Consider the following 56,809-nt stretch of genomic DNA (forward strand, 5'->3'; position numbering starts at 1 on the left):
CGCAAGTGGAGAGGGGTGGCACAGACCAGGGGGTAGCGACTGTTTATCAAAAACACAGGGCTCTGCGAAGTCGCAAGACGACGTATAGGGTCTGACGCCTGCCCGGTGCTGGAAGGTTAAGAGGAGAGGTGCAAGCTTTGAATCGAAGCCCCAGTAAACGGCGGCCGTAACTATAACGGTCCTAAGGTAGCGAAATTCCTTGTCGGGTAAGTTCCGACCTGCACGAATGGCGTAACGACTTCCCCGCTGTCTCCAACATAGACTCAGTGAAATTGAATTCCCCGTGAAGATGCGGGGTTCCTGCGGTCAGACGGAAAGACCCCGTGCACCTTTACTATAGCTTTACACTGGCATTCGTGTCGGCATGTGTAGGATAGGTGGTAGGCTTTGAAGCTTGGACGCCAGTTCGAGTGGAGCCATCCTTGAAATACCACCCTTATCGTCATGGATGTCTAACCGCGGTCCGTTATCCGGATCCGGGACAGTGTATGGTGGGTAGTTTGACTGGGGCGGTCGCCTCCGAAAGAGTAACGGAGGCGCGCGATGGTGGGCTCAGACCGGTCGGAAATCGGTCGTCGAGTGCAATGGCATAAGCCCGCCTGACTGCGAGACTGACAAGTCGAGCAGAGACGAAAGTCGGTCATAGTGATCCGGTGGTCCCGCGTGGAAGGGCCATCGCTCAACGGATAAAAGGTACGCCGGGGATAACAGGCTGATGACCCCCAAGAGTCCATATCGACGGGGTTGTTTGGCACCTCGATGTCGGCTCATCGCATCCTGGGGCTGGAGCAGGTCCCAAGGGTTTGGCTGTTCGCCAATTAAAGCGGTACGTGAGCTGGGTTCAGAACGTCGTGAGACAGTTCGGTCCCTATCTGCCGTGGGTGTAGGAATATTGACAGGATCTGTCCCTAGTACGAGAGGACCGGGATGGACATATCTCTGGTGGACCTGTTGTCGTGCCAACGGCATAGCAGGGTAGCTATATATGGAATGGATAACCGCTGAAGGCATCTAAGCGGGAAACCAACCTGAAAACGAGTATTCCCTATCAGAGCCGTGGAAGACGACCACGTTGATAGGACGGGTGTGGAAGCAGGGTAACCTGCGAAGCTTACCGTTACTAATAGCTCGATTGGCTTAATCGTTCTCATTGACCATGCTCATCGACTTCGTCGATGAGCCATATGTTTAGCGCTCACGCATGAGCGGCTCGTATACGAGCCTATGCTCCGCGAGGGCGCCGAACGATCGGCGACGCGCTTTGCGCTTGCGGACTTCGTCCGAAGGTGCCAAGCAAAACGTCGACGAATGACGTGTTCACAAAAAAAACGGGCAACGCCCGCCAGCTTCTCACATATGCAAAGCATCAATACGGTTCCGTATTAACGCTTTGGCACCCTTCTGAGCGCAAGCGAAGAAGATGGGTTTGCCAAAGAAAAGGGAACAATGTTGATGCGAAGCATCAACATTGCCCTTAGCTGACCTGGTGGTCATGGCGGGGCGGCCGCACCCGTTCCCATTCCGAACACGGCCGTGAAACGCCCCTGCGCCAATGGTACTTCGTCTTAAGACGCGGGAGAGTAGGTCGCTGCCAGGTCTGCTAATGGCAATGTTGTTAAAAAATCCAAAATCAAAACACTCTTCTCTCACTATCTTCGGCCCTGCCGACAACAAAAAAGGGTCGCATAAAGCGACCCTTCTTACGTTGATAATTACACTTATATATAACGCGGGGTGGAGCAGCCCGGTAGCTCGTCAGGCTCATAACCTGAAGGCCGCAGGTTCAAATCCTGCCCCCGCAACCAAAAATCCCCGAGATCCCAACAAAACCCCATCACGGGGCTTTTTGCGTTTATTGGCTTCAGTAGACGCGACTCTTCCCATGAGGTCTTCGAGGATTGCCCGCTCGTTGAGAAATTCGGGCTTCCTTTTGCCAGATGCAAACGTCAGGATCGCGGCAAGATCGCCGCGCAGCACGATCACCAGTTCCGCACCATCGGGCACGAGATCGATGCGGCTGACAAGCGTGCGGAGTTTGTCGGCCGCCAATGCCCGTGTCTCCTCGTTGCCAAGCTGGTCGTGGAGAGCAGCGATCTCCTCATGATAATACTTCGCCAGATTGGGATGGAGCAGGGGAGGTGGTTCTTCCGTATCATCGAGGAAGCCGGCCAGCTCTTTCTTGCGAGCTTCGAGTTTGGTGCTGCGTTCCTTGACGACATCCACCGGCATAGCGTCCTTGAGATAGAGATCAAGGATCTTCTCAAGCTCCCGGTCGATCCGTTTTGTCTCAGTTTCCGCGGCGTCGATGGAAACGCGAGCCTCCATCCGCGCCTTGTTCACTTCGCGCGTGAACTCCGCGCAAAACTCCTTGTAGAGCTCCGGTTCCATCAGATGCTTGTCGAGCCCGTTCAGTACGGATTGTTCAAGCGTGTCGCGGCGGATGTTCAACCGGTTGTCGCAAGTCCCCTTTGTCCGGGCGTTGGTGCAGCCGAGCATGTCCTTCGAAATCATCGAATAACCGCCACCGCAGCAGCCGCATTTGACGAGGCCGGTGAACAGGTGTTTTGGCCGGCGGCGTTCGTTCAGGATACGATTGTCGCCGGGCTGGGTTCCGGGCTCCAGCGCCAGTTGCTCCTGCCGCTTTCTCACCGCATCCCAGAGGTTCTGATCGACGATGCGCAGATCCGGCACGTCCTGAACGACCCAATCGGTTTCCGGATTGGGACGGGATACGCGTTTACCGGTGTCCGGATCCTTCAAATAGCGAAGGCGGTTCCAGACCAGTTTCCCGATATACAGCTCATTGTTGAGAATTCCGGTCCCGCGTTTGGGATTACCATGAATGGTGGAGGGTCCCCATTCGCTGCCTTGCGGCCCTGGCACCCCTTCGCCGTTCAGCACCATGGCGATCGTGCGCGAGGACTTGCCAGCCAGATATTCCGTAAAAATCCGCCGGACGATATTGGCTTCCGGCTCGTTGATGGTGCGCTCGCCGCGGTTCGTTTCGCTTGATGGTTCGACGTGCCGCACGACGTCGTAGCCGTAGCAGAGCCCGCCCCCGGATTTGCCCTTCCTCTACCCGGCCGCGCAGGCCACGCCGGGTCTTGTCGGCGAGATCTTTCAGGTAGAGCGCGCCCATCGTGCCCTTGAGGCCGATATGGAGTTCGCTGACTTCTCCTTCCGAAAGCGTAACGATGCTGACGCCGGCAAAGCGCATACGCTTGTAAAGTCCGGCAATATCTTCCTGGTCGCGCGAAAGGCGATCGAGTGATTCCGTCAGGATGACGTCGAAGCGCCGCTTCAGTCCGTCGGCGATCAGTTCCTGGATACCCGGACGGATCAGAGAGGCACCGGAGATGGCGCGATCGGTATAACTGTCCACGATTGTCCAGCCTTCACGCTCGGCACGCGTGCGGCAAATGCGAAGCTGGTCTTCAATGGAGGCATCGCGCTGATTGTCAGATGAATAGCGTGCGTAGAGCGCAACCTTCATGAGATGGCCTCCCTATTTGAGGAGGCGTTCGCGGGTGGCACGCTCCTGCTCGGCTTCGACGAATTTACGGGCAGCCTGTCGCGCAAGCAAGCGGACAAGTTCCCGGAGTGTTGATTTCCACTGAGAACTGACCCGTTATTTCCACCGAGATTTGACCCTCCTTTTAGATATGTTTCGGGTCTGGTGTAGTGGTCAAGCTCCTGTTTTTCTCCTTCGTGTTTTTCGGTTCATGAGCTGAGCTATTCTTGAAGCGGAAGCTGTCGTTTCCGGTTTCGAGGATGTGGCAGTGGTGGGTCAGGCGGTCGAGCAGCGCCGTGGTCATCTTGGCATCGCCAAAGACACAGGCCCATTCGCTGAAGCTCAGGTTGGTGGTGATGACGACACTGGTACGTTCGTAGAGCCTGCTCAGGAGATGGAATAGCAACGCGCCACCTGACGCACTGAACGGCAGGTAGCCCAGCTCGTCGAGGATGACGAGATCGGAATGGACAAGCCGATTGGCGATCTGCCCTGAGCGACCTTGCGTCTTCTCCTGTTCAAGCGCGTTGACCAATTCGACTGTCGAGAAGAACCGGACGCGCTTATGATGATGCTCGATCGCCTGGATACCCAAGGCGGTCGCAATGTGGGTTTTGCCTGTGCCAGGGCCGCCGACCAGGACAATGTTATTGGCATCATCGAGGAAGTCGCAGCGATGGAGCTGGCGCACGAGCGCCTCGTTGATCTCGCTGCTCGAGAAGTCGAAGCCGTTGAGATCGCGATAGGCCGGGAAGCGGGCAATCTTGAGCTGATAGGCGGTTGATCTGACCTCCCGCTCTGCCGTTTCCGCTTTGAGCAGTTGCGACAGAATAGGAATGGTAGCCTCAAAAGCTGGTGATCCCTGTTCGGTGAGCTCACCGATTGCCTGAGCCATGCCGTGCATCTTGAGTTGGCGCAGCATGATAACGATCGCGCCGCTGGCTGGGTTATGACGCATGGCGGACCTCCGCAGTCTTCCTCAGGGTATCGTAGCGTTCGACATTGGCCTTGGGCTCGTTGGCAAGTGTAAGAGCTTGCGGCGCGTCGATCGTCGGTGGTGTCGAGGATTTGCCATCGACGAGGCGATGCAACAGGTTCAGCACATGGGTTTTGGTCGGAACACCGGACGTCAAAGCCATATCGACTGCCGATAGCACTGCCTGTTCGTCGTGCTGAAGAACGAGCGCCAGGATATCGACCATCTCTCGATCGCCGCCCGGCTTTTTGAGCAGGTGCTGCTGCAGCGTTCTGAAGGCTTCGGGAAGATCGACGAACGGCGCACCATTGCGAAGAGCGCCGGGTTTGCGCTGCACGACCGAAAGATAGTGCCGCCAATCGTAAACCGTCTGCCCAGGCCCGTCATACGAACGGCTGATGATGCGAGGGTGCTCGCATATGATCAGACCCTCCGCTGCAACAACGATACGGTCTGGATAAACTCGAATGCTGACGGGTCGATTGGCGAAGGATGCCGGAACGCTGTAGCGATTGCGATCGAAGTGAACCAGGCAAGTCGGGGACACCCGTTTGGTATGCTCGACAAAACCATCGAAGACACGCGTCGTTGGCATCAGAGCTTTTGTTTCCTCGGCCAGGAGGTCAGCGATCGTGCCACGCATCTTTCCGTGCGGGGTCTGCTGCCAAACCTCCTTGCATCGAAGCTCCAGCCAGTCGTTCAGGGCTTCCAACGATGGAAAGCGTGGTGTCGGTTGAAAGAACCGATGGCGCGAATCCTGAACATTCTTCTCGACCTGGCCACCCGGCCCTGCGCTTGGGCTCCGGGCGTTCGTCGGGAAAACAGTTCACTGGACTGTTTTCTTTTCCTCCTCACCCCAACCAGACGCCGGATTGCAGAACTCCGGCTCATAGAGGTAGTGGCTGGCCATTGCCATGAAGCGGATGTTGACGTCGCGCTCCTTGCCGCGTCCAATCTTATCGATTGCCGTGCGCATGTTGTCGTAGATGCCGCGCCGTGGCACCCCGCCGAAGACACGGAACGCGTGGTTATGGGCATCGAACAGCATCTCGTGCGTCTGCAAAAGATACGCCCGGACGATGAACGCCCTGGAATAGCTAAGCTTTGTATGGGCCACCTGCAGTTTGGTGCGCTCATTGCCGATGATTGCCCAGTCTTCCGACCAGTCGAACTGGAAGGCCTCACCCGGATCAAAGGCCAGCGGAACGAACGTCCCACGCCCCGTGGTCTGCAGCTCTCTTTGCAGATCAGCTTTCCATTCCCGAGCAAAAGCAGCAACCCGACCATACGATCCATCGTAGCCAAGGCTCATCAGATCGGCATGTAATTGCTTCAGGTTGCGCCGCTGCTTCCGGTTCTTCTTGGCTTCCGTCCGCAGCCACGCTGACAGCCGGTCGGCAAAAGGATCAAGCTTGCTCGGCCGCTCCGGCACCTTGAACACTGGTTCCACGCCATCAAGACGGAGATACTTGCGGATGGTGTTCCGGGATAGGCCGGTCCGGCGGCAAATCTCCCGGATCGATATGTGGTCTCGAAAATGCCAGCGTCGGATCACGCTCAGTAACGCCATGTCGATCACTCCGTAGCCCCCGCTGAAAACACGCAGGGCAAGGTTCAAACATGGGTCAATTCTCGATGGAAATATCCTGTGCTACCGGGTCAGTTCTCACTGGAAATCAACAGCCGCCGATGACAGCGGCTGCAAAATCATCGGACATGGGCCTTCAGGCCGAACTGCGCTTGCGGCCCGAGCCGCGGCGGGTCACGCGACTGTCTCGCAAGGTGCTGATCGGTCTCGGCGGCGTGGCCAGCATCGCCATCGCGGCGGCACTGTTCTGGGCGCTTGATACCAACCGCCGCGGCAACCAGTCCGCGACGGAACTCTATAATACCGACAACACGACGCCAGCCGATGGTCTGGCCGGCTTGCCGAGAGATTACACCAATATTCCGAAACTGGGTCCGGCGCTGCCGGGGGACCTCGGTCGGCCGATCCTTCGGGCACAGGAGGCGGGCGCCGGTCGTAACACCGAACATTCAGACACCGCGCGTCGATCCAGAGGAACAACGACGCCTTGCAGAGATCGAGGCCGCCCGTGTGGCAAAGATGTTCACTGACAGTCGTGGTGAGCGAACGATGGGAGGCCAGACAATCGCATCGGCAATTGCACCCGCTTCTGCCGTCGATCCCGGCACCGGCATGCCGATTCCGTCCGAAACGCCGCCGCTGGACGGCGGGTCCGCGCAGAACATGCAGGACCGCAAGCTCGCCTTCCTCAACGACGAGACTGACCGAACCGTCAGTGCCGACCGCTTGCAGGAGAAGGTGTCCCCCTATGTGGTGCAGGCGGGTACCATCATTCCAGCGGCCCTGATTACTGGCATCAAATCCGATCTGCCCGGCCAGATCACCGCGCAGGTGACGGAACACGTCTATGACAGCCCGACCGGCTCGTATCTCCTCATTCCGCAAGGCGCCCGTCTGATCGGTCAATACGACAGTCAGGTTGCCTTCGGGCAGAGCCGTGTGCTGCTGATCTGGAACCGCCTTATCATGCCGGACGGTTCGTCCATCGTATTGGAGCGCCTGCAGGGCGCCGACACTCAAGGGTTCTCCGGGCTCGAGGACGAAGTGGATTATCACTGGGGACAGCTGTTCAAGGCCGCCGCGCTCTCGACGCTGCTCGGTATAGGTACGGAACTCTCGGTCGACGAGGAAAGCGACATTGCCAGCGCCATCCGCGAAAGCGCTCAGGACAGCGCTTCCGATATCGGCCAGCAGATCGTCGGTCGCCAGCTCAACATTCAGCCGACGCTGACGATCCGGCCAGGTTTCCCTGTCCGGATTATCGTCAACCGCGATCTGGTGATGAAACCGTATGGAGCGGGGAAGGAACCGACATGACGAAACTCAGGCTCTCCGCCATTCCCGACGATCGCCCTGTCAAGATTACTGTCGAACTGCCCGCACCGGTGTTCAGGAACTTGCAGGCCTATGCTGCGATCCTTGCGCGCACCGCTGGCGAAGCTACTCCACCCGATCCAACCAAACTCGTTGCTCCGATGCTTCAGAGATTTATGGCGACGGATAAGGGGTTTACCAAGGCGAAGCGTACCAGTTCGTCCACAAGTCTGTAGAAAAGTGATTTGGTGGCCATCACACGACTTAAGATCGCTGGAGGCATATGATCTCACTAGCGACATGGCGACCTATGCGCTTCAAGCGCACGTGCCAATTGGCGAAGCTTGGATACGGCTCGCTGTGCCGGATGCCAGACTAGGCCGCACACTCATAAACCGGGTTTGCAAATCGGCCTGATTTTGATTCACTGAGGCCTTGATTTGGAGGCCTCTCATGACCCGTCGCCGGTTTGATCTCACCGATTTCGAATGGACTGTCATCCAGCCCTTGTTGCCCAACAAGCCGCGTGGGGTGCCACGTGTTGACGACCGGCGGGTGATCAACGGCATCTTGTGGCGGTTTCGGACAGGTTCACCCTGGGCAGACGTTCCTGATCGATATGGTCCATATACAACCTGCTACAACCGGTTCGTGCGATGGCGAAAGGCGGGTGTCTGGGATCATGTTCTGGGCGAGATTTCCAAGGCTTTCGACGGCGATATCGTTATGATCGACAGCTCCTGTGTCCGTGTTCATCAACATGCGGCCACGGGAAAAAGGGGGATCAACACGATGGCTGCATGGGACGTTCCCGTGGCGGCTTGACCACCAAAATCCACGCCGTTGTCGATGCCGATGGCCGACCGATCCGTCTCGCACTCACAGCCGGTCAAACCCATGATGGTCGCATGGCAGAACCATTGTTACAGACAATCTCCAAGGGTGCGATCCTGCTGGCGGACAAGGCCTACGATACCAACGCGATCAGAGCATTTGCAAAGCAAAGGCAGGCATGGGCCAATATTCCTGCCAAGAGCAATCGGAAGGGAAGCTTCCCTTTCAGCCAATGGGTTTACCGACAGCGCAATCTCGTTGAGCGTTTCTTCAGCAAACTCAAACAGTTCAGAGGCATCGCAACCCGTTACGACAAAGACCCATTGAACTTTCTCGCCGCTGTCAAATTGGCAGCAGCAAGAATTTGGATCAGATCGTTATGAGTCTACGGCCTAGTCGCAGGAATCGTTGGTTGCGAGCCCCCGCAACCAAAAATCCCCGAGATCCCAACAAAACCCCATCACGGGGCTTTTTGCGTTGGGCAGCTGGTGATCGGCATAGCGCTCAAGCCACTTTTCTTCCCACCAGGGAGCATAAGCGGAAAAGTTCAGTTCAAAATGGCCTAATTTATTGGGGCACGTCAATACGGAAAGGGATTATCAACTTCTAACCCGTTTTCGATGAAAATCGACAATCAATGTGATGGTACGTCACAGATCGGAATAGGACGGGGCGGAGGTGCGGGATGATCCTGCTTGTACTGAGCGATAATCGGCTCGAGCTTTTCCTTGGGCCAGAATGTCGGGGAGCCAATTTCCTTCAGGCAGGCATTATTCCAATAGGTCTTATTCCCTGACGAGATTCGGCCTGCCGCCAAGTCCCGGGAAACTGCGTTAATGTCTCGCGACTCAGGATAGATGTAGAGGGTGGTGGGGTTATCCTTGACCAGCGACAGGACTTGAGGCGCGTCGTCGGGCGACCAACTTGTGCAGCCGTCACTGCGACCAGCGGGGTATGTGACAAGATTACCGCGCGGGACATAGCCGTCTCGATTGGCATAGGTGCTGTCAGGCTTTTTCAGCATGCAAATCCCGGAGACCAATGCCGCCGCGTGCCCGCCAATAGCCCGCTGGCGGGCATTGGCGGTCTCACCGGTTCCATCGAACTGTACGAAAGAACGCGTCAGGAAAGATTCCTGGTTGGCGGATGTGCGGTAGTAGCCTTTGAAGGACGTCTTGATTTCGCTCGTCATGTAAGCGCCGCCCGCCGTCAGGTTTGAATCCAGGGCGTTACCAAAGTTCTTGGCGCATTCTCGTCCGTTTGAGAAATTGGCGACGCCACCAAGGTTGCGCCCGCCACCGTGTCCCGCTGATATGACCCGAAAGGATCGGTCTGCTTCACAGATGACATAGAAACGGCCTCCGGAGGCGCCGTCGGTACGGTCGTTCGGCCGTGTGGCATCCATTGCGAAGTAACAGGCGTTGCTGACCTTCCCTTCCGCCATTCTCGCGAGGTAGAGCGCGCGCGCCCTGTCCAGGACGACAGGGGCGATCTGGCCGGTTCCTTCCCCCACATGGTCTTTCAGCCAGTCCGGAAGGCGAGATGGTCCTTCTGCGGCTGTTGCCATGGAGGCTACCGATGATAAAGCGAAGACGGAGAGAAGCCTGATGAATTTGAAAAAATTGGGAGCGACTGTCATGCACATCTTCCTGGAACATCGGTTGCTTTGCGAACCTTACCGTGGCTGAAACCCACTGGCAGGATGCTGTAGCACTCTAAATTTGCTGCATAATCCTCTCCTTAAATCGGGTCAGATTTAAGGAATGACGCAGTCAAGGATGTTCAGGTATTGGTGATTGGCAACATGCCTTGCAGATAGCCGGGTTTTGGAAAAACCCGGCTATTAACCTTTGGGGACAATCTCGATTACAGCGTAACGACAATCTTTTCCTTGGCAGCTTTGACTGCGGCATCAGCCAGTTTCAGCGCAATCAAGCCATCTTCGATGGATGGCGATGGTGCCTTTCCACTTTCAATAAAGTCGAGGAAAGCCGAAATTTCAGCGGCATAAGCCGCCGTATAGCGGGTCATGAAGAAATCATGCAGCGGCGGACGGGTGTAGCCGTCCTTGGTGGCGATCTCGATGGAAACCGGGCGCTGGTTTTCAGCCGCCACCGAGCCTTCCGAGCCATGCACTTCAATGCGCTGGTCATAGCCATAAGTGGCGCGGCGCGAGTTGGAAATGATCGCCTGACGGCCAGACGCCGTGGTCAGCACAAGGCTGGCGCTATCAAAATCACCCAACTCGCCAATCTTCGGGTCCACCAGCACGGCAGCGGATGCCATCACCGAGGTGATTTCTTCGCCCAGCAAGAAGCGGGCAATGTCGAAATCATGGATGGTCATATCGCGGAAAATACCGCCAGAAACCTTGATATATTCTGGCGGCGGCGCGCCGGGGTCGCGGCTGGTGATGGTGACCATCTCAACCTTGCCGATCCTGCCATCATCAATCGCTTTGCGAACGGCCTGAAAATGGGGATCGAAACGACGGTTAAAGCCCAGCATCACCTTGCCGCCGTTGGCACGCACCACTTCGGCGCAGGCTTCCGCCCGCTTCACATCCAGATCGATCGGCTTTTCGCAGAACACGGCCTTGCCAGCGGCAGTGAACCGTTCGATCAGATCGGAATGGGTGTTGGTGGGGGTGCAGATCAACACCGCATCAATCGAGGCATCCGCCTCGATCTCTTCAATGGTCTTGACCTCGGCACCATAGGCATCGGCAATCGCCTTGGCAGCCTCAGGGAAAGCGTCTGCAACCGCCACCAATTGGGCGCGCTTGTCTTCGCCAATGGCCTTGGCGTGCACCTTGCCGATACGGCCTGCGCCCAGAAGGGCCAGTTTCTTCACCATGATGTTCTCCTCCCTGGCCTGGCACCATTCGGGCCAAGCACATGACACGTTAAACGCTCTCAAACCCACCGCAGTTTTTGACAGGTGTCAGCTGTTGCGGCAATCCTCGTTTGGAATATATGTTCTATTTTGCTAGATTGGGATAGTGTTCCTGTCAAGGCGGTTTAGAGCACTGCCGCCAAAGACGTTGATGCAAAATTTGAGGCAATAAACCAACCATGTCTGATACCACAGTTGCAGAGACCTCCGCGCCCGATAGCATTAAAGCCTTTGAAGAACGGCTGGTGCAGGTGTCTGACACTTTGCCGAAAAGGCTCAAGCAATGCGCGGACTATGTAGCCGCCAATAAGGATCGTATTGCCGTCTCGACTGTGGCCGAAATGGCGGAAGGGGCAGGCGTACAGCCCTCTGCCTTTATGCGATTTTGCCAAATATTTGGTTTTTCTGGATTTTCCGAGATGCAAAAGCTGTTTCGGGATTCTTTTGTTGGCGGTTGGCCGGATTATTCCACCCGTTTGCACCACTTGCGCGACACAGAATCGGGCAGCCCAACGGCGCTTTTGGCGGAATTTGTCGAGGCGGGGCGCGTGTCGCTGGAAGGATTGCTGCAAACGGTCGATCCGCACCTGCTGGAACAGGCCGTGGCGTGCCTCAGCACGGCTGGAATGATCCATATTGTCGGCTTGCGCCGCTCCTTTCCGGTGGCGAGCTATATTGCCTATGCCTTTGAAAAAATGGCAGTTCCAGCCATGCTGCACAGTGGCGTTGGCAAGCTGGAAAGCCAGCATGCCATCCGGGGTGGTGATGTGGTGCTGGCCATTACCTTTGCGCCCTACTCGACCGAGACGCTGGATCTGGTTGAGCAAGTCTCAGCGCGGGGTATTTCCGTGGTGGCCATTACCGATACGGTGGTCAATCCGCTTCGCAAACTGGGGGCAATAACCCTCTCAGTCGCCGAGGTGGATTTTGGGGCATTCCGCTCACTCTCTGCCACGCTCTGTCTGGCCATTGCGCTGTCGGTTGCGGTGGGAACGGCCCGGCAGCAGGATTGAACATTTGTGTTGATGGGTTCAAAAATAGAATATATAGTCCATTTTTAAGCGATAATAGAATGACCTTCCGGGAGTGAGGTCATTGACGGCAGGAGAAACAAGCCCTGTCGCGTCCAAGGAGGAAAGCGTGCCAAAACTTGACCTGATCACCATCGGCCGTTCGTCCGTTGATCTTTACGGCGCGCAAGTGGGTGGCCGTTTGGAAGATATGGCCTCCTTTAACAAATATATCGGCGGCTCCCCTACCAATATTGCAGCTGGTACGGCCCGGTTGGGTTTGAAATCGGCGCTGATCACCCGCGTGGGCGATGAGCATATGGGCCGCTTCATCCGCGAACAGTTGGTGCGCGAAGGCGTGGACGTGCGGGGCGTCAAGACGGACCCCAAACGGCTAACAGCGCTGGTTTTGCTGGGCATTCGTGATGAGCACCAGTTTCCCTTGATTTTCTACCGGGAAAACTGCGCCGACATGGCGCTGTGCGAGGATGATATAGATCCGGCTTTTGTGGCAGAATCCGGGTGTGTTTGCGTCACGGGTACGCATCTATCCCACCCCAATACCGAAGCGGCGGTGCTGAAAGCGCTGCGGTTGGCGCGGGAAAATGGTGCAAAAACTGCGCTGGATATTGATTACCGTCCCAATCTCTGGGGCTTGGCGGGCCATGGCGATGGCGAAAGCCGCTTTATCGAATCGCAAGCCGTCACCACCAAACTCCAATCGACCCTGCATTGGTTTGATCTGATTGTTGGCACGGAAGAAGAATTCCACATTGCGGGCGGTTCTACCAACACGGTGGAAGCGCTGCGGGCCGTGCGCAAGGTTTCCAAGGCCACGTTGGTGTGCAAGCGCGGTGCCTTGGGCGCTGTGGTATTTGATGGCGATATTCCAGACAGTCTTGATGATGGCCAGACGGGAGAAGGTTTCCCCATCGAGGTCTTCAACGTGCTGGGGGCTGGCGATGGTTTTATGTCTGGCCTGCTGAAAGGCTGGTTGACGGGCAAGGATTGGCCCACGGCGTTGAAATATGCCAACGCCTGCGGTGCCTTTGCCGTGTCGCGCCACGGCTGCACGCCCGCCTATCCCAGCCTTGAAGAGCTGGATTATTTCTTCAAAACCGGCATTCGCAACAAGGCTTTGCGCAAGGATGCGGCGCTGGAGCAGGTGCATTGGTCTACCAACCGCGATGGAGAATGGCCGCAGATGCGGGTATTTGCCTTCGATCACCGTATGCAGCTGGAAGCCATGTGTGATGAGGCCGGTGTTTCCTATGAGCGGATCGGGGCTTTCAAGCAACTGTGCCTAAAAGCCGCGCAGCAGGTGGCCAATGGTCAGCCCGGTTATGGCATTTTGTGTGATAGCCGTCTGGGCCGTGATGCGCTCTATCAGGCCTCCGGGTCTGGTCTTTGGGTTGGCCGTCCGGTCGAATGGCCCGGCTCTCGCCCGCTGACTTTGGAGCCGGAACTGGGTGAGGATTTCGGTGGCCTCACCGAATGGCCGGTGGAGAATGTCGTCAAGGTGCTGTGCTTCTATCATCCCGATGATGATGCAGCCTTGAAGGAAACCCAAGAAAATACGGTAAAACGTCTTTTTACGGCTGCACGCCGTAACAGGCTTGAAATGCTGTTGGAGATTATCCCATCCAAGGTTGGCCCCACCGATGATGATACAGCGGCCACCATCATCCAGCGCTTCTATGACATCGGCGTCTATCCCGATTGGTGGAAGCTGGAGCCGATGAAAACTGCCGGGGCTTGGGCCAAAGCCGTTGACGCCATTTCCCGCAACGATCCCTATACGCGAGGGATTGTTGTGCTGGGTCTGGATGCACCAGCGGCAGAGCTGGAGGAGAGCTTTAAAACGGCAGCCAGCTTTGATCTTGTGAAAGGTTTTGCCGTTGGGCGCACCATTTTTGGCGATGCGGCCCGCAAGTGGTTAGCTGGCACATTATCGGATGACGATGCGATTGCGGACATGGTGGGTAAATACACATCGCTGTGTCAGGTATGGGATCGGGCGCGTTCACACGCTTGAGCCTTTGAAGTTTCAGGGAGAGAGACACATGAAAACGGTGCGTTTGACAGCCGCTCAGGCTCTGGTGCGCTACCTTGCCAATCAGATGACGCCGGAAGGCGTGCCGTTTATTGCTGGCGTCTGGGCCATTTTCGGTCATGGCAATGTTGCGGGTCTGGGCGAGGCCTTGCAGGGAGCAAAAGATAGCATCACCACATGGCGCGGGCAGAATGAGCAATCCATGGCGCACGCGGCCATTGCCTATGCCAAACAGCTTGGCCGCCGCCGTGCTATGGCTGTCACCTCCTCCATTGGTCCCGGTGCGCTGAATATGGTCACGGCTGCGGCCTTGGCGCATGTCAACCGTCTTCCTGTTCTACTTTTACCCGGTGATGTGTTTGCCAATCGCGGACCCGATCCGGTGTTGCAGCAGGTGGAAGATTTCAATGATGGCGTGATGTCGGCCAATGATTGCTTTCGCCCCGTCAGCCGCTATTTCGACCGCATTTCCCGGCCTGAACATTTGTTGACAGCCCTGCCCCGCGCCTTTCGCACCATGACCGATCCCGCCGATTGCGGCCCGGTAACGCTGGCCTTTTGTCAGGACACGCAGGCCGAGGCCTATGATTATCCTGAGAGCTTTTTTGCACCCAAAATATGGCACATCCGCCGTCCGCAGCCCGATGCGTTTGAGCTGGAAACAGCGATTGCCGCTATCAAATCCGCCAAAAGCCCAGTGATTGTTGCAGGCGGCGGCGTGCATTTTTCCGGCGCCACGCAAACCTTGCTGGATTTTGCCCAAAACCACCAGATTCCGGTGGTGGAAACCCAGGCCGGAAAATCGGCCCTGCCATGGGATGATGCGCTGAATTTCGGACCCGTCGGCGTGACGGGTGCGGCCAGTGCCAACACGGTTTGCGAGGGTGCGGATCTCGTGATCGGAGTTGGCACACGGTTTCAGGATTTTACCACCGGGTCGTGGGCGCTGTTCAAGAACCCGAACCGCAAGATTCTGGCGCTGAATGTGCAGCCTTACGATAGCGCCAAGCATGATGCCTTGCCTTTGGTGGCGGATGCGAAAATCGGTCTGGAATTGATCTCGTCCGCTTTGGGCGATCATCGTTTTGCGGCACCGGATGCAAGCCTGAAGGCCGAATGGTTTGCCAAAGCCGATGCCGTCACCGCCGCACCAAAGGATGGCAACAGCCTGCCCACCGACATGCAGGTGATTGGTGCCGTGCAGCGCACTTCCCGCGACAATACCGTGGTGATGTGCGCCGCTGGCACCATGCCGGGCGAGTTGCACCAGCTCTGGAAATCCAAACTGCCACTGTCCTACCACATGGAATATGGCTTCTCCTGCATGGGCTATGAGATTGCAGGCGGCATGGGCATCAAGATGGCCGAGCCGGAGCGTGACGTGATCGTCATGGTTGGCGATGGCTCTTACATGATGATGAATTCCGAGCTGGTCACGGCCTGCGCTCTGGGTGTGAAAATCACCGTGGTGATCACCGATAACCGGGGCTACGGCTGCATCAACCGCCTGCAAATGGGCACGGGCGGGGCCGAGTTTAACAATCTTTACGCCCACACCTCGCATATCCACGCGCCACAGATCGATTTTGCCGCTCATGCTGCATCCATGGGAGCAGATAGCCGCAAGGTGACAACCATCGCCGAGCTGGAAGCCGCGCTGAATAGCGCCCGCGATGCCACAAGACCCACCGTGATTGTCATCGACACCGATCCTTACCCAACGCCGGAAGCTGGCGGGTACTGGTGGGATGTGGCGGTGCCAGAAGTTTCAGACCGCAAGGAAGTGCAACAGGCTCGCGCCCGCTACGAGGCAGCGCTCAAGGAAAGACATTAAGATGATTCTCTACGGAACCAACCCGATTGCATGGTCCAATGACGATGACCGCACGCTGGGTGCCCATATCAGCCTCGACCAATGCCTTGATGAGACCGCCAAAATCGGCTTCGACGGCATTGAAAAGGGCCATAAATTCCCGCAGGAACCAACGGCCCTGAAGGCTGTGTTGGAGCCACGCGGCCTTCGCTATGTCTCCGGCTGGCATTCGCTGAACCTGCTGACCAATTCGATTGAGGACGAAAAGGCAGCAATGCAGCCTGCCCTCGATCTGTTGAAGGCCATGGGCAGCAAGGTGATCATCGTCTGCGAAACATCGAATGCTATTCATGGCGATGATGGCAAGCCGGTGAATGATCGCCCGAAACTGGCAGATGCTGAGTGGGCAGGTTTTGGCGCAGGCGTAGAAGCTTTGGCCGAATTTGCGGCAGCGCAGGGCATTGCTCTGGTTTACCACCACCACATGGGCACGATTGTCGAGAGCGAAGAGGAAATCGACAAGCTGATGGCCAACACGGGTCCGCATGCCAAGCTGTTGCTGGATACCGGCCATTGCCTGTTTGGCGGCGGCAACCCGGAGCGCGTGGCAACCAGTTATATGAGCCGCGTGGGTCATATCCACGCCAAGAACATCCGCCCCGTGATTGCCAAGCAGGTGCGCGATGAAAAGCTCTCCTTCCTTGAAGGTGTTCGCCGTGGCGTGTTCACGGTGCCGGGCGATAGTGAGGGCGGTGTCAATTTTCCGCCGGTGCTGAAAATTGCAGGCGAACATGGCTATGAAGGCTGGTTGGTGATTGAGGCCGAGCAGGACCCGGATGTGCGTAATCCCTATGATTACCAGAGCCTTGGGCTTGCTTCGCTGAAGGCGATGGCCAAGGCTGCGGGGTTGGATAAGGCGGCTTAATCGGTCGGAGCGAGGGGGTTAAGCAAGCACCGACCTATGCTATATCCCTCCCACCACAGCCTCCAACGGTAGAGGGCCAGCCCCGACCCGAACACACAAGGTAAGCCCATGCAATTTCTCGATCCCCACCACCCGTTTTTTAAGCCGCTCTGGGTGCGCATTCTGGTCGTGCTGGTGCCGCTGGTCTGGGCGGGGGTCGAGCTTTATAATGGGTCTCAAACCTGGGCGATGATTTCGCTGGCGCTTGGGTTTTACGCCGGTCTGCAACTGTTCTGGGTGTTTTACAAAACGCCGGGAAAGGGAGATGAAAAATGACCAACCTATTGCGCAAGCCCGTGGCCGCCATTGGCAAAGTGCATGACATCACCCCGGAAAGCGCCAATTGGGGCTATGTCGGCTTTGGCCTTTATAAGCTGAAAGCAGGCGAAAAGGCCGCTGAACAGACGGGCGAGACGGAAGTGATTCTGGTGCTGGTCGAGGGCAAAGCCGAGATTTCGGCTGCGGGCAAAAGCTTCGGCGAGCTTGGCGACCGCATGAATGTATTTGAGAAAAAGCCGCCCCATTGCGTCTATATTCCGGCAGGCAGCGAGTGGAGCGCCATCGCCACCACGGATGTAACGCTGGCCGTCTGCACCGCGCCCGCAAAACCGGGCCGCGAGGCACAGGTGATTGGCCCGGCAGGCGTGGCCCTCACGGAGCGCGGCAAGGATGCCAACACTCGGTATATCTTCCCCATTGCCATGGAAGAGCGCGATGTGGCCGATAGCCTGCTGGTAACAGAAGTGTTTACCCCGCAGGGCAACTGGTCATCCTATCCGCCCCATCGGCATGACGAGGATAATTTTCCGGATATGACCTATCTGGAAGAGACCTATTATCATCGTTTGAATCCGGCTCAGGGCTTCGGCTTTCAGCGCGTCTTTACCGAAGATGGCTCATTGGACGAAACAATGGCCGTGTCCGATGGCGATGTGGTGTTGGTGCCAAAGGGCCACCATCCCTGCGGCGCGCCTTATGGCTATGAGATGTATTATCTCAATGTCATGGCCGGACCGATGCGCAAATGGCGCTTCCAGAACCACCCCGACCATGACTGGATTTTCAAACGCGACAATCCGCCAAAAGCTTAATGGTCCCTTCCCCAAAACCTCCACCAGGGGCGGGGAGGTTTGAAAGATGTTTCCCTGTATCCGGTGCCCGCAATATGGTGTTGATAGGCACCGGTTGGAAAACGCTTGTTTGCCTCGATCATAGGGAACGGCGAGTTTCTGGAGAGAAGAATATTGTCTATTAAAAAGGATAATAGTGCTGCATCATACGCGCCATTGTCTTTTTGACAGACAGCCTCGTCAACATAAGCATTTTTGACACTCAACGTGTTTGATCTTTCAGAAAAATCCACGCGATATACCGCCGCCCCCGTCCAACTCCGATGGAGAAATAGTGAGTGAGCGGCGAAGAAAATAACCCACTTATCCTCCATGGAATTTGGAATGAAACCCTTCTTGATCGTTTCATATTCCGCCAGTGAAAATCGTGCGGTATAGGGAATCGGCTTCAATTTGCCAAACGGTTGAATGTCCCATTGGTCAAAAGGCTCCAGCATTTGCCACCTCAGATTACAGGGATTGCCCGATCCTGGCTGTCCCCTTCTGGCCATTGTCGCGGATCCAATTGAGGCTTTTATCGCCGGTTTTATAGAGTTCGAAACACATCGGCGTGCCTTTGTACCAGGTGGTAAAGCGCTGGCAGAGGCGATCGCCATTGATCCACCATTTGCCGGTATCATTGGGCTTCACGAAGCGGCCGAGACCCAGAGCTTCTCCCGAACCGTCAACAACCCCGCTTGTGCGATAGTTCAGCGGAAACTCCCCGCCCATCGGCGTGGCGAGATAGATGCGCTTGCCTATGATGTCGCTTTTGATGTCGGTGGAGGTATATCGGCTTTCATTGGCGGCCTGCGCGGTGCCGGTAGCACACGCAACCAGGGCGATACTGATCAATAAACGTCGAAACGACATGATTCCAAGTCCTCCTGTGATCCATTGTTCTGAGTAGAATCGTAGAGGGGTTACGCAGCCCGTCAGCATTCGGATGACTGGCAGCACAATAAATGTCGCAAAAAGGTGGAAAATGCGTCGCTTTACATCAATGACATCGCTTCGCCCAAGCTATAGCGCACTCGTTATCGGCGCATCCGGCGGTATCGGTTCAGCCCTTTGCGCGATATTGGGGTCGGATAGTGCCTGTCGGGAGGTGGTGACGCTATCGCGCCGAGAGAACGGCTTCGACCTGATGGAGGAGGCGAGCATCGCCGCCTGTGCGGAGCGCCTGGCTGGTCAGGACCAAAGCTTCGATCTGATCATTTGTGCAACGGGCGCCTTGACCATTAACGGCGTTGGGCCAGAAAAAGCCATCAAAGCCGTAACTTCTGAAGCGATGGCGGCCCAATTTGCGCTGAATGCCATTGGCCCAGCGCTGGTGCTCAAATATTTCACGCCGCTTCTGGTGAAAAACAGCCGGTCGCTGATGGGTTTTCTGTCGGCACGGGTCGGTTCGATTGGCGATAATCGCCTTGGTGGCTGGATTTCCTATCGGGCATCCAAGGCAGCTCTCAACCAGATCGTTCATACCAGCGCTATCGAAATCGCCCGATCACGACCGCAATCCGTCATTGTCAGCCTGCATCCCGGCAGTGTAGATACCGGACTTTCTGCCAATTTCGCCGCGGGTCATGAGCGGTTTGCCCCGGATCACAGCGCTGGCCTGTTGCTATCCGTGCTCGACATACTCTCGCCCGCCCAGACCGGGGGCTTTTTCGCCTATGACGGTTCCGTGATCGAGTGGTAGCAACCAATCCGGAAGCCCGTTTGGCGCGTAGTTCAAGTATTGATAGCAATGAACCGGAGATTTGATCATGTCGGGACTGAAATCTGCACTTGCGGGTCTGGGCGTCGGACTATTTGCATCTATAAGCCCAGCAGTGGCGGCTGATTTTAGCTTCGAGGACTATTTCGTCGGCAAGACCGTGGCCGAGGGACACTTCGCCGCCATCAATGGTGTCAGTCGCAAATTCACCGTCGATCTCACTGGCAAATGGGATGGTCATATTCTGACACTGCGGGAGGATTTTCGCTTCGAGGATGGCACGCGTGACCGCAAAACCTGGCGGTTCGTCAAGACAGGGCCGACGACCTATACCGGAACCCGAGAGGATGTGGTGGGCAATGCGCTTGTGCGGCTGAGCGGCGATACCGCTCGTTTCAACTATCTCGTCTATCTCTCGCCCGAGACCCAGTCCAACAAGGTCCGGTTCTACGACAAGATGGTGTTGAAGCCGGATGGTACGGTGCTCAATACCGCCTGGGTGACGAAATTCGGCTTTCCGGTCGCCAAGACCACCGTGTCCTTCCAAAAGGCCGCACAGGCCACCAAGATAAAGGCGCAAAAGCGCGAAAGGATTGCACCGTGATGGTCATGTCATCCTCGTCGCGCGCCAGAGTCGCCTGGATCACCGGCGCCAGTTCCGGCATCGGTCGCGCGCTTGCGCTGAAATTGGCGCGTCAAGGCTATATCGTCGGCGTCAGCGCCCGGCGGGCTGAGGACCTGCTGGCGCTTGCGGCTGAAAATCCAGATCGAATTCATGCTTTTCCGCTGGATATTACCGACGGAAACGCTGTGAAACAGGTGGTGGGCGACATCGAAGCCAGGCTTGGCCCGATCGATATGGCGGTGTTTTCCGCAGGCTCCTATATCCGCGAAAATGCAGTGCGTTTCGAGGCCGAGCAATTGCGCCGGATGGTCGATCTTAATCTTGTCGGTACCGGCCATTGCCTGGAAGCGGTGATTGCCGTGATGGTCGCTCGCGGTAAAGGCCGGATCGGCCTTGTCGGTTCGGTCTCCGGCTATAGCGGACTGCCGGGCGGCGGCATTTACGGGGCAACCAAATCAGCGATGATCACCCTGGCCGAGGCCATGCGTCCGGGTCTTGCCGAAAAGGGCGTGGCGATCAGCATTATCAATCCGGGTTTTGTCAAAACGCCGCTGACCGACAAGAATGACTTTCCCATGCCCTTCCTGGTGACGGCTGAGCAGGCTGCCGATCACATTGAAAAAGGAATGGAGGCCGGAAAATTTGAAATCGCCTTTCCCTGGCAAATGGTCCTGTCGCTCAAGCTGTTGAGGCTTTTGCCCTATCCGCTCTATTTCGCATTGACGCGCAAGATGCTGCGGAAAACCTGAAATATTTCCGAATGTGATAACGTAAAAGGGGGCCTTCGCCCCCTTTTTGATTGATGATCGAACGTTTATTTTTCAAGCTCGAACTGCACCACATCAAGCCGTCCGGTTCGAAAGCCTGCGGCGCAGTAATGAAGGTAATAGCGCCACATGCGGAAGAAGCGCTCGTCAAACCCCAGCGGCGCGATTTTCGACCAATGGGCGGTAAAGCTCTTGTCCCAGGTGAGCAGAGTGCGCTCATAATCCAGACCAAAGCGGAAAGTATCGCAGGTTTTCAATCCCGATTTTTGCGCCGATGCTTCGAACCGCTCGACCGAGGGCAACATGCCTCCTGGAAAAATATAGGTCTGGATGAAATCCGCTTCGCGCTGATATTGCTCGAAACGGCTCTCATCCAGGGTGATGACCTGAACCACGGCCTTGCCGCCGTCTACCAGCAGATCGCGCACCCGGTTGAAATAGACCGGCCAGTTTTCCTCACCGACCGCCTCGAACATTTCGATGGAAACGATCTTGGTGAACCGGCCCTGCACATCCCGGTAATCTTCCAGCCGGATATCGCAGCGCTCGGCATATCCCGCTGCCTGCATCCGCTGGCGCGCATAGGCGGCCTGTTCGGTGGAAAGTGTCAGGCCCGTTACCCGGCACCCGCTGGCGCGGATGGCATGTTCGGCAAAGCCGCCCCAGCCGCAGCCGATTTCCAACACGTGATCGTCCGGTCCCAGCGCCAATTGGTCAACAATACGCTGGTATTTGGCGGCCTGTGCCTCGCCAAGCGATTGGCTAGGATGGGTGTAGAGCGCCGATGAATAGGTCATCGTCTCATCCAGCCAATGGCGATAAAAGGAGTTGCCGAGATCGTAATGGAAGGCGATGTTGCGCCGGCTCCCGGCCTTGGAATTGCGCCTGAGCTTATGGCGCAGCAGAGCCAGCTTGCCAAGCAGCGCGGAAGGTGACATCAGCCCGTGCCAATTGCCCTCATTGACAATGGCAAGTTCCAGAAATCCGGCAATATCGGGGCTGTCCCAGTCGCCATCCATATAGGATCTCGAAAAGCCGAGCGTTCCCGCCGACATCACCCGCCAGACCGGACGGGCGTTGTTTAGCTTCAGGACGGCAGAGGGTCCGGCTTCACGGCCGGTGACGTGGTGTTCCTTGCCGTCAGGAAACAGCAGCGTCAGATGGCCATGGGTCAGGCGGCCCGCCCAGCCGCACAGCACCCTTTGCCACAGCGGCGCGGAGGTGAGGGATAGTGTCGCGGTTTGCTGGTCGGCATGGGTCATGACGGGCTCCTTGCGTTTGCAGCCTCAGGCGGAATGATGGAACTGGCGACCGGGTTCTGCGCCTTGCGATGCCGATGCAATGGCACGCCTTTCGCCCAAAGTTTAAGGGCTTCCCAATGGATGGCACCCATGACTTTCAGTGTCATCAGCGGATAGCGGACCAGAACCTTGAACAAGCCCCGGTCATCAAGGGGGCGGCGCTTTCCGCAAAACGACGCATAGAGCAATGGCCCCTGTTCGTCGGCTTCGTTGATGGCGACTGTCACCGTTTCGCCCGGTGGCACGATTTTGAACCGGTAGAGGCATTCCATCGGCATGAAGGGCGAGACATACATCTGCTTGGCGCAGGCGTGGCGGATCGAGCCATCCTCTTCCACGCTAGCCGGAATGACATAGGTGTGCCGCTCGTGAAAGGTATTTTCAACCTCGTAAAGCAGGGCCAGCAGGTCGCCGGACGGCCCATAGCAATAATAAAGCGTCAAGGGATTGAAAACATAGCCGAACATGCGCGGATAGCAGAGCATGCTCACTTTCATGCCCTCGGTGTTAAGACCGGCCTGCTCGACATGGTTGGCAACCCACGTCTTCAAACCTCCCGGAATACCCAGGCCATGATCGCGGTCGTCAATTCTCAAGATGGCGCGGCGGTTATATCCCAGAAGCCAAAGCGACTTGTCTATATCAGGCAGTTCATCGAGATCGACCAGCAGGCAGAAGACCTTATATCGTAGACTATGCTTTTTAGGCCGGTGGCGTTGATGCACAACCGCACCGGTGAAAATTGCCGATGACCAGCTCATTGTGCAGCCGCCAGCACCGATTCGACAAAAATCCGGCCTGATTGGTTTTCCACCGACCACGGACGGGCAATTCCAGACAATTGTTCGGCAACAGCCAGGCCGGACTGAAGGCCGTCCTCGTGGAAGCCACTGCCGAAATGCGCACCGCAGAACCAGGTCCTGTTGCGCCCCTGCAATTGCCAGAGCTGGCGCTGGGCGGCGATTGCCTTGGCATCGAAAAGCGGATGGGTGTAGTTGAAGACCTGATGCACCTTGGACTCGTCGATGTCGCGCGAAGGATTGAGCGTTACGAACAGCGGAAGCGAGGCGTCGAGGCCCTGTAACCGGTTCATCCAATAGGTTACGCACAGCGGCCCTTCGCCAGACTTGCGCTCTTCGCCGATGTAATTCCAGCTTGCCCAGACCTGTTTGCGTTTAGGCATCAATCTGGTGTCGGAATGCAGCACGGCAACATTCTTAGTGTAATCGAAGCAGCCTAGCAGCGCCCGTTCCAACCCTTGCGCATCGTCCAGCAGCGCCAGTGCTTCATCCGCATGGGTGGCGACAACAACCTGATCGAAACGATCCTGATAGCCGCTTTGCGTGACGATCTTTACGCCCAGTGCGCTGCGGATAATGGCCTTGACCGGATCGTTGGCCCGGAAATCGGCATTGGTCGCCTGCTTGATGCGCAGGACATATTCACGGCTGCCCCCCGTGACCGTGCGCCATTGCGGCCTATTCTTCAACGTGACCAGACCGTGATTGATGAAGAACCGGACAAAGGCATTCAGCGGATAGGCCCGCATGTCGGCAGCCGTTGTTGACCAGATCGCAGCGCCCATAGGTAGCAGGTGATCCTCGATAAAGGCATTACTATAGGCTTCCAGATCGAGATAATCGCCAAGCGTTGCCGCTGTAAGGTCTTGGCGCTCGAGCAGCAAAGGGGCTTCCCGGTAAAAGCGCATGATATCGGCCACCATGCGCCAGAAGCGAGGGCGAACCACGTTGCTGCGCTGGCCAAGCAGACCCGCCAGCCCACAGCCGGAATATTCGAAACGGCCCGCATCCAGCGAGGCTGCGAAGGACATGTCGGAGGCCTGGTTTGGCACACCGAGATGATCGAACAGCGCAACGAGATTTGGATAATTGCGGTCGTTATAGACGATGAACCCGGTATCGACGGCCACCGGACCGTTTGGTCCCGCGACATTGACGGTGTTGGCATGGCCACCGAAGCGGTTTTCAGCTTCGAACACCGTGACATCGAAACCCTTGGACAATAGCCATGCGCAGGACAGACCGGAAATCCCCGATCCCACAACCGCAATGCGCTTTGTGCCTGTGGTCAATCCGCTGTCTAATCCGATCTTCATAAGAGCGGTCGCCTCCCGGTTGTTCGTTTACAGTATTTACGAACGCTAGCGGAGGCTGGATTGCCATGAGCGGATTTTTTTTCAGGCAGTGATCCAGCTTTCGCGACAAGGCGTAGAAAGCGCCATGACAATAATCATTTCCCAAGCGGCTCTGGAATGCCACAATAGAAGAGTGACGGCCCCGCGCCTTTTCAGACGCAGCCGGTTGGGTGGGAGATCCGTGCCTTCTGGCGCAAACGGGATGATTATGAAGGCTGAAACCGAAGACATGTCTTCCATGCTCGCAGCAGTTGCTCGCGAACGGGATGTGGAAGCATTCGAAACATTGTTCCGCCATTACGGTCCGCGCGTAAAGGCTTATATGGCTCGTCAGGCGCGTGACCAGCAGGCGGCAGAGGAATTGATGCAGGAAACCATGATGGTGGTCTGGAACAAGGCCGCATTATTCGATCCGGACCGGGGCAATGTCTCCGCCTGGATTTTTACCATCGCCAGAAATCTCCGGGTTTCGGCCTATCGCAAGCAGAACCGGCCGGAATTCGATCCGAACGATCCGGCCTTCGTGCCTGACGAGGTGATGCCAGCCGATCAGGATCTGGAAAACCGCCAGGATGCGGAAAGGCTGCACAAGGCCATGGGACAATTGCCGCAGGAGCAGTTGGAGCTGTTGCAACGGTCCTTCTTTCACGAAATTCCTCACAGCGCGCTTGCCAAGGAATTCAATCTGCCGCTCGGCACTGTGAAGTCGAGAATCCGCATGGCCTTTGCCAAGCTTCGTGCCGCCCTTGAAGACCGCTCAGAGGAGGATCGCTGATGACTGTTCACCATCATGTCAGCGATGAATTGCTGCTCGATTACGCCAATGGCAGCCTTGCCGAAGGCTGGGGAATCGCCATTGCCACCCATCTCGCCTTATGTCCCGATTGTCGCCGACGCCTCGCGGCCATGGAGGTGACTGCCGGGGCATTGTTGGAGGCGGAAAACCCTGTCGATGCCGATCTCAGCGTCGACCGCTCCTGGCAGGACATGCGAGCAAGGCTTGCTGCCTCCGGCGAACGGACCAGGGAAAGCACTGTCAGCCGGGTTGAACCGGCGCCGGACACCACCTCCCGGCAGTACGATGCGATCCTGCCGGAACCGCTTCGCTCCTATCTGGGGCAGGATATCGATGGTTTGAAATGGAAGTCGCTTGGGCGCGGTGCCTATCACATTCCGATCAAGACCCGCGATGGAGAAACCAGCGTGCGGTTGCTGCGCATTCCGGCCGGAAAGCCGGTGCCGGAACATAGCCATGGTGGGCGCGAGCTGACGCTGGTGCTGAAAGGCAGCTTCCATGATGGACAGGGCCGGTTTGCACGCGGCGACCTGGAGGAAGCCGACGAGCAGTTGGAACATCAGCCCATTGCCGAAGACGGCGAAGATTGCATTTGCCTTGCCGTCACGGACGCTCCTCTGCGCTTCAAGAGCCGCCTTGTCCGGCTGTTTCAGCCGATCCTCGGTATATAGCCGACACTTTAAAGGAGATGAAATCACATGCGCAGCTATGCGATTGCCTATTGTGCCACGGCTGCGGTGTTTTTCACCTTGGATTTCCTATGGCTCAGCAAGATTGCGCTGAGTTTTTACAAGTCCCGCATCGGCGATATGATGCGGGATCAGCCCAATTTCACCGCTGCGGGTCTGTTCTATCTGGTTTATATCGTCGGCATTGTTTATTTTGCGGTCAGTCCAGCCCTACAGAACGGCAGCCTGTTAACGGCTGTGGTTAGCGGCGCGCTTCTGGGGCTGATCGCCTATGGCACCTATGACATGACCAATCTGGCCACCTTGAAATCCTGGTCACTGACGCTCAGTCTGGTCGACATGGCCTGGGGCACGGTGCTGACGGCCACCGCCGCCGGGATTGGCTATCTGATTACCAGCCGGTTTGCATAAACGTTTCACGTGAGACGTCAGGCGCATTGCACCGCTTTCGTTTTGGATTATGATGAAAGAAAAACGAAAACGGGGAGGGGTGCATGTTTCTGTCTGCCCGGCAATCCGACATTCTCGACATCGCCAAGGCGGAAGGCCGGGTGCAGGTGGATGATCTGGCGGTTCGCTTTTCGGTGACGCCGCAAACCATCCGCAAGGATCTCAACGATCTCTGCGAGACGCGCCGACTGACGCGGGTCCACGGAGGCGCAATTTTTCCGAGTGGTGCCGAAAACGTTCGCTATGAAGCGCGCCGCTCGATGGCCGCGCCGGAAAAGCAGGCGATTGGCAGGGCTGCCGCCGAATTGATCCCCAGCAATGCATCTCTGTTCATCAATATCGGTACGACGACCGAGGCGGTGGGCGAAGCATTGCTTGATCACAAGGACCTGATGGTCATTACCAATAATATCAATGTTGCCAATCGCCTGCGGGTTTTTCCAGGCATTGAGGTGGTAATCGCTGGCGGCGTTGTGCGTGGCTCCGATGGCGGGATCGTCGGGGAAGCGGCGGTGGATTTCATCCGGCAGTTCAAGGTGGATTATGCGGTGATCGGCGCTTCGGCCATCGATCCGGATGGCGCATTGCTGGACTACGATTACCGGGAGGTCAAGGTGGCGCAGGCGATTATCGCCAATGCCCGGCACGTGATTCTTGTGGCCGATTCCTCCAAATTCGAGCGCGCCGCCCCGGTGCGCATTGGCCATCTCAGCCAGGTTCACACATTCATCACTGACGTCTGCGATATCGAGGGTCTTGCCGCTATTTGCCGTGAGCATGACGTGCGGTTGATCGAAGCATTCCGGGGCCCATAGCCGCCTGATTAATAGGGACTGCTAAACTTTCGTTTGACATTCGTTTTAAGTTCGTTTTAGCTATATCAAGTTTCGCATGCGCACTATAATGCTGCATTGCGAAAGGGAGAGAAACGTGTCCGGCGATCCTGTCTTCGACATATTTGTTATTGGTGGTGGTATTAACGGCTGCGGCATCGCCCGTGACGCCGTCGGGCGCGGCTATACCGTTGCGCTGGCGGAAATGAACGATTTCGCCTCTGGCACGTCTTCGGGCGCCACCAAGCTCATTCACGGTGGATTGCGCTACCTTGAACATTATGAATTTCGGCTGGTGCGCGAAGCGCTGATGGAGCGCGAAGTGCTCTGGGCGATGGCGCCGCATATCATTTGGCCGATGCGTTTCGTGCTGCCGTTCCACAAGGGCGGCATTCGTCCCGCCTGGCTGATCCGGCTTGGCCTGTTTCTCTACGATCATCTGGGTGGTCGCAAATTGCTGCCCGCCACCAAAACATTGAATATGCGCAAGGACAAGGCGGGCAAGCCGCTGAAGCCATTGTTTACTCGCGCCTTTGAATATTCCGACGGCTGGGTTGATGATGCCCGTTTCGTCGTGCTGAATGCCCGCGACGCTGCGGATCGTGGTGCCACAATCCTCAGCCGCAACCGCGTTATCGGCGCGCACCGGGATGGCGATCTCTGGATCATCGAGGTCGAGGATCGCTCCAGTCGCGCCCGCAGCACCTACAAGGCACGGATGCTGGTCAATGCGGGCGGGCCGTGGGTCGATAGCGTGCTATCCAATGCGGTCGGCAGAAACAATGTTCATAATGTGCGGCTGGTGCAGGGCAGCCATATCGTGGTAAGGAAGAAGTTCGATGATCCCCGTGCCTATTTCTTCCAGAATCCGGACAATCGCATCATCTTCGCCATTCCCTATGAGACGGATTTCACCCTGATCGGCACGACTGATCAGGATTATCAGGGCGATCCGAAGGATGTGAAGATTTCGCAAGGCGAGATCTCCTATCTCTGCGATGCTGCCAGCGAATATTTTGCCGAGCCGGTCCGGCCTGAGGACATTGTCTGGTCCTATTCCGCCGTGCGGCCACTCTATGATGACGGTGCCTCCAAAGCGCAGGAGGCCACCCGCGATTACGTGCTGAAACTGGAAACGCCGGAAAAATCCGCGCCGCTGCTCAACGTGTTCGGCGGCAAGCTCACCACCTATCGGCGTCTGGGTGAACATGCATTGGAAAAGATCGGTGAGGCGATCGGCGTCAAGGGCAAGCCCTGGACCGCGACCAGCCATTTGCCGGGCGGTGATTTTCCGGCAACCGGCTATCTGGCGGAAGTGGAGAGGCTGCAAAAGGCCTTTCCGTTCCTGGAGGATCGGTGCGCGCGCCGGCTTGTACGGTGCTATGGAACCTTTGCCACGACGATCATAAATGGAGCCAAAAGCCTGGAGGGGCTGGGGCGCTATTTCGGGGGAACCCTGTATCAGGTTGAAGTCGATTGGCTGATTGCCCGTGAATGGGCGGCAACGGCGGAGGATATTCTCTGGCGCCGCACCAAACAGGGCCTGTTCCTGAGTGCCGAACAGGCAAAGGTGCTGAAAGACTATATCGAGGAGGCGCGGGCGGCCTGACAGGCCAATCGCGCAAGAGGGAGTGCCGGATAAGAACCTGGACCGTGTTGGTCAAAGGGTTTGAGCGCGGCAAATACAAGAATGATAGCGGATGGATGTGTCGGTTCCGACGCAGACCGTTGTCATTGTCGGCGGGCGGAGGAGGCCTGACGCACAATGCTGGAATTGCGAAACCTGTCCAAGGTGGTGGCGGGGGATGTTCACATCCATCCCGTCAACCTGACCCTGCAACGCGGGTCGCTGAACGTTCTGCTTGGGCCGACCCTGTCGGGCAAGACATCATTGATGCGGCTGATGGCCGGGCTGGACAAGCCGACATCCGGCTCCCTGCTGTTCGATGGCAAAGACGTCACGGGTTTGCGGGTACAGGACCGGTCGGTTGCCATGGTCTACCAGCAATTCATCAATTATCCGGCCCTCAGCGTCTATGAAAACATCGCTTCGCCGCTCAGGGTGCGCAAAGTCGATAGGGCCACCATCGATCGGGAGGTGAAAAAAGCTGCCGAGCTTTTGAAGCTGACGCCCTATCTGGAGCGCACGCCGCTCAATCTTTCCGGTGGCCAGCAGCAGCGCACGGCGCTGGCCCGCGCCATCGTCAAGCAGGCCAGCCTGGTGCTGTTGGATGAACCGCTGGCCAATCTGGACTATAAATTGCGCGAGGAATTGCGCGAGGAACTGCCGAAGATCTTTGCCGAACTGGGGGCGATTTTCGTCTATGCGACGACGGAGCCGTCGGAAGCCCTGCTTCTGGGTGGGTACACCGCCACGCTTTCGGAAGGCCGCGTCACGCAATACGGCCCGACCATCGACGTCTATCGCCGCCCGGCAGACCTGAAAACCGCCAGAACCTTTGCCGATCCGCCGTTGAACACCGTTCAGGCCATCCGGCGCGAGGACCATTTCATGATCGGCGGCATTCCGGTTCTGACGGTGCCGCAGCACCTTTCGCATGTGCCGGAGGAGCCGTTGACGCTGGGCTTTCACCCGCATCACCTGTCGTTGGCGACCGATGGTGCACGTGCTCTCACGGCCCGCTCAATGATCTCGGAAATTTCCGGCTCGGAAAGCTATATTCATCTCGATTATGCCGGGGAGCGCTGGGTGATGCTGGAGCATGGCATTCACGATATCGAACCGGGCCGCGATGTGCAGGTCCATCTCGATACCCGCCACCTGATGGCCTTCGATGCCAGTGGCCGGGCGCTTGCCGGACATCTGGCCGGACAGGGGGAGTAAAAGATGGCCCGAATTTCCCTCGATCATATCCGCCACGCCTATGGCCCGAAGGGGCTCGCCAATCCGCTCTATGCACTGAAGGAAGTGCATCACGAGTTTGATGATGGCGGCGCCTATGCCCTGCTCGGTCCCTCCGGCTGCGGCAAGACCACCCTGCTCAACATCATGTCCGGCCTGTTGCAGCCTTCGGATGGGCGCATCCTGTTTGGCGATAAGGATGTGACGCAACTGTCCACCGAGGCGCGCAACATTGCCCAGGTGTTCCAGTTTCCCGTCGTCTACGACACCATGACCGTTTACGACAACCTGGCCTTTCCGCTCAGAAATCGGCGTGTACCGGAGGCGGAAGTCGATGTGCGGGTGCGCACCATTCTGAAAATGATCGATCTCGAAGCCTGGGCCAAGCGCAAGGCGCAGGGTCTGACCGCCGACCAGAAGCAGAAGATCTCGCTTGGTCGTGGATTGGTGCGCTCCGATGTCAATGCCATCCTGTTCGATGAGCCGCTGACGGTGATCGATCCGCATATGAAATGGATGCTGCGCGCCCAACTCAAGCAATTGCATCGGGAATTCGCCTATACCATGGTCTATGTCACCCATGACCAGACCGAGGCGCTGACCTTCGCCGACAAGGTGGTGGTGATGTATGACGGACAGATTGTCCAGATCGGTACGCCAGCCGAATTGTTCGACCGCCCGAAACATACATTCGTCGGCTATTTCATCGGCTCGCCGGGCATGAATGTGCTGGCCGCTGGCATCGATGGTGATACCGCGATGATCGGCGGAGAGCGGGTTTCCCTCCCGGGCCGTCCGGTCATCCCGGGCGAAGCCCTTACCGAGCTTGGCATTCGCCCGGAATTCATTCGCCTTGGCCGCGAGGGCATGCCGGTGCAGATTTCCAAAGTCGAGGATATCGGCCGCCAGAAAATCGTGCGCGCCCGTTTTGCCGATCAGCCGATTTCTATCGTGCTGCGGGAAGATGCCGATATTCCCACTGAGCCGAAGGTGAGCTTCGATCCGGCCGCCATCAATATCTACGCAAATTCCTGGCGGGTTGATTTCGCCGGTGCCGGATTGGGAGGGTTAAGGCCATGAACAAGACCTGGAATAACAAGGCCTGGTTTCTGGTGCTGCCGGTGCTGCTGCTGGTCGCCTTTTCCGCTGTCATTCCGCTGATGACCGTGGTGAATTATTCGGTGCAGGACACGTTCGGCAATAACGACTTCTTCTGGGCTGGTTCGGACTGGTTTACCCAGACCCTGCAATCGGAACGGTTCTGGGATGCGCTATGGCGCAACCTGATCTTCTCGATGATCATTCTCGCCATCGAAGTGCCGCTTGGTATCCTGATCGCGCTGAACATGCCGAAGACCGGGCTTGGCGTGCCTGTCTGCCTGGTGCTGATGGCCCTGCCGCTGCTGATCCCGTGGAACGTGGTCGGCACCATCTGGCAGGTGTTCGGGCGCAGCGATATCGGCCTTCTCGGCTATACTCTCAATGCCATCGGTCTCGATTATAATTACGTGGCCAATCCATTCGATGCCTGGGCGACAATCGTCGTCATGGATGTTTGGCATTGGACCAGTCTTGTCGTGCTGCTGTGCTATGCCGGTCTGGTGTCGATCCCCGACGCCTATTACCAGGCGGCCCGGATTGATGGCGCCTCGCGCTGGTCGGTGTTTCGCTACATCCAGCTGCCGAAGATGAAGCAGGTGCTGCTGATTGCCGTGCTGCTGCGCTTCATGGACAGTTTCATGATCTATACCGAGCCTTTCGTCGTCACCGGTGGCGGTCCGGGCAATTCCACCACTTTCCTGTCGATTGATCTGGTGAAAATGGCGCTCGGCCAGTTCGACCTCGGGCCTGCGGCGGCGATGTCGATCATCTACTTCCTGATCATCCTGCTGCTGTCCTGGGTCTTCTACACTGTCATGACCCATAGCGATGCCCAGAGCGCTACCGCACCGAAGGGGGACTAAGTCATGAATAACAGCCGTTCCCTTCGCTCAGTGCTGATCATCAGCCTTTATATCCTGTTTCTGTTGTTGCCGATCTACTGGCTCGTCAACATGAGCTTCAAGACCAACCAGGAAATCCTCAGCTCGCTGACGCTCTATCCGCATGAGCCGACGCTGAAGAATTACATCACCATCTTCACCGACCAGTCCTGGTATTCGGGCTATATCAACTCGATCATCTATGTGGTGCAGAACATGGTGATTTCGGTCGCCTGCGCGCTTCCGGCTGCCTATGCCTTCTCGCGCTACCGGTTTCTCGGCGACAAGCATCTGTTTTTCTGGCTGCTGACCAATCGCATGGCGCCACCCGCCGTCTTTGCGCTGCCGTTCTTCCAGCTCTATTCGGCCTTCGACATGATCGACACGCATATTGCGGTGGCGCTTGCCCATTGCCTATTCAACGTGCCGCTGGCGGTGTGGATTCTGGAAGGTTTCATGTCCGGTATCCCCAAGGAAATCGATGAAACGGCTTATATCGACGGCTATTCATTCCCGCGCTTCTTCGTGAAGATCTTCATACCGCTGATTGCCTCCGGCATCGGGGTCGCGGCTTTCTTCTGCTTCATGTTCTCGTGGGTAGAATTGTTGATCGCCCGCACGCTGACCACTGTCGATGCCAAGCCGATTGCCGCTGTCATGACCCGCACGGTGTCAGCCTCCGGCGTCGATTGGGGTCTGCTGGCTGCCGCCGGTGTGCTGACGCTGATCCCCGGTGCCGTGGTGATCTATTTCGTTCGCAACTATATCGCCAAGGGCTTTGCCCTCGGCCGCGTCTGAGGAGGAGGACTTGATGAACCTGTCATGGATGGCCTGGACCACGCCCACGGCCTTGTTTTTCATCACCATTCTGGCGTTGCTGATCGCCCTGTCGGTCTGGGAATATGTTTCGCCCGGCGGCAATCCGCGCGTCGGCATCCTGCGGTTCGAGACGACACGCGGCGACAGGCTTTTCGTGTCGCTGCTCGGCTCCGCCTTCATTCATCTCGCATGGTTGGGGCTATCCAGTCTCAGCCTGTGGTGGGCTCTCGGTCTTTCGGTCATCTACGCTATCGGCGTGTTCCGGACGGTTTGAAGCTTTAAGACTACGCATGCAATCGCAAACTCTGGGAGGACATGATGCGAAAGCACTTAATGACGACAACGGCGGCGATGCTGCTGGCTATGACTGGTGCTGCCTATGCCGGGATGGATGAGGCCAAGCAATTTCTCGATCAGGAGATCAAGGGGGAATCCTCGCTGTCGCGGGCGGATCAGGAAAAGCAGATGCAATGGTATGTGGATGCGGCCAAGCCCTTTGCGGGCATGGAAATCCATGTCGTCTCCGAATCGCTGACCACCCATGCCTACGAATCCAAGGTGCTGGCACCATGGTTCAGCAAGATCACCGGCATCAAGCTCATTCACGACGTCATTCAGGAGGGTGATGTCGTCGAAAAAATCCAGACCCAGATGCAGACCGGCCAGAACCTTTATGACGGCTGGGTCAATGATTCCGACTTCATCGGCACCCATTGGCGCTATGGCCAGGTTCGCAACCTGACGGACTGGATGACGGGCGAGGGCAAGGATGTCACCGATCCGATGCTGGACTTGAAGGATTACATCGGCCTGTCCTTCACGACAGCCCCGGATGGTAAGCTCTACCAGCTTCCCGACCAGCAATTCGCCAACCTCTATTGGTTCCGCTACGATTGGTTCAACGACCCGAATATCAAGGAGGAGTTCAAGAAGGAATACGGCTACGAACTGGGTGTGCCGGTCAATTGGTCGGCCTATGAGGACATCGCCAAATTCTTCACCGGACGCGAGATTGGCGGCAAGAAAGTCTATGGCAGCATGGACTATGGCAAGAAGGACCCCTCGCTCGGTTGGCGCTTTACCGATGCCTGGCTGTCGATGGCCGGCAATGGCGACAAGGGCCTGCCGAATGGCAAGCCCGTCGATGAATGGGGCATCCGCGTCAATGACAAGGACCAGCCGACCGGTTCCTGCGTCGATCGCGGTGGCGACACCAACGGGGCGGCCTCAGTCTATGCCGTTACCAAGTATTTGGAATGGTTGAAGAAATATACCCCGCCGGAAGCGCAGGGCATGACCTTCTCCGAATCCGGCCCGGTTCCCGCCCAGGGTAATATCGCCCAGCAGATCTTCTGGTATACGGCCTTTACCGCCGATATGGCCAAGCCCGGCCTGCCCGTTGTCAATGACGATGGTACGCCGAAATGGCGCGTCGCACCATCGCCGCATGGTTCCTACTGGCATGAAGGTCAAAAGCTCGGCTATCAGGATGTCGGCTCCTGGACGCTGATGAAGTCCACGCCAACGGATCGCGCCAAGGCTGCCTGGCTCTATGCCCAGTTCGTCACCTCCAAAACCGTGGATGTGAAGAAAAGCCAGACCGGCCTGACTTTCATCCGCCAATCCTCGATCATGGACAAGACGTTTACGGATCGCGCTCCAAAGCTCGGCGGCTTGGTGGAATTCTACCGTTCACCGGCCCGCGTGCAGTGGACGCCGACCGGAACCAATGTGCCTGATTATCCGAAGCTGGCGCAATTGTGGTGGCAGAATATTGGCGATGCGGCAGCCGGTGCCAAGACCCCGCAGGAAGCCATGGATGCCTTGTGCAAAGCCCAGGAGGGCATTCTCTCCCGTCTGGAACGCGCCAAGGTCCAGGGCGAATTCGGCCCCAAGCTGAACGAGCCGAAGGACGCCGCCTATTGGGAAAAATATGCCAAGGATCATGGCAGCCTGGCACCGCAGCCCAAGCTGGCCAACGAAAAGGAAAAGCCGATCACCATCAATTACGATGAACTGGTGAAAAGCTGGCAGAAGTAAAAAACATCAATAATCGATGCCGCGCATAATGACGCGCGGCATCGGAAACCTTCTTCACAGCAGCAAAATACGGTACAAAAAACGCCCGGCAATGTTGCCGGGCGTTTTATCTAAATCATGCTTTTTCCCTGCCGCGTTTACGACAGCGGGCGATCAATTGGTTGGCAGCGCCACCGGATTGTCGGACTGGTTGTGCAGATATACCAGCAGGTTGGCGCGGTCCTGTTCCTTGGGAATACCGGCAAAACCCATGGCGGTGCCTGCCACGAATTTCTTTGGCGCGGTCAGGAAATGGTTGAGGTTTTCAAAGGTCCAGTGCTCGGAGCTGCCCTTGGAGAAATCCTTCATACCGGCCGAATAGGCAAAACCTTCATGACTGGCGATGGGCCGGTCGACAACGCCCCAAAGGTTCGGTCCGACCTTGTTGGCTCCGCCCTTGTCGACGCTATGACAGGCTGTGCATTTCTTGAAAATCGCTTCGCCCGCCTTGACGTCTGCCGATGCCAGCAGTTCGGCGATCGGCTTGTCGGCTGCGGCCGGTGCCGCACCTTCGCCGCCGCCAGCGGCAGGCGCTTCGGCCGCCACAATGGCATAGCCTTCCTTTTCGGGGTTCGGCGCGTGGAAAATCCCCTCCGACGCAATGGACACTGACATCAGTACGAAGATCGTACCAAGCAATGCGCCTGCTCCCATATTCATGTAGGAATTCATTGGTTATCGCTCCCCATGCAGTCCGCGCAGTAGAAATCGGACAAGCCTCCATCTATGAAAAGGCTAAGACTTTTGCTTGACAGTTGCAACCCGATTATGCTCCGCCGCCCTGAGACGTTTTGCCACTTACCCCCATTGCTTTCAAAGGCGAATACCGATGTCTGACCATACACGCTTCAAAACACTGGTTCTCATCCCCGCCCGCATGGCCTCCACAAGGCTTCCCGGCAAGCCCCTGGCTGACATTGCCGGTCTGCCGATGATCGTTCAGGTGGCAAAGCGTGCAGCGGAAGCCAATGTCGGACGTATCGTCGTGGCGGTGGATCATCCTGACGTGTTCGCCACGGTGACGGCAGCCGGTTTTGAAGCCGTGATGACCGGCGAGCAGCATCAATCCGGCTCGGATCGTATCCATGAAGCGCTGATGACGGTCGATCCGAAGGGCGAGGCCGAGATCATCATCAACGTTCAGGGCGACCTGCCTACCATTGACCCGGAGACAATTCGTGCCGCCCTTCGGCCCCTGGAAGATCCCGCAGTCGATATCGCCACGCTGACGGTGGAGATCGAGGATGAGGCAGAAAAGACCAATCCCAACGTGGTGAAGGTCGTCGGCTCGCCGCTGTCGGACAATCGCCTGCGGGCGCTCTATTTTACCCGCGCCACCGCGCCCCATGGCAAGGGGCCGCTTTATCATCATATCGGCCTCTACGCCTATCGCCGTGCCGCGCTGGAACGGTTCGTGGCGCTGTCTCCCTCGGTGCTGGAAAAGCGCGAATCGCTGGAACAGCTGCGGGCGCTGGAAGCGGGCATGCGCATCGATGTCGAAATCGTCGATACCGTGCCGCTTGGCGTTGATACCCCGGCGGATCTCGAAAAAGCCCGCGCCATTCTGGCTGCAAAATAAGGATAAGCTCGTGGTCACGCTCACCAACAAGATCTCTTTTCAGGGCGATTATGGCGCCAATTCCGACATGGCCTGCCGTGACATGTTCCCGGATATGGAGCCTTTGCCATGCCCGACATTCGAAGACGCCTTCATGGCGCTCGAAAATGGCGAGGCGGATCTGGCGATGATCCCGATTGAAAACACGCTGGCTGGGCGGGTCGCCGATATTCACTATCTGCTGCCGCTGTCACGCCTGAAAATCATCGGTGAATATTTCATGCCGATCCGTTTTCAGCTTATGGTGCTGCCGGGCGTCAAGGCCGAGGAGATCCGCACGGTTCACAGCCACATCCATGCGCTCGGCCAATGCCGCAAGATCATCCGCAGCCATGGCTGGAAGGCGGTGGTGGCGGGCGATACGGCAGGGGCGGCCAAGCAGGTTGCGGAACTGGGCAACCGCTCCATGGCGGCCTTGGCACCGCGCCTCGCCGCCTCGCTCTACGGTCTGGATATTCTCGCCGAAAATGTCGAGGATTCAGAAAACAACATCACCCGCTTCGTCGTGCTGTCGCGCGATGAGGTGGCGTTGAAGCGGACGGCTGCGGACGAGCGCTTCATCACCACATTCGTTTTCAATGTCCGCAATATTCCGGCGGCGCTTTACAAGGCCATGGGCGGCTTTGCCACCAATGGGGTCAATATGACCAAGCTGGAAAGCTACCAGATCGGCGGAAAATTCATCGCCACCCAGTTCTACGCCGATATCGAAGGGCACCCGGAGGATGCGCCGGTCAAGCGGGCGCTGGAGGAATTACGCTTCTTCTCCGAGAAGGTTCATATTCTCGGCGTCTACAAGGCTCACGCCATGCGCGGCAAGTTTTAATCAGAGATTAGAGCAATGGCGGCGGGGTGCCGCCATTGCTTTGCGTACTCAATATTTCAACGAATAGCCGATCTTGTAGAGCGGCTTTTTCGAATCATGCGGTGTGCTTGGCGCCTGTGCCTCGACGGCCTGCATGGAAGACGGCAGTTCAAACGGCAGCTTGCCCCGTGCCTTCTGCTTGCCCTCGATGACATTAAATAGCGCTTCGTCACTGGCACCGAAATTGCCGATCAACGCCTTTGTCTGGTCCTTCAGATTGGTGAGAATACTCGGGCGTGACAGAAACACCGTGGCAATGATCGGTGTCTTTGCGGCAATGGCGGTCACTGCGTCGTAATCGGGCTTGCCGGGCTTGAAGGACAGATCGCCTTCCTCGTGCCGCGCCCCGAAGAAGTAATTGGGATGCAGGCGCTCAAACGGTGCCATCAGACGGACCAGGGCAAAATCCGCCTCTTCCGGTTTTGTCACCACCTGATAGCCGCGCTTCTGGGCAATGGCGGCATCGACATTGAGAAGATAGACCTTCCTGCCAGGCTTGACGGGCAGGATTTTCCCCTTGTTTTGCAGAACAACCATGGCGCGGGCCTGGGCCTTTTCGCCCTCGGCGACAAAATCCGCATTGCCAACGATGGCCTTGGCTTTTTCCGGGTCGGCATAGGGGTTTTCAAACAGGCCTTGCTCGAATTTCTGGATCAGCAACCGCTTGGCAGACTGATCGATCCTGATTTCGCTGACTTTCTTGTCTTCGACTGCTTTCACCAGGATATCGGAATTGGCGACGCCGCCGAATTGGTCGATGCCGGCATTCACCGCCTTGGCAAAACGATCCTCCCGGCTGAGATCTTCAACGCCCCAGGGCATGCCGAATGTGTCGGGCCGGATGATCGGGGTGTCGCCTGGCTTTTCGCCATTCAGGCATTCATCCTTGCAGTCATTGGTAATCAGCCAGTCGCTGACCACGACGCCGTCGAATTTGTAGCGCTTGCGCAGCAGATCCGTCAGCAATTGCTTGCTATAGCCTGCGGCCACGGGCTCCAGGGGTTTTCCATCAAGCTTGACGCCATCGACAATCGAATAGGTCGGCATGATGCCCGCCACCTTGGCGGCAAAGGCACCCTTGAAGGGGGTGACGTGCTTTTCGAAGTCCTTAGCCTTGAACACCACATGGCGACCATAGGAGTTATGGCCGTCAAAGCCTTGCGGTGCTGCGCCATAGCCCACCCAATGCTTGGCGACGGCGCTGACGCTACCGGGTTTCAGACCCGTGGTGCCGTTCTGGAAGCCTGCGACATAGGCTTCCGCCATGCGCCTGGAAATCTGCGGATCTTCTCCGAATGTGCCGGTCGAGCGTGGCCAGCGTGGTTCCGTGGCAAGATCGATTTGCGGTGACAAGGCCTGCTGGATGCCAACGGCGAGATATTCCTGCCGTGCAATATCGCCGAACCGGCGTGTCAGCTTGGCATCGTCCAAGGCACCAAAACCCAGGCTTTCCGGCCATTTGGAGAAGCCGCCGCTCTGGGCCGACGCGCCCAGCACATATTGGAAATGGTTGCGCGGGTCGGTGCTGATCGTCAGCGGAATGCCAAGCCGACTTGCCTCGGCAATCTCCTGGAGCTTGTTGTTTTCTGTGGCCAGCTGTTCGGGTGGTAGGGATAGCCGGGTAATATAGGTGGCAACCTTGGCATCGTTGATCAGCGGCTTGATTCGCTCCAGATCATAACCGCTGCCACGTCCCTGACCGCCCTCCGATCCGGACGCCAAAGCCGGTGCCGTTCCATGCATCATCAACCCGGCCTTTTCGATCAGGGTCATCTGGCTGACGAGGTCACTTGCCCGTTCTGCCGGAGAGCGTCGCCAATCCTCATAAACATCGAGGCGGCCGTTGCGGTTAAGGTCCTTGAAGGTCTTTCCGTCGACCGTGAGGATCGCCGCGGAACGGGCGACGACGACAGGCTGGTTTTGAGCGATGGCAACAGACGCCATCAGAATGGCGCAGGACGCCAAGCTAAACATTTTCATCGATGATTTCCTGAATTGATGAATTTTGCCGAAAAACGGGCCAAAAACAGATTTCTGAAAGGCCGAGCGCGGAAGGCCTATCGAGGCACAGCCCGCCGTTTCATCGTGGCGTTGGGTTTTGAAAGCAAAGATATATCCTCCCTCGAAATAGGCTATCGCGTGCGATGTTTTGCTTCATCGTCCGTTGACCCCTCCCCATCGGACAATGACATCACATTCGCTTACCATAGACTCACGCGTTTTTCGCGTAAATGGTGTTAAAGTCCTTTCCGGACGCAGACTTTACCATCTTAATCAGCCTTGCCCCAATCGAGCCAGTCGCTCATCAACCGATGGGCAATGGTGCCGGGCGCGGGGGCTTTTACCGTTTCGGTCTCAAGATCGATCATCGCCTGCACCTCGGCCCGGCTGAACCAGCGGCAATCGGCCAGCTCGTTCTCGTCGCGGGAAATCTCCAAGCTCAGCGCCTGCGCATAGCAGCCGATCATCAACTGATGCGGCATCGGCCAGGGCTGGGAGGCATGGTAGCGCACACGCCCGATGGTGATGGCGGCCTCTTCATAGGTCTCGCGACGCACAGCGTTTTCAATGGTTTCCGCCGGTTCGACAAAGCCTGCGAGGCAGGAATACATGCCTTCGGGAAAATGCGCTCCACGCCCCAGCAGGCAGCGGTCGTTTTCCTCATCCACGGTCATCATGATCACCACCGGATCAGTGCGTGGAAAGGCCATGCGCCCACAGGCCGGACATTCGCGCTTGTAGCCGCCAAGCCGCGGCTCCATCGGCTTGCCGCAGCTGCCGCAGAAGCGGTTCTCAGCGTTCCAGTGCAACAGGCTGAAGCCCTGCGCCGCTTCGCCGACCAGTTCGGCATCAAGATTGGAATCACGAAACAGCTCGCGCGCCGTTAAAGCCTTGTAGCCACTTGCAAGCTGCTCCTCGCTGATTGTCACGGGGACGGCAATGCGCGGCTCGCCGCTGGGGCGGCGACCCAAAAGCACGGCATTGTCGAGGTCCGGTTGCAGGGCGGTCAACTCGTAAGGTGCAAATAGCGGGTCGAGCACCAGCCCTTCGTGCTTGAACACCAGCCGGTTGCCAGCAAAAGCCAGCACATGCATGCCCTCGGCCTTGAAGGCTTCCGAGAGGCTCTCTTCCGAGCGATGCTCGGCGTAGCGTTCCAGTCCATTACCGGCAAAAGCGGTGAGGGCGCTTGCCTCGGGATGGGGTGTATCAGTATCAAACAGGGAAATTGAGGTCATGTCAGCGCGTCCAGAATTGTCGTTGTCATCGCCGCAAGGGCTGCGTCCGAATAGGGTTCTGCCACCCCATGGCCCCAGATCGGCCCCGGCCAGTTCGGGTCGTTTTCAAAGCGGGCGACGACATGAACATGGAGCTGTCGAACCACATTGCCAATGGCGGCGATGTTGATCTTGGTGGCGCCGGTTGCGGCTTTTAAGGCGGCACCGACGTGCACCTGTTCGTGCAGCAACTGGATCTGGTCGTCCTTCGAAAGTTCGAAAATCTCAGCGACATCATTGCGGCGCGGCACCAGGATCAGCCAGGGCCAGCGGCTATCCCTGGACAGGCGCAGATCGCTTAACGGCAGCTGCAAGATCGACTTGCTGTCGCGCGCCAGCCGTTCATCAAGACGAAAAGGCTCCAAGATCGGTCTCCTGATGGTTTCCTTAAGGTCATTTTGTTTTTACGCATGCCTGACCGTAAAGCCGATATCCACTTTTACCGGAAAGGCGAACAGTTTTTTTGGTCCTCGGCTTGCAATTGCCGCAGGAATTGCCGATATGTCGCTCGGGAGGTTGGTGGTGGACGAGCCACTCGCCAACCGGGTCAGGTCCGGAAGGAAGCAGCCCTAACGAGCGCGGCACGGGTCATCGTGCCAGCCTCCCACCCTTCATGTTTATGGCCAGTCCTTTTCAAGCGTGGCCGTATCCCGCCCGAAACGGGGAGACTGGCAGCGCGATGTCCTATATGGAACCCACAGCACAAGCTGCTCCCGCGTCCGGCCAAGCCTCCGGTGCTTACCGCGTTCTGGCGCGCAAATATCGCCCCAAGGATTTTACGGACCTGATGGTCGGCCAGGAGCCGATGGTCCGCACGCTCACCAATGCCTTTGAGACGGGCCGGATTGCCCAGGCCTATATGCTGACCGGCGTGCGCGGGGTCGGCAAGACCACGACCGCCCGCATTCTCGCCCGTGCGCTGAACTACAAGACTACTGAGATCGACCGCCCGACCATCGACCTGAAAATCCCCGGCGAGCATTGCCAGGCGATCATGGAAGGCCGCCATGTCGATGTGATCGAGATGGATGCCGCCTCCCATACCGGTATCGACGATATCAGGGAAATCATCGAGCAGGTGCGATACCGCCCGGTATCGGCACGCTACAAGGTCTATATTATCGACGAAGTGCATATGCTCTCCACCGCCGCCTTCAACGGCTTGTTGAAGACGCTGGAAGAGCCGCCGGAACACGTCAAATTCATCTTCGCCACCACTGAAATCCGCAAGGTGCCGATCACGGTGCTGTCACGCTGCCAGCGCTTTGATCTGCGCCGCATCAGTGCTGGCGATCTGGTCGGGCTGTTTTCCACCATTCTCTCCAAGGAAAATATCGAGGCGGAAGACGAGGCGCTGGCGATGATCGCCCGCGCCGCCGAAGGCTCGGCCCGCGACGGACTTTCCCTTCTCGATCAGGCCATTGCCCATGGGGCAGGGCGGGTCGAAGCAGATGCCGTGCGTTCCATGCTGGGTCTGGCCGACCGCGCCCGGGTGGTCGATCTGTTTGGCCATATCGTGCTCGGCGATGTTGCCGCAGCCCTTTCGGAATTCAACAGCCAGTATGAAGCCGGTGCCAGCCCCAGCGTGGTGCTGACCGATCTTGCCGATTTCACCCATCTGGTGACGCGGCTTAAATATGTACCCAATGGTGCGAATGACCCATCGCTGAGTGAAGTCGAGCGGGTGCGGGGGGCGGACTACGCCGAGAGCGTTGCCGTCACCACGCTGTCGCGCATCTGGCAAATGTTGCTCAAGGGCATTCCCGAGGTGGAAAACGCTTCCCGTCAGGCCGGTGCCGCCGAAATGGTGTTGATCCGGCTGGCCCATGCCGCCCATCTGCCGTCGCCGGAAGAAGCGGCCCGCCGCCTGCTGGACATGGCGCAGGATGGCGGTGGTGCGCCGCAGGGGACCAGTCCCAGAGGCGGTAATGGAGGCGGTGCATCTGCCAGCTATGGCGGGCAGGCGGTGGCGCGGGCATCAAGCGATCCGGCACCGCGTGCATTAGGCCAGACCCAGCCGACCGCGCATTTGCAGGTGGTTCCCAAGGCATCGCCTTCGCCTGAGATTGCCGCCCGCCCGGAGACAAAGCCTGACGTCCAGCCGGATGTGCCGGAACCCAAGGTTCCCGAGCCCAAGGTTCCCGTCAGGTCGTTGGATGATATCGTCAATCTCTGTACCGCAAACCGCGATCCGAAGCTGAAGGCGCTAACCCGCGCCTATGTGCGGCTGGTCAAGCTGGAAAATGGCCGGCTGGAAATCAACTTGCCGCCGGAGGCGCCGAAATCGCTGGTTGGCGATCTGCAAAAACGGCTGGAGGAATGGACCGATATCCGCTGGATGGTGATCCTTAGCCGCGAGCCGGGGGAAAAGACCCTGGCCGAGCAGGAAAAGAGCGATCACGAAGCGCGGATGACCGATGCCGCCGCCGATCCGGATGTCATGGCGATCCTGTCGCGCTTTCCCGGCGCGAAAATCACCGACGTGCGCATCCGCACCGTCGCCGAGGAAGAAGACGAGGCCCTGCCGCCGCCAGCGGCGGCTGAATCGGCCGAGGGTGATATCCTTCCCGGAGACGACATCGAGTTTTAAATTTTAGCCGGCTTATCATCTGTTGCGGAGGCGTGAAATCGCCGCGCGTCTGACAGGTGAAGCCAAGAACAACGGACTATATAAAGGAGGCAGGTCATATGCGCGACATCATGGGTATGATGGGCAAGGTCAAGGAAATGCAGGCCAAGATGGAGAAGATGCAGGAAGAGATTGCATCGCTTCAGGTCGAAGGCAAATCCGGCGGCGGGTTGGTGACTGTGATCATGACCGGCAAGGGTGAGTTGAAGGGCCTGAAAATCGATCCGTCGCTCTTTAAGGAAGACGACGTGGAAATCCTCGAAGACCTGATCGTTGCCGCCCACAAGGATGCCAAGGACAAGGCCGAGGCGATTGCCGCCGAAAAGACCAAGGACATGACCGCCGGTCTGCCGATCCCGCCCGGCTTCAAGCTGCCGTTTTAAGCCGGTACAAACGCTGTTTAGAGAAAAGAGGCGGGGTCATTCCTCGCCTTTTTCCGTCTTGCCATGAACGCGGTCTGTATGGCCGAGGTCCTTGCCGGGTTCGATTATATCGCGGACCCGCTGTTTCAGTTCCTTCGGCCCAGGAAAACCGCCATCGCGCTTGCGCTCCCAAATCAGGTCGCCATTGACGCGGATCTCGAAATTGCCGCCGGTGCCGGGAATCAGACCCACTTCGCCCAAGCTGTCGCCAAAAGTGTGCAAGAGTTCCTGCGCCATCCAGGCAGCGCGCAGCAGCCAATTGCATTGGGTGCAGTAGAGAATGGTGATTTTCGGCTTGTCGGTCATGGCTGCTTTCCTTGTTACGTCCTCCATCTCAGCTTTTTACGGTCCGTTGATTTTATTCGAGGACGCAGTTAACGCTAAGCTGGCTATTCAGATTTCGTTGTGTGGAAGGCATAGAAAATGCCCGTATTGATGGTGGATGTGGATGGTGTCCTGGTTCACGGCAGGCCGCAGGATAGATTACCATTTGGTACCTTTTTGCAGCGTGATCTTGGTGTTCCTTTCGATGAACTGAAACATCAATTTTTTGAAGCTCACTGGGCAGGGATTGTTACTGGCAAACAACCAATGCGTCCGATTCTTGAAAGGGTGCTTTCAAAAATTGCCCCCACGGTCAGTGTCGATGCTTTGATCCGCTACTGGTTTGAACATGATGCTCATATAGATCATGTGTTGGTGGCAGATTTGCATAGGCAAAGACAGCGAGGAGTGAAGATATATCTGGCAACCAATCAAGAGCATGAGCGTGCCAAATATCTCATGGAAAGCTTGGATTTACAGGCTTTTACAGATGGTGTTTTTTATTCCGCATCCCTGGGATGCAGAAAACCATCTCCTGAATTTTACCGCCAGATTACCGAGCGGTTAGGCGAAATGCCTGAGAATATCGTGTTTATCGATGACATGGTTGAAAACATCGAGTCAGCTCGTGCTTTCGGTTGGCGTGCCTACCAATGGACATCAGGCACTGGCCTAAACGCCATTCTATCTGATGCCTGGCATGGCGAAAGCTAACTTGTGAAGAGCCGCTTATAGAAGATCGTCGTATCGCAAAAGCGGCCGTCGGGAAACAGCGCGTAGTCCGGTACGACGCCTGTGCGTGTCCAGCCCAGCCTCTCGTAGATTGCTTCCGCCGGTTCACCAGTCGCTGTATCTAGCACCAGTAAGCTCTTGCCCGCCTTGGCGGCATGTTGTTCCGCCGCCTCCATCAGTTGACGCGAGAGACCAAGTCCACGGGCGCTGCGATGCACCAGCAATTTCTTGATGTCGGCGCGGTGCGGCTGGTTGGGCGGCTGTTTGAGGCCGATCTGTACCGTGCCGACCAGACGGCCCTGATGTTCTGCCATCAGCAGCAGACTATCCCCTGCCTCGATCGCATTGGCGACGCCCTCCCAAAAAGGCCTGGCCGTTTCAGGGTCGAAGGGCAGCATGAAACCCACCGATGCACCGCCATTGACGCAATCGCAGAGAATTTCACAGAGATCGGGTATCGCTTCACGGGCGTCAGAGGCGTTCAGCAGCCGAATTGCAGTCATGGTCATTTCCTTCGAATCAGCGGCCAAGATCGATGATCACGCCGTAGCGGGCAGGGCGGTCCGTGGGGTTATGGAAGGCGTGGACCTCGCCGATAGCCATGAAAAGACAATCACCCGGCTCCAGACGATGCACGGTATCGCCCACGGTCAGCTCGATAGTGCCTTCGAACAGCCAGACATGTTGCCATTGCCTGCTGCTGGGATGGGGGCTGGCGGGCTGCGCTGAAAATTGGACAAGCGCGCCCGGCGGCAGCTCTACTTCCACCACATCGACCCGCGCACCGGTGCCGGGTGCTGAAACGGCGCGGCGGATATAGCCGGTTTCGGGGTCCCGCCACACCGGCTGGTCGGCGCGGCGCATTAAGGGTGAGCCCTGATTGGGTTCGGCAAAAAACATCGAAAGCGATTGACCCAGCGCCGAGCATAGCCGTGCCAGCAGGGTGGCGGTCGGGCTTGCTTCAGCGCGCTCGATACGGGAAATCATGGCCCGGCTGACGCCGGAGAGATCCGCCAACTGGTCGAGTGTCAGGCCGCGTTCGGTGCGGATCGCTTTCAGCCTTGCGGCAATGGCGAGCGTGAGGCTATCGGGTGTATTTTCCATGATACAAGAAATATAGTGTCTTATAGTGGAGTCAATGGCCTTTCTCGCGCCGCTCTCGTCAGCAAAATCACCTTTTATCAACAAGCCTCTTGCATGTCGCCCAACTCCCGGCCTTTTTCGCGTGCCAAGAGAGCGTATGATTCGCACGACAGGACGAGTCGAGCACAACCCCAAGGAGACAGACGTGATTGAGATCAGAAAACCGCAAATCGAGGAAATGCGGCCGAAGATTACCGTCATCGGGGTTGGTGGTGGGGGCGGCAATGCCGTCAACAACATGATCAACGAAGGCCTGCAAGGCGTCGATTTCATTGCCGCCAATACCGATGCCCAGGCGCTGACCATGTCGAGAGCCCCGCGCCTCATTCAGCTTGGTGCTGAAATGACCGAGGGTCTCGGCGCGGGTTCGGTGCCGGAAACCGGACGGATGGCTGCCGAAGAATCCCTGCATGAAGTGATGGATCACCTGGCTGGCACCCATATGTGCTTCGTCACCGCCGGCATGGGCGGCGGCACGGGCACGGGTGCAGCGCCAGTGATTGCGCGTGCGGCTCGTGAGGCCGGCATTCTGACGGTCGGCGTTGTCACCAAGCCTTTCAGCTTTGAAGGCCGCCGCCGTATGCAGGCTGCCGAAGAAGGCATCGAGCGGTTGCGCGAAGCTGCCGATACCGTGATCGTCATCCCCAACCAGAACCTGTTTCGCATTGCCGATGCCAAGACCACCTTTGCCGACGCCTTCGTGATCGCCGACAAGGTGCTGTTTTCGGGCGTGTCCTGCATTACCGATCTGATCGTCAAGGAAGGCCTGATCAATCTGGACTTCGCCGACGTGAAATCCGTCATGAAGGGCATGGGCCGGGCGATGATGGGCACCGGCGAGGCGACCGGCGACAGCCGCGCCATGAAGGCGGCAGAAGCGGCGATTGCCAATCCGTTGCTGGACGAAGTGTCGATGCGCGGCGCACGCGGCGTGCTGATCTCGATTTCCGGCGGCATGGACATGACGCTGTTCGAAGTCGACGAAGCCGCCACCCGTATCCGCGACGAGGTCTATGACGAGGCCGATATCGTCGTCGGCGCGATCTTCGACAAGGAACTGGACGGCACATTCAGAGTGTCGGTGGTCGCCACCGGGCTTGGCGAAGAGGGCGACCATCAGCAGGTACGCTGATTTCGCCCGGTCTCAGGTTAAATTATCCTTCAAATGCCCCGCATTTCCGCTTTGCGGCATGCGGGCGCGCTGCTATATGCGCAGGCCATGAGCACACAGAACCGCACGCCTCTCGACCATATCCGCAACTTTTCCATCGTCGCCCATATCGACCATGGCAAATCGACGCTGGCCGACCGCCTGATCCAGACCACCGGTGGCCTGGCAGAGCGTGATATGTCGGAGCAGGTGCTCGATAGCATGGATATCGAGCGTGAACGCGGTATCACCATCAAGGCGCAGACCGTGCGCCTGCACTATAAGGCCAATGATGGTGAAACCTATGTGCTGAACCTGATCGACACGCCCGGCCATGTCGACTTTGCCTATGAAGTCTCGCGGTCGCTGTCAGCCTGCGAAGGTTCGCTGCTGGTGGTGGATGCGTCTCAGGGCGTCGAAGCCCAGACGCTGGCCAATGTCTATCAGGCCATCGACAACAACCACGAGATCGTCACCGTTCTCAACAAGATCGACCTGCCTGCCGCCGAACCGGACCGGATCAAGGAACAGATCGAGGAAGTCATCGGCATCGATGCCTCCGAGGCTGTGCTGATTTCCGCCAAGACCGGGCTTGGCATTCCCGATGTGCTGGAAGCCATTGTCAAACATTTGCCGGCGCCGAAAAGTGAGCTGGGCGACAAAGGCCCGCTGAAAGCACTGCTGGTCGATAGCTGGTATGATACCTATCTGGGCGTTATGGTTCTGGTGCGCGTCATAGACGGTGTTTTGACCAAGGGTCAGACTATCCGGATGATGGGTACGGACGCGAAATATCAGGTGGAGCGTGTCGGCGTTTTGACGCCGAAAATGCTGGCCGTCGACAGTCTCGGTCCGGGCGAAATCGGGTTCTTTATCGGTTCGATCAAGGAAGTGGCCGATACCCGCGTTGGCGATACCATCACCGAAGATAAGCGCCCGACTGCGACCATGCTGCCCGGTTTCAAGCCTGCCCAGCCTGTGGTGTTCTGTGGGCTGTTTCCAGTCGATGCAGCTGATTTTGAAGATCTGCGTTCAGCGATGGGCAAACTTCGCCTTAATGACGCAAGCTTTTCGTTTGAAATGGAAAGTTCGGCAGCGCTGGGCTTCGGTTTCCGCTGCGGCTTCCTGGGCTTGCTGCATCTGGAAATCATTCAGGAGCGGCTGGAGCGCGAGTTCGACCTTGACCTGATCGCCACGGCGCCTTCGGTTGTCTACAAGCTGTTCATGACCGATGGCAGCGAACGCGAATTGCACAACCCGGCGGACATGCCGGATGTGGTGCGAATCTCGGAAATACACGAACCGTGGATCAAGGCGACTATTCTGACGCCGGATGACTATCTCGGCGGCATCCTCAAGCTCTGCCAGGACCGTCGTGGTGTGCAAACCGAGCTGACCTATGTCGGCAAGCGCGCCATGCTGACCTATGAACTACCGCTCAATGAAGTGGTGTTTGATTTCTACGACAGATTGAAGTCGATCTCCAAGGGCTATGCCTCGTTCGACTATCACCTGGACGCTTATCGCGAAGGCAATTTGGTCAAGATGTCGATCATGGTCAACGGCGAGCCCGTCGATGCTCTGTCGATGCTGGTGCATCGCTCCGCAGCGGAAAAGCGCGGTCGTGACATGTGCGAGAAGCTGAAGGATCTGATCCCGCGGCACATGTTCAAGATCCCGATTCAGGCTGCCATCGGCGGTAATGTGATCGCGCGCGAGACCATTTCAGCAATGCGCAAGGACGTGACCGCCAAGTGCTATGGCGGCGACGCCAGCCGCAAGCGCAAGCTGCTGGACAAGCAGAAGGCCGGTAAGAAGCGGATGCGCCAGTTCGGCAAGGTCGAAATCCCGCAGGAAGCCTTTATCGCTGCCCTGAAGATGAGCGACGAATAACGGACCGAAATAGACGGCATTTAACAAAAAAGGCGGAAAACCAGGTGGTTTTCCGCCTTTTTCAATCACGATGACGCTGGTTCAGCTATGGGCGAAAATATCGGTCTCTTCCCAGCCGAGCAGGTCCAGCTTGGCGCGGGTGGGCAGGAACTCGAAACAGGCGGTGGCGTGGTCCATGCGGCCATCGCGCACCAGCCGGGCGGTCAGCTTGTCGCGCAGCGCATGCAGATAGAGCACGTCGGAGGCTGCATATTCGAGCTGTGCCGGAGACAGCGTTTCTGCCGCCCAGTCCGAGGATTGCTGGGCCTTGGACACATCCACGTCAAGCATCTCTTTGAGATTGTCCTTCAATCCATGCCGGTCGGTATAGGTGCGCGACAGGCGCGAGGCGATCTTGGTGCAAAACACCGGCGTGGTGGTCACGCCAAAGGTGTGAAACAGCACGGCGATGTCGAACCGGCCATAATGGAAGATTTTTTCCCGGGTCGGGTCTTCCAGCAGGGCGGTCATGTTGGGCGCCTGGCGCTGGCCAGGCGCAATACGGATCACGTCGGCAGTGCCGTCGCCCGGCGAAAGCTGCACCACGCAGAGCCGGTCGCGGCGGGGGATAAGCCCCAGCGTTTCGGTGTCGATGGCGATGGCGCGGGTATAGCGCGCCGCATCTTCGCTGCTGATATCGCCTTCATGGTAGCGAATGGTGGAAGCCATGCCTGTCTCCTGCTGTCTCTTTGGTCTTTGTGCGGCCTACTGCATAATTCCTTAAATCGGAATCGATTTAAGGAGAAAATTATGCAGCAGATATAAAGCGCTACAGCGAACCTTTGTGCGCCATATATGGCGCACGGCGCTGTATAGCGGAAACAGTCGTGCGTCGATACCGAATATCAAGAACCACGCCTGAAATCATCACGTCACAGTTTCGGATTGCTCACCGGTCCTTCGTCGCAAAGCTCGGTATAGGCCAGGGTCTGGTCCAGATGTTCGGCACGAAGCGACAGCAGCTTTTCGGCATAATGCAGCCTTATCGCACCATATGCCGGGTCCCCGGCCAGGTTGGTCAACTCGCCTGGATCGGCCTGAAGGTCGAACAGCAGCGCTGGCATTCCGGCAAAATGCACATATTTGAACTTTTCATCACGGATCACAGCGAGATTGCACTGGCTGGATTTCAGACAGAGGGCATTCTCCGTGGAATTTGTCACCACATCCCGGAAATCGAATTCCCAGAACGCGTGGTCTCGCCAGTCATCGGGCTGGGTGCCAGCAAGGAATGGCAGCAGGGAGCCACCGTCCTGATGATTGAGCGGGCTGACGCCCATCCGGTCCAGCAGCGTCGGCATCAGGTCGGCGGCACTGGTGAAGGCCTCCACGACCTGACCGTGGGTGCCGGTGTTCGCCGGATCGCGGATCACCAAAGGAATATGGTAGCTGCCGTCATAGACGCCACCCTTGCCCAGCATCCAATGGTCGCCCAGCATTTCGGCGTGGTCGGAGGTGAAGACGATGATCGTGTCGTCCCAGGCACCGCTGTCTTTCAGGGCATCGACGATCCGGCCAAACTGGGCATCGACCTCGGCGATCATGCCATAATAGGTGGCGCGGATCACGTCGATCTGTTCTGAACTCCAGTCACAGACGCGGCCTTCGGCACCGGCAATGAAAGAGGATTGCGACAGGTGCGGCAGCATCAGTTCCGACAGCGGGTGCACGGCCATTTCCGCTTCCAGCGTCGCATGGCGCACCGGTTTGGGGCCGCTGCCCGGCGCAAACATCCGGTTATAAGGCTCGGGAACGCAGAAGGGTGGATGCGGGCGCAGGAAGGAAATATGTGCAAACCAGGGCTGCGTCTGTTCCTCGCGCCAGTTCAGGAAAGCCTCGGTCAGAAACGCGGTTGGAGTTTCCTCGGCGCTATAGGCCGGGGGCTCCTGATTGGGCTGGACTGGCCGATCCTGTCCGGTCTGGTGGAGTTGGCGTCCGGGCCGCGCGCCGCCACGCCGGGTTTTCAGCCAGCTCAGCCATTGCCGATCGTCTTCCAGCAGCAATTGCCCAACTGTAAAGCCCGGCAACACCCCTTCGTAACTGGTCAGATGCGGGTCGGCAGGGGCCAGACGCCGTGGATCGGGCGAAACATCGGTATAGCCAAACAGCGTCGGATCGTAACCGGCCCGGCGTGCCGCCAGCGCTACCGTGTCAAAACGGGCATCGAGCGGCGAGCCGTTGCGACAGACCCGGTTGTTCATCTGGTAAAGCCCGGTATAGATCGCCGCCCGCGCTGGCGAGCAAGGGGCGGCGGCGGCGAAATGTCGATGAAACAACAGGCCTTCTGCCGCCAACCGGTCAACATTGGGTGTCTGCACCACGGGATGGTCGACCGCTGACAGGCAATCGCCCCGCCATTGGTCCGCGGTGATCAGCAGGATATTCGGCTTTTTCTGCATGGATGAGGTCTTTGCTTGTTTTGCCACGGACGCGATGTGCAAAATTTATATCGGCGAGGATCTGGTTTTCCTAGGACGGTTTTTGGGTCTTTCTAAGGTCTATGCAGGCTTGGTTTTAGAGCCTGGCTTCCAGCAGGGAGCTTTGTCTCTCAGGCCATTGCGCCGCCAGGCCTCGGGGGCAATCTTCCAGCTCTGCCCGCGCTTGATCCAGTGGCTATGCAATCGTCTCGATTGGAAGTGCGCAAATTCTACTCATTCGCCAGCGGGTGATCGGCGATGGAGGGTGAAAGGCCACCGTTTCTTGATGGATTTCGCAAAACGCCGGTGTTTTCATGTTTTCGCTATGCACTGGATACATTGCTGCAATGCGGTATTAACGATATTCATCCTCGGGAAATCCTCTATATTGAAACCATCGAAGCGACGCACTCCTCCTCCCAGTGTCGCTTTGAGGGGATCGGCGATACTCCTCCTCCCAATTGCCGATCAAGTTCAAGAGCCCGACGCATCCTCCTCCCGCGTCGGGCTCTTTTGCGTTCTGGCTCTGGCCTCTTCTCTCTCCAATCCCGTTTTATCCGGTTCGATGCATAAACGATGCTTTCGTCTGCTTTGAATTGGTTTAAACAGTCTTGATCGAACCACCTCAGCGCGATGATCGGGCAGAGAATGTGGGCGATTACAGCGCCGTGCGTTTTATAAAACGCACAAAGGACGCTGTAACACTTTAAATCTACTGCATAATTTCCTCCTTAAATCGATTCCGATTTAAGGAGGAAATTATGCAGTACCTGATGACAGCGAGGCTTGACCCTATGGCGGTAAAATTTGGCACCAGCGGACTGCGTGGTCTCTCAACCGAACTGGTTGGCAGCGTTTCGGCGCTGCACGCGACGGCATTTGCCCGAATGCTGCTTGCCAAGGGCTATGCCAAGCCTGGCGCGACCGTGTTGATCGGCCAGGATTTTCGCCCTTCCAGCCCGGAAATTGCTGCCACCTGCATGGGCGCGCTGCAACGGGAAGGGCTGGTTCCGGTCGATTGTGGGGCTGTTCCCACGCCAGCGCTGGCCTTTTATGGCAGTAAGATCGGTGCGGCCTCGCTGATGGTCACCGGCTCTCACATTCCAGCCGACCGCAACGGCATCAAATTCTATCGGCCGGATGGGGAAATCGACAAGGCTGACGAAGAGGCGATCACCGCACTTGCCGCTGAGTTGGCGGCTGATGAGGGCGCTAACCGCGTTGTACATGGCGCAGGCGAAGACCGATACGCGTTTGCAGTAGACCTGTTTCTGAAACGCAACACGGCTGTCCTGCCCCCTGCCGCCTTTAAGGGCATGAAAATCGGCGTCTATCAGCATAGCAGCGTGGGGCGTGACATGCTGGTGACCCTTCTTGAGGGCTATGGCGCATCCGTCCTGCCGCTGGGGCGCTCGGAAATCTTCGTCCCTGTTGATACCGAGGCGGTATCGCCTGAAACAATCGGCAAGCTTTCCGCCTGGGCAAGCGAGCATGGCCTGGATGCCATCGTCTCCACCGATGGCGATGCCGACCGTCCGCTGGTGGCCGATGAAAAAGGCGTGCCCTTGCGCGGCGATTTGCTCGGCCTGATCACTGCAAACCTGTTGGGCGCCGCGGTGATCGCCACACCCGTTACCTCCAATTCGGGCATTGAAGCCGCAAGCGGATTTAAGGTCCTGCGCACCCGTGTCGGCTCGCCTTATGTGATTTCCGCCATGAATGCGGCGCTCTCAGTGGGTGAAAGCGGCGTGATCGGCTTTGAGGCGAATGGCGGCGTCATGCTTGCCTCCGATTTCACCGTTCATGATGGCAGGCTTGCCGCTCTGCCGACCCGCGATTGCGTTATGCCTATCCTGGCAGCGCTCTATGCAGCGGCGAGCGCCGGACAGACACTCTCCGCCGTGGTGTCAGACTATCGCCTGCCGATTGCCCTTTCCGACCGTCTGGAACACTACGCCTTGGACAAAAGCAATGCGCTAATGGCGTTTCTGCGCGGCTCGGACGAAAACCTGCATAGGTTCCTGGTGCCTATAGGGGGGGTGCGTGAAACCAGCGATATCGATGGTTTGCGTGTGACGCTTAGTGATAACAGGGTCATCCATTTTCGCCCTTCCGGCAACGCCCCGGAAATGCGCTGCTATGTCGAGGCAAGCGACCAGGCATCGGCGGCCAGCCTGCTGGTCCAAGGTCTTGACTTGCTGGCGAAATGGCCGGATTGACAAATCCAGAGGCCTGTCACTCAAGCCGATAAACAAGGTGATACGCTTCCCGGCGGGGTGCTGTGCGTAGAGCGCGAGCGATGGCCCTGCGCTTTTCTCTTCCGCCGCGCGCCTGCTGCGGCTACACCATTTGCAGGATTGATTTTTTGCAAAAAGGATGACCGATGGACCGTGGCCACGACCCTAGCGAGCTCGAAATGGTGGTATTGATGACGCCGGATATGGCGAATTTTTCCGGCAAGGTGCATGGCGGCGCGCTGCTGAACATTCTCGACCGGGTCGCCTATTCCTGTGCCTCGCGCTTTTCGCAGCAATATGCGGTGACGCTGTCGGTCGATCAGGTGGTGTTCCGTCAGCCGATCCATGTCGGCGAACTCGTAACGTTCCGCGCATCGGTCAATTATGCCGGGCGCACATCGATGGAAATCGGCATTCGGGTCGAGGCGGAGGAAATCCGCACCGGTGAACGCCGCCACACCAATTCCTGTTATTTCACCATGGTTGCCGTGGATGCCGAGGGCAAGCCGACCACGGTTCCGGCCTTCTGTCCCGAAACGCCGGCGAAAATCCGGCGGGAAAAGGCGGCCCGTGAGCGTCGCGCCCTGCGTCAGGAATTCGAGCATCGTTTCAAACAGGTCAAGTTGTCCGGTCAGGACTAAAACATCATGCTTTGGGATTTGATCGTTTAACTCTCACTGGCGCCTTTTTGCGTCATGACCTGCGGTTCTCTGCTGTCCCACAGATGCTCTCCCGCCGGAACAGATCGATGACATGACTGAAATTACCCTGAATGTCCTGCCGATTTTCCTGCTGATCTTTTCCGGCTGGGCGCTGGTGCGCAGCCGGTTCCTGAACGTGGATATCGGTGACGCCTTAAGCGAATTTGTTTTCAAGGTCGCGGTGCCAGTTCTGTTGCTGCATACGATTACCCAGGCCGACTTTCAGGGCGCATCGCCTTTTCGTTTGTGGATTGCCTATTTTGCCGGGGTGGGTGTCACCTGGACCTCCGGCCATCTCGTAGCAACGCGGGTTTTCGGACGCGACCAGCGGATTGGCGTGCTAGCCGGGGTATCCTCAGCCTTTGCCAATAATGTTTTCATCGGCCTGCCCCTGGTCAGCCGCATGCTTGGCAATGACGGTGTTGTTGCTCTGTCCATTCTGCTGGCCGTGCATCTGCCTTTGATGATGGTGATCGGCACAGTCTTGATGGAACATGCCGAGCGCCGGGAAAGCGGGGTGCAATTGCGGGGAATGCTCGCCGTCCTGCGCCAGGTCGGGCGCAATCTTGTCACCAATCCGCTGGTGATTGGCCTTGCCATCGGACTTATGGTGCATGTGATCGGCCTGCCGATCCCGGCGACGATCGAGACCGTACTCAGTCAGATCTCCGCCATGGCCGGGCCGGCGGCATTGATTTCACTGGGCATGGCGCTGACCAAATACCGTGTCACCGGCAATGTCGGTATTGCCAGCGTTACCTCGGCTCTGAAATTGGTCCTGATGCCCGCATCCGTGTGGATGGCCTGCCACCTTCTGCATTTGCCGCATGAATGGACCATGGCGCTGGTGCTGACGTCTTCCGTGCCGACGGGCGTCAATGCCTGGCTGATCGCCAATCGTTTTGGGGTCGGCCATGCGCTGGCCGCCTCCACCATCACCATTACGACAGCGCTTGGGGTGTTTTCTGTCACGTTCTGGGCGTGGCTGCTGGGCGCGTGATACGAAGGCTTTGCGTGTAAAGCCAAAATTGGAACGCTATAAAAAGCTCAGGCCAGATCGGCGATCCGCCAATAGAGCGCTTCTGCGGGTAGGGCGTCTTCCTGCGGCGCCGCTAGCGCCAAGGTCGGGGCAGTATAATTCTCTAGTTCAAGCTCCAGAACGTTGGTGTACCCGGCTGTTTCAAGCGTGCCATCGTCGCTCATGGCATAGGGCTGGCTTTCGGATAGGGTTTCTGCCGCGTTGCCAGCGTCTTCTTCCGCCGATTCCTCACCCTCGGTAGAGCCGTCACGCTGATGCTGGCCGTTGTTGTCCTGATGCGCGTCGTCATCGTCCAGAGCCTCGACCGCATCCACACTCTCAGTCTTGCCGCGGCCGGGTTCATCCTGAACCGCGAGATAGCTTACTACCGGAAACGGCACGAAGGGCGGCACCTGCAAAACCGTTGCATGCACTATGGCCTGTGCCCCGGCGAGCGATAGAACGGCCTGTTCGCGGGTAATTTCTTTTTGCCGTACGGAAACCAGCTCCGCCTGCGCTTCGCCGGCTGGTGTCTGGTTTACCGATGCATTTGCCTGTATCTGGCTTAAACGCCTGTGGTTTGTCTCCAGCAATGCCGCCTGGTTGGCGCGGGCATCGGCATTGATCGCAGGGTGCAGATCGTTCTGTTCATTCTCCTGCATATCTTCCGTCTGGAAAAACATTTGGCGCAGCAAATCTGTGTCCGCATCCTCTTCCGGCGTCGCCGGGGCTTGGAGTGATGCTCCGGTTACATCCATCCAGCCCTTCAAAGACAGCACGGTGGCGACCATTGTATCGATGCCATCGCCGTCAGTGCTGCGGCGCAGAATTGGGTCCTGGCGAATATCCTGCAATGGAACGGATGTGGTGAAAGCTCCATAGGCTCGGTTCGTGGCTTGTGTCGCCAGACCGTCCATCGCGGCTTCCCGCCCTGTCTGGGCAAGGCTTGTTGCAAGGGGCGGTGCTGCGCTATTGCCCATCGCCCCAGCTACTGGCGTTCCAGCCATTCCTGAGGTTCCAGTCTGGCCATTGCGGTCGAAAGCTGACGCTTTCAAGCCTGTCTCCGTGGCAACTTTGGCCGCAAGTCCCGTGCTTGTTTCCTCCGTCAGGTCATCCATGCGGGTCATAACCGTTTCGGATTGTACTATATTGCCAGCAATTGACCTGGTGTCCGTGGCTGGTGCAGTGCCTTTCGGTGCC

General features: G+C 57.5%; 52 protein-coding genes, 1 tRNA gene, 2 rRNA genes, 1 other RNA gene and 2 pseudogenes (2 of these 58 cut by a window edge). 37 read left to right on the forward strand and 21 right to left on the reverse strand.

Annotated features, from left to right (window positions below; translation table 11 throughout):
* The 3 genes from G6L01_RS16695 to G6L01_RS16705 all read left to right on the forward strand — a co-directional run.
* Positions 1-1,145, forward strand: a 23S ribosomal RNA gene (locus G6L01_RS16695); it begins 1,654 nt to the left of the window's first position.
* Positions 1,146-1,482: 337 nt separating this feature from the next.
* Positions 1,483-1,597 (forward strand): 5S ribosomal RNA (gene rrf, locus G6L01_RS16700).
* Between the two features lie 131 nt (positions 1,598-1,728).
* A tRNA-Met gene (locus G6L01_RS16705) sits at positions 1,729-1,805 on the forward strand.
* Here G6L01_RS16705 and G6L01_RS16710 read toward each other — a convergent pair.
* The 4 genes and pseudogenes from G6L01_RS16710 to istA all read right to left on the reverse strand — a co-directional run bounded on the left by G6L01_RS16710 (position 1,762) and on the right by istA (position 6,057).
* On the reverse strand, positions 1,762-2,949 hold the full coding sequence (locus tag G6L01_RS16710) for a recombinase family protein (protein WP_337692773.1): 1,188 nt from the start codon (positions 2,947-2,949) through the stop codon (positions 1,762-1,764). The genes G6L01_RS16705 and G6L01_RS16710 overlap by 44 nt on opposite strands.
* Entirely contained in the window at positions 2,834-3,493 is a 660-nt protein-coding gene (locus G6L01_RS16715; RefSeq protein WP_234892049.1) for a recombinase family protein, read from the reverse strand. The genes G6L01_RS16710 and G6L01_RS16715 overlap by 116 nt, the downstream gene beginning before the upstream one ends.
* A gap of 163 nt (positions 3,494-3,656) precedes the next feature.
* Entirely contained in the window at positions 3,657-4,469 is an 813-nt protein-coding gene (istB, locus tag G6L01_RS16720) for an IS21-like element helper ATPase IstB (RefSeq protein ID WP_070167559.1), read from the reverse strand.
* Positions 4,459-6,057, reverse strand: a pseudogene (gene istA, locus G6L01_RS16725) (IS21 family transposase). Before istA ends, istB begins: the two are co-directional and overlap by 11 nt.
* A 119-nt stretch (positions 6,058-6,176) precedes the next feature.
* On the opposite strand from istA, the pseudogene G6L01_RS16730 reads away from it, so the two are divergent.
* The 3 genes and pseudogenes from G6L01_RS16730 (at position 6,177) to G6L01_RS16740 (ending at position 8,606) form a co-directional block, all read left to right on the forward strand.
* Positions 6,177-7,392 (forward strand): annotated as a pseudogene (locus G6L01_RS16730) (TraB/TrbI/VirB10 family type IV secretion system protein).
* Positions 7,389-7,625: a DUF2274 domain-containing protein gene (locus G6L01_RS16735; protein WP_070167482.1), complete on the forward strand. Its 237-nt coding sequence runs from the start codon at positions 7,389-7,391 to the stop codon at positions 7,623-7,625. Before G6L01_RS16730 ends, G6L01_RS16735 begins: the two are co-directional and overlap by 4 nt.
* 217 nt (positions 7,626-7,842) lie before the next feature.
* Positions 7,843-8,606, forward strand: a protein-coding gene (locus tag G6L01_RS16740) for an IS5-like element IS869 family transposase (protein ID WP_139190091.1) whose coding sequence is annotated in 2 segments (ribosomal slippage) — positions 7,843-8,158 and positions 8,158-8,606 — 765 coding nt in all. Because the reading frame shifts where the segments join, the coding sequence is not laid out codon by codon here.
* Between the two features lie 251 nt (positions 8,607-8,857).
* On the opposite strand, the gene G6L01_RS16745 is transcribed toward G6L01_RS16740, so the two are convergent.
* Together G6L01_RS16745 and iolG are read right to left on the reverse strand one after the other, a co-directional pair.
* Positions 8,858-9,790: a hypothetical protein gene (locus G6L01_RS16745; RefSeq protein ID WP_337692745.1), complete on the reverse strand. Its 933-nt coding sequence runs from the start codon at positions 9,788-9,790 to the stop codon at positions 8,858-8,860.
* A 299-nt stretch (positions 9,791-10,089) separates the two neighbouring features.
* The gene (gene iolG / locus G6L01_RS16750) at positions 10,090-11,079 is read right to left on the reverse strand and encodes an inositol 2-dehydrogenase (RefSeq protein ID WP_070164134.1); all 990 of its coding nucleotides are present in this window, start codon (positions 11,077-11,079) and stop codon (positions 10,090-10,092) included.
* A gap of 218 nt (positions 11,080-11,297) precedes the next feature.
* On the opposite strand from iolG, the gene G6L01_RS16755 reads away from it, so the two are divergent.
* From G6L01_RS16755 to iolB, 6 genes are all read left to right on the forward strand, one after another.
* Positions 11,298-12,131 (forward strand): MurR/RpiR family transcriptional regulator, encoded by an 834-nt coding sequence (locus tag G6L01_RS16755; protein ID WP_070164133.1) that lies wholly within the window; start codon positions 11,298-11,300, stop codon positions 12,129-12,131.
* 127 nt (positions 12,132-12,258) lie between these two features.
* On the forward strand, positions 12,259-14,163 hold the full coding sequence (locus G6L01_RS16760; RefSeq protein ID WP_070164132.1) for a bifunctional 5-dehydro-2-deoxygluconokinase/5-dehydro-2-deoxyphosphogluconate aldolase: 1,905 nt from the start codon (positions 12,259-12,261) through the stop codon (positions 14,161-14,163).
* Between the two features lie 28 nt (positions 14,164-14,191).
* Complete coding sequence (gene iolD / locus G6L01_RS16765; protein WP_174089163.1) at positions 14,192-16,015, forward strand: 3D-(3,5/4)-trihydroxycyclohexane-1,2-dione acylhydrolase (decyclizing); 1,824 nt, start codon at positions 14,192-14,194, stop codon at positions 16,013-16,015.
* Position 16,016: 1 nt separating this feature from the next.
* A complete protein-coding gene (gene iolE / locus G6L01_RS16770; protein ID WP_070164130.1) occupies positions 16,017-16,919 on the forward strand; it encodes a myo-inosose-2 dehydratase in 903 nt (300 codons plus the stop codon).
* A gap of 108 nt (positions 16,920-17,027) precedes the next feature.
* Positions 17,028-17,234 (forward strand): hypothetical protein, encoded by a 207-nt coding sequence (locus tag G6L01_RS16775; RefSeq protein WP_070164129.1) that lies wholly within the window; start codon positions 17,028-17,030, stop codon positions 17,232-17,234.
* Positions 17,231-18,049 (forward strand): 5-deoxy-glucuronate isomerase, encoded by an 819-nt coding sequence (iolB, locus tag G6L01_RS16780; protein ID WP_070164128.1) that lies wholly within the window; start codon positions 17,231-17,233, stop codon positions 18,047-18,049. The genes G6L01_RS16775 and iolB overlap by 4 nt, the downstream gene beginning before the upstream one ends.
* On the opposite strand, the gene G6L01_RS16785 is transcribed toward iolB, so the two are convergent.
* Both G6L01_RS16785 and G6L01_RS16790 read right to left on the reverse strand, forming a co-directional pair.
* Positions 18,046-18,525, reverse strand: a complete 480-nt coding sequence (locus G6L01_RS16785) for a hypothetical protein (RefSeq protein WP_070164127.1) — start codon at positions 18,523-18,525, stop codon at positions 18,046-18,048. The two genes, iolB and G6L01_RS16785, sit on opposite strands and share 4 nt — an antisense overlap.
* 13 nt (positions 18,526-18,538) lie before the next feature.
* Positions 18,539-18,940, reverse strand: coding sequence for a hypothetical protein (locus tag G6L01_RS16790; RefSeq protein WP_070164126.1), 402 nt, complete (start codon positions 18,938-18,940; stop codon positions 18,539-18,541).
* A gap of 112 nt (positions 18,941-19,052) precedes the next feature.
* On the opposite strand from G6L01_RS16790, the gene G6L01_RS16795 reads away from it, so the two are divergent.
* The 3 genes from G6L01_RS16795 to G6L01_RS16805 all read left to right on the forward strand — a co-directional run bounded on the left by G6L01_RS16795 (position 19,053) and on the right by G6L01_RS16805 (position 21,161).
* Entirely contained in the window at positions 19,053-19,769 is a 717-nt protein-coding gene (locus tag G6L01_RS16795) for an SDR family NAD(P)-dependent oxidoreductase (protein ID WP_234891950.1), read from the forward strand.
* 67 nt (positions 19,770-19,836) lie between these two features.
* The gene (locus G6L01_RS16800; RefSeq protein WP_070164124.1) at positions 19,837-20,391 is read left to right on the forward strand and encodes a DUF3833 family protein; all 555 of its coding nucleotides are present in this window, start codon (positions 19,837-19,839) and stop codon (positions 20,389-20,391) included.
* Entirely contained in the window at positions 20,391-21,161 is a 771-nt protein-coding gene (locus tag G6L01_RS16805) for an SDR family NAD(P)-dependent oxidoreductase (RefSeq protein WP_070164123.1), read from the forward strand. The genes G6L01_RS16800 and G6L01_RS16805 overlap by 1 nt, the downstream gene beginning before the upstream one ends.
* A 65-nt stretch (positions 21,162-21,226) precedes the next feature.
* Here the strand turns inward: G6L01_RS16805 and G6L01_RS16810 are convergent, their stop codons facing one another.
* The 3 genes from G6L01_RS16810 to G6L01_RS16820 are packed head-to-tail and all read right to left on the reverse strand — an operon-like array spanning position 21,227 to position 24,596.
* Positions 21,227-22,441 carry an SAM-dependent methyltransferase gene (locus G6L01_RS16810; protein ID WP_070164122.1) on the reverse strand — a complete coding sequence of 405 codons (1,215 nt, stop codon included), beginning with the start codon at positions 22,439-22,441 and terminating at the stop codon, positions 21,227-21,229.
* Entirely contained in the window at positions 22,438-23,241 is an 804-nt protein-coding gene (locus tag G6L01_RS16815; RefSeq protein WP_070164121.1) for a DUF1365 domain-containing protein, read from the reverse strand. Before G6L01_RS16815 ends, G6L01_RS16810 begins: the two co-directional genes overlap by 4 nt.
* Positions 23,238-24,596 (reverse strand): NAD(P)/FAD-dependent oxidoreductase, encoded by a 1,359-nt coding sequence (locus tag G6L01_RS16820; RefSeq protein ID WP_070164120.1) that lies wholly within the window; start codon positions 24,594-24,596, stop codon positions 23,238-23,240. The genes G6L01_RS16815 and G6L01_RS16820 overlap by 4 nt, the downstream gene beginning before the upstream one ends.
* A gap of 247 nt (positions 24,597-24,843) precedes the next feature.
* On the opposite strand from G6L01_RS16820, the gene G6L01_RS16825 reads away from it, so the two are divergent.
* From G6L01_RS16825 to G6L01_RS16875, 11 genes are all read left to right on the forward strand, one after another.
* A complete protein-coding gene (locus tag G6L01_RS16825; protein ID WP_070164141.1) occupies positions 24,844-25,410 on the forward strand; it encodes a sigma-70 family RNA polymerase sigma factor in 567 nt (188 codons plus the stop codon).
* Complete coding sequence (locus G6L01_RS16830; RefSeq protein ID WP_070164119.1) at positions 25,410-26,102, forward strand: ChrR family anti-sigma-E factor; 693 nt, start codon at positions 25,410-25,412, stop codon at positions 26,100-26,102. The genes G6L01_RS16825 and G6L01_RS16830 overlap by 1 nt, the downstream gene beginning before the upstream one ends.
* A 27-nt stretch (positions 26,103-26,129) precedes the next feature.
* A complete protein-coding gene (locus G6L01_RS16835; protein WP_070164118.1) occupies positions 26,130-26,531 on the forward strand; it encodes a DUF2177 family protein in 402 nt (133 codons plus the stop codon).
* Between the two features lie 83 nt (positions 26,532-26,614).
* A complete protein-coding gene (locus tag G6L01_RS16840; protein ID WP_070164117.1) occupies positions 26,615-27,385 on the forward strand; it encodes a DeoR/GlpR family DNA-binding transcription regulator in 771 nt (256 codons plus the stop codon).
* Positions 27,386-27,461: 76 nt separating this feature from the next.
* On the forward strand, positions 27,462-29,012 hold the full coding sequence (locus G6L01_RS16845; protein WP_197432336.1) for a glycerol-3-phosphate dehydrogenase: 1,551 nt from the start codon (positions 27,462-27,464) through the stop codon (positions 29,010-29,012).
* 156 nt (positions 29,013-29,168) lie between these two features.
* A complete protein-coding gene (locus tag G6L01_RS16850) occupies positions 29,169-30,248 on the forward strand; it encodes an ABC transporter ATP-binding protein (RefSeq protein WP_070164115.1) in 1,080 nt (359 codons plus the stop codon).
* A 3-nt stretch (positions 30,249-30,251) separates the two neighbouring features.
* The gene (locus tag G6L01_RS16855; protein WP_070164114.1) at positions 30,252-31,346 is read left to right on the forward strand and encodes an ABC transporter ATP-binding protein; all 1,095 of its coding nucleotides are present in this window, start codon (positions 30,252-30,254) and stop codon (positions 31,344-31,346) included.
* Positions 31,343-32,230, forward strand: a complete 888-nt coding sequence (locus G6L01_RS16860; protein WP_070147458.1) for a carbohydrate ABC transporter permease — start codon at positions 31,343-31,345, stop codon at positions 32,228-32,230. The genes G6L01_RS16855 and G6L01_RS16860 overlap by 4 nt, the downstream gene beginning before the upstream one ends.
* Positions 32,231-32,233: 3 nt before the next feature.
* The gene (locus G6L01_RS16865) at positions 32,234-33,046 is read left to right on the forward strand and encodes an ABC transporter permease subunit (protein ID WP_139190163.1); all 813 of its coding nucleotides are present in this window, start codon (positions 32,234-32,236) and stop codon (positions 33,044-33,046) included.
* Between the two features lie 13 nt (positions 33,047-33,059).
* The gene (locus tag G6L01_RS16870) at positions 33,060-33,341 is read left to right on the forward strand and encodes a DUF2160 domain-containing protein (protein WP_070164113.1); all 282 of its coding nucleotides are present in this window, start codon (positions 33,060-33,062) and stop codon (positions 33,339-33,341) included.
* A gap of 44 nt (positions 33,342-33,385) precedes the next feature.
* Positions 33,386-35,107: an ABC transporter substrate-binding protein gene (locus G6L01_RS16875; protein ID WP_070164112.1), complete on the forward strand. Its 1,722-nt coding sequence runs from the start codon at positions 33,386-33,388 to the stop codon at positions 35,105-35,107.
* A gap of 153 nt (positions 35,108-35,260) precedes the next feature.
* Here G6L01_RS16875 and G6L01_RS16880 read toward each other — a convergent pair whose 3' ends face one another.
* The gene (locus G6L01_RS16880; protein WP_070164111.1) at positions 35,261-35,818 is read right to left on the reverse strand and encodes a c-type cytochrome; all 558 of its coding nucleotides are present in this window, start codon (positions 35,816-35,818) and stop codon (positions 35,261-35,263) included.
* A gap of 157 nt (positions 35,819-35,975) precedes the next feature.
* On the opposite strand from G6L01_RS16880, the gene G6L01_RS16885 reads away from it, so the two are divergent.
* Both G6L01_RS16885 and G6L01_RS16890 read left to right on the forward strand, forming a co-directional pair.
* Entirely contained in the window at positions 35,976-36,725 is a 750-nt protein-coding gene (locus tag G6L01_RS16885) for a 3-deoxy-manno-octulosonate cytidylyltransferase (RefSeq protein WP_070164110.1), read from the forward strand.
* Between the two features lie 67 nt (positions 36,726-36,792).
* Entirely contained in the window at positions 36,793-37,590 is a 798-nt protein-coding gene (locus G6L01_RS16890) for a prephenate dehydratase (RefSeq protein ID WP_070164139.1), read from the forward strand.
* A gap of 48 nt (positions 37,591-37,638) precedes the next feature.
* On the opposite strand, the gene G6L01_RS16895 is transcribed toward G6L01_RS16890, so the two are convergent.
* The 3 genes from G6L01_RS16895 to G6L01_RS16905 form a co-directional block, all read right to left on the reverse strand.
* Entirely contained in the window at positions 37,639-39,609 is a 1,971-nt protein-coding gene (locus tag G6L01_RS16895; protein WP_070164109.1) for a glycoside hydrolase family 3 protein, read from the reverse strand.
* A gap of 290 nt (positions 39,610-39,899) precedes the next feature.
* Positions 39,900-40,865, reverse strand: a complete 966-nt coding sequence (gene nudC, locus G6L01_RS16900; protein ID WP_070164108.1) for an NAD(+) diphosphatase — start codon at positions 40,863-40,865, stop codon at positions 39,900-39,902.
* Positions 40,862-41,269, reverse strand: coding sequence for an HIT family protein (locus G6L01_RS16905; protein WP_070164107.1), 408 nt, complete (start codon positions 41,267-41,269; stop codon positions 40,862-40,864). Before G6L01_RS16905 ends, nudC begins: the two co-directional genes overlap by 4 nt.
* 146 nt (positions 41,270-41,415) lie before the next feature.
* Between G6L01_RS16905 and ffs the strand changes: the two genes are divergently transcribed.
* The 3 genes from ffs (at position 41,416) to G6L01_RS16920 (ending at position 43,916) form a co-directional block, all read left to right on the forward strand.
* Positions 41,416-41,512: signal recognition particle sRNA small type (gene ffs / locus G6L01_RS16910), an RNA gene on the forward strand.
* 80 nt (positions 41,513-41,592) lie between these two features.
* Positions 41,593-43,494: a DNA polymerase III subunit gamma/tau gene (locus G6L01_RS16915; protein ID WP_070164138.1), complete on the forward strand. Its 1,902-nt coding sequence runs from the start codon at positions 41,593-41,595 to the stop codon at positions 43,492-43,494.
* A gap of 98 nt (positions 43,495-43,592) precedes the next feature.
* Positions 43,593-43,916 carry a YbaB/EbfC family nucleoid-associated protein gene (locus G6L01_RS16920; protein WP_070164106.1) on the forward strand — a complete coding sequence of 108 codons (324 nt, stop codon included), beginning with the start codon at positions 43,593-43,595 and terminating at the stop codon, positions 43,914-43,916.
* Positions 43,917-43,952: 36 nt separating this feature from the next.
* Here the strand turns inward: G6L01_RS16920 and G6L01_RS16925 are convergent, their stop codons facing one another.
* Positions 43,953-44,261, reverse strand: a complete 309-nt coding sequence (locus G6L01_RS16925) for an Rdx family protein (RefSeq protein WP_070164105.1) — start codon at positions 44,259-44,261, stop codon at positions 43,953-43,955.
* A 117-nt stretch (positions 44,262-44,378) separates the two neighbouring features.
* On the opposite strand from G6L01_RS16925, the gene G6L01_RS16930 reads away from it, so the two are divergent.
* Positions 44,379-44,993 (forward strand): HAD family hydrolase, encoded by a 615-nt coding sequence (locus G6L01_RS16930; RefSeq protein WP_070164104.1) that lies wholly within the window; start codon positions 44,379-44,381, stop codon positions 44,991-44,993.
* On the opposite strand, the gene G6L01_RS16935 is transcribed toward G6L01_RS16930, so the two are convergent.
* Both G6L01_RS16935 and G6L01_RS16940 read right to left on the reverse strand, forming a co-directional pair.
* Positions 44,990-45,514 (reverse strand): GNAT family N-acetyltransferase, encoded by a 525-nt coding sequence (locus G6L01_RS16935; RefSeq protein WP_070164137.1) that lies wholly within the window; start codon positions 45,512-45,514, stop codon positions 44,990-44,992. The two genes, G6L01_RS16930 and G6L01_RS16935, sit on opposite strands and share 4 nt — an antisense overlap.
* Positions 45,515-45,530: 16 nt before the next feature.
* Entirely contained in the window at positions 45,531-46,115 is a 585-nt protein-coding gene (locus G6L01_RS16940) for a helix-turn-helix domain-containing protein (RefSeq protein ID WP_156584806.1), read from the reverse strand.
* 184 nt (positions 46,116-46,299) lie between these two features.
* On the opposite strand from G6L01_RS16940, the gene ftsZ reads away from it, so the two are divergent.
* Complete coding sequence (gene ftsZ / locus G6L01_RS16945; RefSeq protein WP_070164102.1) at positions 46,300-47,286, forward strand: cell division protein FtsZ; 987 nt, start codon at positions 46,300-46,302, stop codon at positions 47,284-47,286.
* 87 nt (positions 47,287-47,373) lie between these two features.
* Entirely contained in the window at positions 47,374-49,197 is a 1,824-nt protein-coding gene (gene lepA / locus G6L01_RS16950) for a translation elongation factor 4 (protein ID WP_070164136.1), read from the forward strand.
* An 81-nt stretch (positions 49,198-49,278) separates the two neighbouring features.
* Here the strand turns inward: lepA and G6L01_RS16955 are convergent, their stop codons facing one another.
* Positions 49,279-49,905 (reverse strand): ribonuclease D, encoded by a 627-nt coding sequence (locus G6L01_RS16955; protein WP_070164101.1) that lies wholly within the window; start codon positions 49,903-49,905, stop codon positions 49,279-49,281.
* 203 nt (positions 49,906-50,108) lie between these two features.
* A complete protein-coding gene (locus G6L01_RS16960; RefSeq protein WP_070164100.1) occupies positions 50,109-51,635 on the reverse strand; it encodes an alkaline phosphatase family protein in 1,527 nt (508 codons plus the stop codon).
* Positions 51,636-52,447: 812 nt separating this feature from the next.
* Between G6L01_RS16960 and G6L01_RS16965 the strand changes: the two genes are divergently transcribed.
* From G6L01_RS16965 to G6L01_RS16975, 3 genes are all read left to right on the forward strand, one after another.
* Positions 52,448-53,872 carry a phosphomannomutase gene (locus G6L01_RS16965; protein WP_070164099.1) on the forward strand — a complete coding sequence of 475 codons (1,425 nt, stop codon included), beginning with the start codon at positions 52,448-52,450 and terminating at the stop codon, positions 53,870-53,872.
* 164 nt (positions 53,873-54,036) lie between these two features.
* Positions 54,037-54,531 carry an acyl-CoA thioesterase gene (locus G6L01_RS16970; protein ID WP_070164098.1) on the forward strand — a complete coding sequence of 165 codons (495 nt, stop codon included), beginning with the start codon at positions 54,037-54,039 and terminating at the stop codon, positions 54,529-54,531.
* Positions 54,532-54,643: 112 nt separating this feature from the next.
* Positions 54,644-55,591, forward strand: a complete 948-nt coding sequence (locus tag G6L01_RS16975; RefSeq protein WP_071206020.1) for an AEC family transporter — start codon at positions 54,644-54,646, stop codon at positions 55,589-55,591.
* Between the two features lie 47 nt (positions 55,592-55,638).
* Here G6L01_RS16975 and G6L01_RS16980 read toward each other — a convergent pair whose 3' ends face one another.
* Positions 55,639-56,809: the 3' portion of a hypothetical protein gene (locus G6L01_RS16980; protein ID WP_070164096.1), read on the reverse strand. It continues 944 nt past the right edge of the window; only the last 1,171 of its 2,115 coding nucleotides appear in the window; the start codon falls outside the window, past its right edge; it ends in the stop codon at positions 55,639-55,641.

Origin of the sequence: Agrobacterium vitis (genome assembly GCF_013337045.2) — a bacterium.
Classification (GTDB): domain Bacteria; phylum Pseudomonadota; class Alphaproteobacteria; order Rhizobiales; family Rhizobiaceae; genus Allorhizobium; species Allorhizobium vitis_B.

Coding starts and splice junctions, on each gene's coding strand:
- G6L01_RS16820 (WP_070164120.1), bottom strand. CDS start 24,596: ATGAAGATCGGATTAGACAGCGGATTGACCACAGGCACAAAGCGCATT.
- G6L01_RS16810 (WP_070164122.1), bottom strand. CDS start 22,441: ATGACCCATGCCGACCAGCAAACCGCGACACTATCCCTCACCTCCGCG.
- G6L01_RS16885 (WP_070164110.1), top strand. CDS start 35,976: ATGTCTGACCATACACGCTTCAAAACACTGGTTCTCATCCCCGCCCGC.
- G6L01_RS16895 (WP_070164109.1), bottom strand. CDS start 39,609: ATGAAAATGTTTAGCTTGGCGTCCTGCGCCATTCTGATGGCGTCTGTT.
- G6L01_RS16915 (WP_070164138.1), top strand. CDS start 41,593: ATGGAACCCACAGCACAAGCTGCTCCCGCGTCCGGCCAAGCCTCCGGT.
- iolB (WP_070164128.1), top strand. CDS start 17,231: ATGACCAACCTATTGCGCAAGCCCGTGGCCGCCATTGGCAAAGTGCAT.
- G6L01_RS16715 (WP_234892049.1), bottom strand. CDS start 3,493: ATGAAGGTTGCGCTCTACGCACGCTATTCATCTGACAATCAGCGCGAT.
- G6L01_RS16735 (WP_070167482.1), top strand. CDS start 7,389: ATGACGAAACTCAGGCTCTCCGCCATTCCCGACGATCGCCCTGTCAAG.
- G6L01_RS16970 (WP_070164098.1), top strand. CDS start 54,037: ATGGACCGTGGCCACGACCCTAGCGAGCTCGAAATGGTGGTATTGATG.
- G6L01_RS16850 (WP_070164115.1), top strand. CDS start 29,169: ATGCTGGAATTGCGAAACCTGTCCAAGGTGGTGGCGGGGGATGTTCAC.
- nudC (WP_070164108.1), bottom strand. CDS start 40,865: ATGACCTCAATTTCCCTGTTTGATACTGATACACCCCATCCCGAGGCA.
- iolE (WP_070164130.1), top strand. CDS start 16,017: ATGATTCTCTACGGAACCAACCCGATTGCATGGTCCAATGACGATGAC.
- G6L01_RS16790 (WP_070164126.1), bottom strand. CDS start 18,940: ATGTCGTTTCGACGTTTATTGATCAGTATCGCCCTGGTTGCGTGTGCT.
- G6L01_RS16925 (WP_070164105.1), bottom strand. CDS start 44,261: ATGACCGACAAGCCGAAAATCACCATTCTCTACTGCACCCAATGCAAT.
- G6L01_RS16800 (WP_070164124.1), top strand. CDS start 19,837: ATGTCGGGACTGAAATCTGCACTTGCGGGTCTGGGCGTCGGACTATTT.
- G6L01_RS16745 (WP_337692745.1), bottom strand. CDS start 9,790: ATGGCAACAGCCGCAGAAGGACCATCTCGCCTTCCGGACTGGCTGAAA.
- G6L01_RS16845 (WP_197432336.1), top strand. CDS start 27,462: ATGCGCACTATAATGCTGCATTGCGAAAGGGAGAGAAACGTGTCCGGC.
- G6L01_RS16870 (WP_070164113.1), top strand. CDS start 33,060: ATGAACCTGTCATGGATGGCCTGGACCACGCCCACGGCCTTGTTTTTC.
- iolD (WP_174089163.1), top strand. CDS start 14,192: ATGAAAACGGTGCGTTTGACAGCCGCTCAGGCTCTGGTGCGCTACCTT.
- G6L01_RS16890 (WP_070164139.1), top strand. CDS start 36,793: ATGGCCTGCCGTGACATGTTCCCGGATATGGAGCCTTTGCCATGCCCG.
- G6L01_RS16835 (WP_070164118.1), top strand. CDS start 26,130: ATGCGCAGCTATGCGATTGCCTATTGTGCCACGGCTGCGGTGTTTTTC.
- G6L01_RS16815 (WP_070164121.1), bottom strand. CDS start 23,241: ATGAGCTGGTCATCGGCAATTTTCACCGGTGCGGTTGTGCATCAACGC.
- G6L01_RS16975 (WP_071206020.1), top strand. CDS start 54,644: ATGACTGAAATTACCCTGAATGTCCTGCCGATTTTCCTGCTGATCTTT.
- lepA (WP_070164136.1), top strand. CDS start 47,374: ATGAGCACACAGAACCGCACGCCTCTCGACCATATCCGCAACTTTTCC.
- G6L01_RS16785 (WP_070164127.1), bottom strand. CDS start 18,525: ATGCTGGAGCCTTTTGACCAATGGGACATTCAACCGTTTGGCAAATTG.
- G6L01_RS16865 (WP_139190163.1), top strand. CDS start 32,234: ATGAATAACAGCCGTTCCCTTCGCTCAGTGCTGATCATCAGCCTTTAT.
- G6L01_RS16825 (WP_070164141.1), top strand. CDS start 24,844: ATGAAGGCTGAAACCGAAGACATGTCTTCCATGCTCGCAGCAGTTGCT.
- G6L01_RS16840 (WP_070164117.1), top strand. CDS start 26,615: ATGTTTCTGTCTGCCCGGCAATCCGACATTCTCGACATCGCCAAGGCG.
- G6L01_RS16795 (WP_234891950.1), top strand. CDS start 19,053: ATGCGTCGCTTTACATCAATGACATCGCTTCGCCCAAGCTATAGCGCA.
- G6L01_RS16920 (WP_070164106.1), top strand. CDS start 43,593: ATGCGCGACATCATGGGTATGATGGGCAAGGTCAAGGAAATGCAGGCC.
- G6L01_RS16830 (WP_070164119.1), top strand. CDS start 25,410: ATGACTGTTCACCATCATGTCAGCGATGAATTGCTGCTCGATTACGCC.
- G6L01_RS16955 (WP_070164101.1), bottom strand. CDS start 49,905: ATGGCTTCCACCATTCGCTACCATGAAGGCGATATCAGCAGCGAAGAT.
- G6L01_RS16855 (WP_070164114.1), top strand. CDS start 30,252: ATGGCCCGAATTTCCCTCGATCATATCCGCCACGCCTATGGCCCGAAG.
- G6L01_RS16860 (WP_070147458.1), top strand. CDS start 31,343: ATGAACAAGACCTGGAATAACAAGGCCTGGTTTCTGGTGCTGCCGGTG.
- G6L01_RS16755 (WP_070164133.1), top strand. CDS start 11,298: ATGTCTGATACCACAGTTGCAGAGACCTCCGCGCCCGATAGCATTAAA.
- G6L01_RS16960 (WP_070164100.1), bottom strand. CDS start 51,635: ATGCAGAAAAAGCCGAATATCCTGCTGATCACCGCGGACCAATGGCGG.
- G6L01_RS16940 (WP_156584806.1), bottom strand. CDS start 46,115: ATGGAAAATACACCCGATAGCCTCACGCTCGCCATTGCCGCAAGGCTG.
- G6L01_RS16875 (WP_070164112.1), top strand. CDS start 33,386: ATGCGAAAGCACTTAATGACGACAACGGCGGCGATGCTGCTGGCTATG.
- G6L01_RS16775 (WP_070164129.1), top strand. CDS start 17,028: ATGCAATTTCTCGATCCCCACCACCCGTTTTTTAAGCCGCTCTGGGTG.
- G6L01_RS16930 (WP_070164104.1), top strand. CDS start 44,379: ATGCCCGTATTGATGGTGGATGTGGATGGTGTCCTGGTTCACGGCAGG.
- istB (WP_070167559.1), bottom strand. CDS start 4,469: ATGCGTCATAACCCAGCCAGCGGCGCGATCGTTATCATGCTGCGCCAA.
- G6L01_RS16880 (WP_070164111.1), bottom strand. CDS start 35,818: ATGAATTCCTACATGAATATGGGAGCAGGCGCATTGCTTGGTACGATC.
- G6L01_RS16965 (WP_070164099.1), top strand. CDS start 52,448: ATGGCGGTAAAATTTGGCACCAGCGGACTGCGTGGTCTCTCAACCGAA.
- G6L01_RS16935 (WP_070164137.1), bottom strand. CDS start 45,514: ATGACTGCAATTCGGCTGCTGAACGCCTCTGACGCCCGTGAAGCGATA.
- iolG (WP_070164134.1), bottom strand. CDS start 11,079: ATGGTGAAGAAACTGGCCCTTCTGGGCGCAGGCCGTATCGGCAAGGTG.
- G6L01_RS16805 (WP_070164123.1), top strand. CDS start 20,391: ATGGTCATGTCATCCTCGTCGCGCGCCAGAGTCGCCTGGATCACCGGC.